We start from the raw sequence: 55,920 nt of genomic DNA on the forward strand, positions 1-55,920 counted from the left end.
CGGCCCCTTTGACAGGTCCGGCGGCCGCGCCCCGCGCCAGCCGGAAAACACGGCAACGGCGATGGCGGCGGCCAGCAGAGTCAGGGTCAGCGAAGGGCTCATGGCGAGGGCAGGTGGCGTTTAAGGCGCCGCTTCGCAAGGCGAAAATTCGCGAGAAGCTGAATCTAAACGCAGCGTTAACCATATCGGGCTGAAAAGCGCGACATCGCGATCAAGCGCTGCCGGTGATTCTGTCGCCTCAGGCGCCAGATATTGCGGTTAACGACACGTTTACACGCTTGATCTGGAGCGGTAGCGTCCCACAAAGACTCGGGAGGCGAATCAGTGAGCGCAGCAGCGCCGTGGAGCGTGAAGGGGATAGACCCCAAGGCTCGCGAGATCGCCAAGGACCTTGCGCGCCGTTCAGGCATGACGCTCGGCGAGTGGCTGAATTCCATGATCATGGACGAGCCGGACGAGGACGAGGGCGTCACGCCTCTGCCGCGCCGCACGCCCATTCCCGATCCCTATGACCGTCGCAGCCGTTCGCGTCGGCTGGACGACGTCTATGGCGCCGACGAGGACGACCTGCGCCTCGGCGCCTCGCTGGAAATCATCGCCGGTCGGCTGGAGGCCGCCGAGCGCCGCTCGACCATCGCCATTCAGGGCGTTGATCAGGCCGTGGCCGGTCTGGTGCGGCGGATGGAGAAGCAGGACGAGATCGGCCTGGGCTATGCGCGCCGAATCGACGACATCGCCGACGAACTGCGCGAGGGCCACAAGCGTCTGCGCCGCTTCGAGCAGGAGACTGGCCCCAAGAGCGAAGAAGGCTTCGCCCGACTGGACGCCGCCCTGGGCGCCGTCTCCAGTCGCCTGTTCGATCTGGACGAGCGTCAGCGGAACACCATCGGCGAACTGCGCGAGCGGATGGAGGCGGTCGAGAAGGCTGCGGGTCCCGGTCCGGGCACGGATGTTCTGGCTCAGGTCGGCGTCCGGCTGGACGAGGCGCAGGAGCGCACCTCTGACGCGCTGAAGGGGCTGGAACGATCGTTCGCCGCCCTGGATCTGCGGCTACGCGCCGCCGAGAGCCAGGTCGAGCCCGAGCACAGCCGTGAGGCGGCCCGGTTCGAGAAGCTGGCCGAGACCCTGACGCGGCAGGTCGAAGGCAGCCGTGTCGAGATGATGCGGCGTCTCGACGTGGCCGAAACCGAAGGCCGTGTGGACCGCATCGAGCGCGCCCTGGCCGCTGTGGGCGATCAGACTCGCGCCGCCGAGCAGCGCTCGGCCGACGCCGTGGAAGCCATGGGCCGTGAGGTTCTGCGCATCGCACAGAATTTGAATCAGCGGGTCGAGAAGGTCGAGGTCGGCGCTGTCGGCCCAGACGTCGAAGCCCTTGGCCAGGCCTTGAGCCAGACTCTAGGCCGCGAACTGAACGAGAAGCTGGATCGCGAGATGCAGCGCCACGCCCAGGCGGTGGATCAGCGCATCACCCGCTCGGACGATCAGCACGCCCTGGCGCTGGAGCGTCTGGGCGGCGAGATCACCCGCATCTCGGATCGCCTGTCCGAACGCATCGCCCAGTCGGAACGTCGCTCGGCCCAGGCCCTGGACGACATCGGCCGTCGCCTGACCGAAAACACCGACAAGATCGAGCAACGCCACGACCGCGCCTCGGGCGAACTGGGCGAACGGATGCGCCAGAGCGAGGAGCGCACGGCGCGCCTTCTGGCCGAGGCTCGCGACAGCATGGAACAGCGCGGAAGCCGCGCGGCCCGTCGCGAAACGCCGCTGGAAAGCCCGGAGCCGACGCCCTGGAGCCCGGCGGAGAGCCCGAGCGGGGACTGGCGCGCCGCCGCCTTCGCCGATCCTGTCGCCGACCTGTGGTCCGAGGATACTCTGGGCGGGGTGCTGGACGCCGCGCCATTCCCGAGCCCGACGGTCAGCGATCCCGAGCCGGTCTTCTCCGACCCTCTGGACGCCGAACTGAACGTCTTCGCTCCGGCCGAGGAGCCAGAGGCGCCGCCGTCGGCCCTGTTCGGCTCGAGCCCCGAGCGCGCTCGCTTCGGCGCGGTGTCGATGGAGCTGGTCGACGAGGTCGAACCGAACTTCGCCGAGCAGATGTTCGCCGCATCGGCGGCCGATGATTTCGGCGGCGCCGACGTCAGCGATGTCCTGGCCGATCCGGATCAGGGCGCGGTCGGCGGCTTGCCGCCGCTGGTGGACGGACCGGCGGGCGACGACGAGGACGGCTTCTCGGCCGACATCGACTTCATTGACCCGGCTGCGCTGAAGGCGGGCGCAGCCGCCGGTCGGGCCACCACCCGCGACACCTTGGACGCCGCGCGCGCCGCCATGGCCGGCGCCGAGGAAGCCCCGCGCAAGGGCTTCGGATTGAAGCGCGGCGGCAAGTCCAAGCTGCAGGAACGTCTGGATAGACAGGCCAGCCGCGAAGGCTCGACCATGCGCAAGGCCCTGGGCGCCTCGGCCGTGGCCGCCCTGGTCATGGGCGGGGGATACGCCTCGCTGCAACTGGCCGAAGGTTCGGGCCTGATCCTGCCCGACATGGCGACCCTGACCGGCGGCGCAGCCCCGGCCGCGGGAACGCCCGATGCGCCGATCGCGGCTGTGGCCCTCGACGCGACGCCGACCGAGGCTGTGCCGTCGCCGGACGTGGCGGCGAGCGAAGGTGCGGCCCTCTATGCGCGCGGCGTGCAGTTGATCGACAACGGCGACGACAGCGGTCTGGAGACCCTGAAGCGGGCGGCCAACCTGGGTTACGGCCCGGCGCAGATGCGTCTGGCGGGCCTCTATCAGGAGGGCGGCGCCGGCCTGACGCCTGATCCGGTCGAGGCGCGCGCCTGGGCGCGACGCGCGGCCGAGGGCGGCGAAGCGCGCGCCATGCATTATTACGCCATGCAGTTGTATGACGGCGAAGGCGGCGCGCGGAACCGCGTCGAGGCCCTGAACTGGCTCAAGAAGGCGGCCGAGGCCGGCCGCGTTGACAGCCAGTACAATGTGGCGCGTCTCTATGAGAAGGGCGACGAGGGCGTGGCCCCCAACGCGACTGAAGCCTTCAAGTGGTACATGATCGCGGCCCGACGCGGCGACCAGCAGGCCCTGGCGGCGGTGCAGCGGCTGACGCCCCTGACCTCGGCCGAGACGCGCCGCGTGGCCCGCGAGGCGGCGGACGCCTTCACAGTCGCGCCGTTGGCCTGACGGACGGCGGGTGAAGGCCCGGCGGGGGTGGCGGTTCGCCGCAGCCGCCGCTAAGACCGGGTTGTAGTCGCCTTTCCGGCGCAGTTCTGCGTTCCCTTCCAGCCGAAGGCGCGTGCCGTGGATATTTACCTGCCGATCGCCGAGGTTTCGGTGAACTGGCCGTTCCTGGTGATGCTGGGCGCGCTGGTCGGCTTTGTCTCGGGCCTGTTCGGCATCGGCGGCGGCTTCCTGATGGCCCCCGTCCTGGTCTTCATGGGCATCCCCCCGACCGTGGCCGTCGCCAGCCAGGCCAGCCACGTCGTCGCCTCTTCGACCTCGGGCGTGATTCGCTATTCCGGCATGAAGGCGGTCGACTACCGCATCGGCGGCATCATGGCCGTGGGCGGGGCGCTCGGCGCGCTCGCCGGGGTTGAGCTGTTCCGCTACCTGCGCCTGCTGGGCCAGGCCGATCTGGTGGTGGCGGTCTCCTACCTGGTCTTCCTCGGCGCCATCGGCAGCATGATGCTGTACGAGAGCCTGACGCAGATCCTGCATCGGGTGCGGGGCGAGACCCCGCCGCGCAAGGAGCGTCGCCGCCCCATGTGGCTGTACGGCCTGCCGTTCCGGATGCGTTTCCCGCGCTCGGGCCTCTACATCAGCGCCATTCCGCCGTTTGGCCTGGGCGTGTTCGCGGGCGTCCTGTCGGCCATCATGGGGGTCGGCGGCGGCTTCATCCTGGTCCCGGCCATGCTCTATGTGCTGCGGATGCGGGCCAATGTCGTGGTCGGCACCAGCCTGTTTCAGATCATCATCACCACGGCCATCACCACCATCCTGCAGGCCGGGCGCAACCAGACGGTGGACATCGTCCTGTCGACCATCCTGCTGCTGGGCGGGGTGGTCGGGGCCCAGTTCGGGGCCCGGCTGTCGGGCCGCTTCCGCGCCGAGGAGATGCGCGCGGCGCTTGGCCTGATCGTCCTTCTGGTCGGCATCCAGATGGGGTTGGAGCTGTTTGTGCGGCCCAGCGACCTCTTCCTGCTGGCGCCGGGAGTGTCGGACTGATGTTCCAGGCCTTGCCGCCCGAACCCGCGTCCATCGTCGCTCCGGTACAGCCCGGCGTGATCGAACGCTCGGTCGCCACCGAGGGCGAGGTGCGCGTCGCCGCCGCCCTGACCGACGCCCAGGTCAAGGTCGACTCCAGCTTCCGCGGCGCCTCCATTGTCCTCTATGGCGCGGTGTTCAATCCGACCGACACGCCCGCCGACGTGGTGGTGGTGGTGCGCGGCCCGGACGCCCCGGTGCGTCTGGTCAAGAAGACCCGCAACATGGGCGTCTGGCTGAACAGCCGCCCGGTCCTGTTCGAGGGCGCGCCCGGCTTCTACATGACCGCCTCGACCCGGCCCCTGTCGGATGTCGCGGACTTCGGTCAGTTGCGTCGGCTCGGCGTCGGCGTCGATCACCTCCGCATCGACGCGCCGCAGGAAAGCCGCACCGTCACTCGCTATGGCGTGCGCGACGTGGTGGTCAGCCGTCTGGGCGAGAACTACCTGGACTGGCGCCGGGCCGTGATCCGGCTGAAGGAGGCGGCGGCCCTCTACAACACCGATCCCGACGGGGTGCAGTTCGTCGACAAGGGCCTGTTCCGCGCCGAAGTCGAGCTGCCGACCGTGGCCCCGACCGGCAAATACTACGCCGAGGTCTGGCTGTTTCAGGAGGGGGCGCCGGTCTCGGTGTCCAACCTGACGCTGACGGTCGAGAAGGTCGGGCTGGAGCGCGACATCTATGAGTTCGCCCACCGCCGGCCGTGGTCCTACGGCGTGCTGTGCGTCATTCTGGCGGCCCTGACGGGCTATGCCGCGTCGCGAGTGTTCAGGAGTAGGTAGGGGGCTTCTTTTTAGGGCGCTATCGCTCGCCGCGCGGCGGCTCGCTGCCTGAGCGCAGTTCTATCTGCTGTCATCCCGGCCGCAGCGAAGCGGAGAGCCGGGACCCAGGCGGCGGCTCCACATGCGACGACGCTTCACACACCTCCACCCTCTGGGTCCCGGATAAGCGCTGCGCGCTTTCCGGGATGACGGCAAGGGAAGGGGCGTCAAAGAAAAAGGGCGGCTCCGAGGAGCCGCCCTTTCCGTTTCAGTCCGAAGTCAGCCGGATCAGGCCGCCTTCTTCTCCGGGGCGAAGCGGCCGTAGAAGGTCTCGCCCTTGGCGGCCATCTCGCGCAGCAGTTCCGGCACTTTGAAGCGGTCGCCGTAGGTCGCGGTCAGGCGGTCGGCGGTCTCGACGAAGGCTTTCAGGCCGGTCTGGTCGATCAGGGTGATCGGACCGCCCGACCAAGGCGCGAAGCCCCAGCCCAGGATGGCGCCCAGGTCAGCTTCACGCGGGTCGTCGATGACGCCCTCGGCCCAGCAGCGCGCGACCTCGACGGCCTGACGATAGAGCAGGCGCGTCTTCAGTTCGTCGACCAGTTCCGGGGTCGAGTCGTCGAACTTGACCGGGGCCAGTTCCGACAGGCCCGCCCACAGGGTCTTGGGCTTGCTGTCATAGTCGTAGAAGCCCTTGCCGTTCTTGCGGCCGTAACGGCCGCCCTCGACCATCTTGGCGACAATGTCGGCGCCCTCGGCCGGGACATAGGCGTCGCCCAGGTCGATCGCCGTCTGCTTGGCGATCTTGTAGGAGAGGTCCAGGGCCACGTCGTCGTGCATCTCCAGCGGGCCGCGCGGCATGCCGGTCATCCGGCCGACGTTGTCGATCAGGGCCGGGGCATAGCCCTCTTCGAGCATGGCCATGCCTTCCATCAGGAAGGTGGAGAAGCAGCGCGAGGTGTAGAAGCCGCGGCTGTCGTTGACGACGATCGGCGTCTTCTTGATCTTCAGGACGTAGTCGATGGCCTTGGCGATGGCGGCCGGGCCGGTCTTCTCGCCGAGGATGATCTCGACCAGCATCATCTTGTCGACGGGCGAGAAGAAGTGGATGCCGATGAAGTCCTCGGGACGGACCGAAGCCTCGGCCAGACCGGTGATCGGCAGGGTCGAGGTGTTGGAGCCGAAGACGGCGCCTTCAGCCAGTTGCGCCTCGGCGCGTTTGGTCACGTCGGCCTTGATCTCGCGGTTTTCGAACACGGCCTCGATGACCAGGTCCGAACCCTTGATGTGATCGTAGTCGGTGGTGGCGGTGACCAGGGCCAGGGTGGAGTCGAACTTCTCCTGGGTCATCTGGCCGCGCGACAGGCGCTTCTTCAGCAGCTCCTCGACGTGGGCCTTGCCCTTGTCGGCGGCTTCCTGGGTCTGGTCGATCAGGACGGTTTCGATGCCGGCCATGACCTGCACATAGGCCACGCCTGCGCCCATCATGCCGGCGCCCAGCACCGTGACCTTCTTGGCGTCCGACTTCGGCACCCCCGCCGGACGCACGGCGCCCTTGTCCAGTTCCTGCTTGGACAGGAAGAGGCTGCGGATCATGGCCTGGGCCTGCGGCGTCATCAGGGTCTTGATGAAGTAGCGGGTCTCGATGCGCAGGGCCGCGTCCATCGGCACCTGGACGCCCTCATAGACGGCCTTCATCAGGTTGGTCGCGGCGGGATAGTTGCCGTAGGTCTGCTTGCGGATCATCGCGTTGCCGACCAGGAAGTTCTGGATGCCGGCCGGGTGGTAAGGGCCGCCGCCGGGCAGTTTGAAGGATTTGTCGTCCCACGGCTGCACGGCCTTGCCGCCGTTCTTGATCCAGGTCTTGGCGGCTTCGACCGACTGACCCTTTTCAGCGATCTCGTGGACGATGCCCGCGCCCTTGGCGTCGTTGGGACGGAAGGACTTGCCCTCGGTCATGGCCATCATGGCGGGCTGGACGCCGATCAGGCGCGTCAGGCGCTGGGTGCCGCCGCCGCCGGGGAAGAGGCCGACCTTGATCTCGGGCAGGCCCAGCTGGATCTTGTTGTCGTTCTCGACCACGCGGTAGTGGCAGGCCAGCGTCAGCTCCAGACCGCCGCCGAGCGCCAGGCCGTTGATGGCCGCGGCCACCGGCTTGCCGCAGGTTTCCAGCGCACGCAGGGCGCCGTTCATTTTCCAGCCGGCGTCATAGGCGTCCTGCAGGCTGGCGCCGCCGATCATGCCGCCGGCGATGTCGCCGAGGTCCGCGCCGGCGCAGAAGCCAGACGTCTTGCCCGAGGTCAGGACCGCGCCCTTGATGGCGTCGTCGGTCTTGATGCGTTCCACCAGCTGCGGAATCTCGGCCATGACGGACGAGGTCAGGGTGTTCATCGAGCGTCCGGGGACGTCGAAGGTGATCAGGGCGACGCCGTCGGCGTCCACGTCGATCTTGAAGTTTTCCATGGTCAGTCGCTCCCGATCAGACGCGTTCGATGACGGTGGCGGTGCCCATGCCGCCGCCGATGCACAGGGTGATGAGGGCGGTTTCCTTGTCCGAGCGTTCCAGCTCGTCCAGCACCACGCCGGTGATCATGGCGCCCGTGGCGCCGAGCGGGTGGCCCATGGCGATGGCGCCGCCGCAGACGTTGATCTTGTCGTGCGGAATGTCGAGCGCCTGCATGTAGCGCAGGACGACGGCGGCGAAGGCCTCGTTCAGCTCATAGAGGTCGATGTCGGTGGACTTCATGCCCAGACGACCCAGCAGCTTGTGGGTCACGAACTCGGGGCCGGTCAGCATGATCGACGGCTCCGAGCCGATCGAGGCGGCGCCGCGGATCTTGGCGCGCGGCTTCAGGCCCAGGGCCTTGCCGGCTTCCAGCGAACCGATCAGGACGCCCGCCGAACCATCGACGATGCCCGAGGAGTTGCCGGGGGTGTGGACGTGGTTGACGCGCTCGACCTCGGGATAGCGTTGGTTGATCACGCTGTCGAAGGCCATCTCGCCCATCATGGCGAAGGAGGCGTTCAGCGCGCCCAGCGTCTGCATGTCCGTGTTCGGACGAATGGTCTCGTCATGGTCCAGGCGGACCAGACCCAGCTGGTCCAGAACCGGCACGACCGACTTCTTGAAGCGGCCCTCGGCCCAGGACTGGGCGGCGCGCTTGTGGCTCTCGACCGAATAGGCGTCCACGTCGGCGCGGCTGAAGCCCCACTTGGAGGCGATCATGTCGGCCGAAACGCCTTGCGGCACGAAATAGGTGGCGAAGGCGCTGGACGGGTCGACCGGCCAGGCGCCGCCGTCCGAGCCCATCGGCACGCGGCTCATGGCTTCGACGCCGCCGCCGACGGCGAAGTCGGCCTCGCCGGATTTCACCTTGGCGGCGGCCATGTTCACGGCTTCCAGACCCGAGGCGCAGAAGCGGTTGATCTGCACGCCCGCCGTGGCCTGGGACCAGCCGGCGTTCAGCACGGCGGTGCGGGCGATGTCGGCGCCCTGTTCGCCCACCGGCGAGACGCAGCCGAGGATGACGTCGTCCACCTTGGAGGTGTCCAGGCCGTTGCGGTCGCGGATCGCTTCCAGCACCTGCGTCGCCAGCGACAGGGCGGTGATCTCGTGAAGCGAACCGTCCTTCTTGCCCTTGCCGCGCGGGGTGCGCACGGCGTCGTAGATGTAGGCGTCGGCCATGAAGTGTCTCTCTTGCTTCTAGGGTCCCTATCGCTCGGCGCGCGGCGCCTCGCTGCTTGAGGGACGGGTCTGGAATTGAAACTTGGTGCGTAGAAACCCGACGTTTACGTCAACGTCAAGTAACAAGGCGCGTGAGGCCCTTGGCGGACGGCCCCTCCCACCCGCTCATCCCCGCGGAGGCGGGGATGAGCGGAATTATGAAGGCGACGCCTATTCCTTGGCCAATCGCACCAGCTTGCCGTCCTCCTCGTCAGTGACGACCCAGACGGCGCCGTCGGGGCCGACGGCCACGTCGCGGATGCGCTCGTTCAGCCCGGTCAGCAGGCGTTCCTCACCGACGACGCGGTTGTTCTGCAGCACCAGGCGCGCCAACTGCTTGCCGCCCAGGCCGGTGACCAGAAGGTTGCCCTGCCAGCCGGGGAACATGGCGCCGCTGTAGAAGGTCATGCCGCCGGGCGCGATGACCGGGTCCCAGTAATAGACCGGTTGTTCCGTGCCCTCGCGCGCCGTCACGGCCTCGGGAATGGCCTGACCATTGTATTCGATGCCATAGGCGACGCCGGGCCAGCCGTAGTTCTTGCCCGCCTGATCCAGGTTGATCTCGTCGCCGCCGCGCGTGCCGTGCTCGACGGTCCAGATGGCGCCCGTGCCCGGCTGGACGGCGATGCCTTGCATGTTGCGGTGGCCCAGGGACCAGATCTCCGGCCGGGCCCCCGCTTGGCCGACGAAGGGATTGTCGGACGGCACGCTGCCGTCAGCATTGATGCGGATGGTCTTGCCCATGTGCGAGCCCAGGTCCTGGGCCTGGGGCCGCATCGGCTTGTCCGAACGTTCGCCGAGCGTGATGAACAGCTTGCCGTCTGGCGCAAAGGCCAGGGAAGAGCCGAAATGCTTGTCGCCGTCATAGGTGGGCTGGGCCTGGAAGATGACCTGGACGTTTTCGACCTTCGACAGGTCGGCGGACAGGCGGCCGCGCGCGACCGCCGTGCCGTTGCCGCCCTCACGCGGCTGGGCGTAGGACCAGTAGATCAGTCGATCCTGGGCGAAGGTGGGGCTGAGGATGACGTCCAGCAGGCCGCCCTGGCCGCGCGCCGAGACGGCGGGCAGGCCGGCGATCGGGGCGCCGACCTGGCCCTGGGCCGAGATCACCCGCATCCGGCCGGGCTTCTCCGTCACCAGCCACTGACCGTCGGGCAGCAAGGTCAGGCCCCAGGGATGGACCAGGCCCGAGGCGATGGTTTCGTTGCGCAGGGTTCCCGCGGTCTGGACTCCCGGCGCGCGGGTCTGGCCGCCGAAGGCTGGCTTCTGGTCCGGGTTATTGGCGGGGCGGGTCTCGACGGGGGCGCCAGGGGCTGCGGGCGCATCCTGCCCATTGGCCCCGCAGGCGGCGGTGAGGACGAGAAGCGAGGCGGACGCGGCGAGGAAGATCGGACGCATGAGGCTCTCCAGAACAGCTGTATGTCGCCATCCAGAATGAAGCCTCGCCGCTCTGCGCGCGAGCCGAAACCGTCCGCGACCGATCGTCCCGCGCGATTTCCATGTCGAAGCGACTTGAACCCGACCGAAGGCGGCGATATACGCACGCCTCTCGCGCTGGCCGGTCGCATGACCTTTCGCGAGATCCCGTAAGGGGTTGGGTAGCTCAGATGGTTAGAGCGGTGGATTCATAACCCACAGGTCGGCGGTTCGATCCCGCCTCCAACCACCACGGACCTTTCCGCACATGGCATGCGAAGTCCTGTATTGTGCGGGCTTCTAGTTTTGAGGAAGGCGCGTCGCGCCTCCGGTGATCTTGCAGACATAATCGGTCTGCGGTCGGCCTGTCATGGCGCCGCTCGGCGACAGGATGCCGCCGCGCGTGGTGCATTCCGCTTCAAGCTTGTCGAGATCCTGCTGATAGGTCGATGACGTCCGGCCAGTGGCGCAGGCGCCGAGAGCGAGGGGGGCGACGAAGGCGGCGAGGACGAGGGCGGCGCGCATGACGATGTCTCCTTGCGACTGGCGGCTTAACGGTTAGTCGAGGGCGGACGTTCCGCCAGCCGCGCCCGTGATGCAAGGCCCAGCTTTAGAAGGTCATCACGCCCAGATGCTCCAGCAGGATCTTGAGGCCCAGGGCGATCAGGGCGACCCCGCCGACCAGTTCCACGATCTTGCCCAGCCGCGTCCCCGCCGCCTTGCCGATCAGCAGGCCGAGCGTCGCCAGGGTGAAGGTGGTGAAGCCGATGCAGGCGGCGATCAGCCAGATATTGGCTCCCAGCAGGGCTAGGCCGACCCCGACGGCGCCCGCATCGATCGAGGTGCCGACGGCGGTGGCGATCAGGGCCAGCAGGCCGCGCGAGGCGGCTCTGCCCGTCGGCGTTTCATCTTCTTCGGCGTCTTCGTCGGGTTTCAGCGCCTCCCAGATCATCTTGCCGCCGACCGCGCCCAGCAGGCCGAAGGCGATCCAGTGGTCGATGGCGGCGACGAATCCGGCGGCGGCGACGCCCAGGGCGAAGCCGATCAGGGGGGTGACGGCCTCGATCACCCCGAACACCAGTCCCGCGCGCAGGGCCTGAGGCAGGGTGGGGCGGTGCTGGGCGCCCCGGCCGATGGCGGCCGCGAAGGCGTCTGCGGACATGCTGAGCGACAGCACGGCGATGGCGACAGGGGTCATGAACAACATACTCGGGCCGGGCGCGTGACAGCACGTCCGGGCGCAGGCCGGCTCGGCCCCCGGATCGTGCTGGTCTCGCTAGGCGGACGAAATCCGCTGATCGCGCCATGCCCTGAAGCCAGAGCAAGTGTGTTGACGCGATCCCGACTGAAAGACGTCGGAAGCTACTCCCCAACCCGGCCCCTCTAGCGGCTGGGGGGCTGCGGTTCAACCCCGCCGGACTGGCTGGAGGCGACAACGGCTCCCATCTGTGCTAGACGCCGCGCCTTCACCCCCGCCGCAGGATATTCAGCCTTGAGCATCACGCTCGACCTTTCGCGTGCTTCCGCCGCAGCTAAAGCCCCCGTCAACCTGTCCGGTCTGACGCGCGAGGGCCTGCGCAATGCGCTGATCGAAGCGAAGATCTGCCCGCCCGAGAAGGCGAAAATGCGCGCCACCCAGGTCTGGCGCTGGATTCACCACTACGGCGTCACCGACTTCGCCCTGATGAGCGACATCGGCAAGGAAACCCGCGCGGCCCTGGCCGAGGCCTTCACCCTGGCCCGCCCCGAGATCGTCGAGCGTCAGGTGTCCAGGGACGGCACGCGCAAATACCTGATCCGCACCGCTCCGGGCATCGAGATCGAGGCCGTCTATATTCCCGACGTGGGCCGCGCCGGCGCCCTGTGCGTGTCCTCACAGGTCGGCTGCACCCTGAACTGCACCTTCTGCCACACCGGCACGCAGAAGCTGGTCCGCAACCTGACGGCCGCCGAGATCGTGGCCCAGGTTCAGGTGGCGCGTGACGACCTGGGGGAATGGCCGTCGCCCAAGGAAGACCGTCAACTGACGAACATCGTCTTCATGGGCATGGGCGAGCCGCTCTACAATCTGGACAATGTCGCTGACGCCATCGACATCATCTCGGACAATGAGGGCATCGCCCTGTCGCGCCGCCGGATCACCGTCTCGACCTCGGGCGTGGTGCCGCAGCTTCAGGCCCTGGGCGATCGTACGGCGGCCATGCTGGCCATCAGCCTGCACGCCACCAACGACGCCCTGCGCGACGTCCTGGTGCCGCTGAACAAGAAGTATCCGCTGGAACAGTTGATGGCCGGCATCCGCGCCTATCCGGGTCTGGCCAACACCCGCCGCGTGACCTTCGAATACGTCATGCTGAAGGGCGTCAACGACAGCCCCGACGAGGCCCGCGCCCTGGTCAAGCTGATCGAGGGCATCCCCTCCAAGGTCAACCTGATCCCGTTCAACCCCTGGCCCGGCACCGACTACGAGTGCTCGGACTGGAAGACCATCGAACGCTTCGCCGCCATCCTGAACAAGGCCGGCTACGCCTCGCCCATCCGCACCCCGCGCGGCCGCGACATCCTCGCCGCCTGCGGCCAGCTGAAGTCCGAGAGCGAAAAGCAGCGGGCCTCGGCGCGCATCAAGGCCGAGCGCGAGGCGGACGCGGAGACGTCGGACGCGGCCTGATGTCGCGGCAAGCGGCGTAACGCTGTTTTCCTGATCGGGTGTGGCTCCGGCGCCCTTGCGGAAGGGGCGGCGGATCGGGCATGGCTTGTTTTGCTTTCGTTCCGTTTTCAGCAGGGGGCTGCGGGCTCGCACATCATGGACTCGTCGTCTCTGCCCAGCGTCCTGTCGAGCCCCGAGGTTCAGGCCTTCGCCACCGGATTTCCGATCCTGGTCCTACATCTGGTCGTGACCTTCGGCCTGCTGGCCATGGGGGCGACCGTCTATGCCCTGCTGACGCCGTGGCGCGAGGTGGCGCTGATCCGTCAGGGCAATCCCGCTGCCGCCGTGGCCTTTGTCGGGGTGCTGGTGGGGCTGGCCATTCCCTTGGCCGTCTCCCTGTCGATCTCGACCTCCATTCGAGACATCGCCATCTGGGGCGTGGCGACGGTGGTGCTGCAACTGCTGGCCTTCCGCGTGGTCGACCTGCTGCTGACTGGCCTGCCGCAACGCATCGAAAAGGGCGAGGTCGCCGCCGCGGTGGTTCTGGCGGGCGCCAAGCTGGCCACGGCCCTGATCCTGGCCGCCGCCCTGACCGGCTGAGGCCATGCGCTTCCCGCACCTCCCCGACTGGACCATCTATGCGGCGGTGATCGGCGCCCTGCTGATCGTGTCGCTGGGCCGCCGCGAAAAGGCCGACGCCCCGCATCTGCCCGAGGACGATGAGGCGCACGGCCCCCTGCTGGGGCCGGTCACACCCTTCGATCCGTCCGTCACCGTCATCGCTCCCGATATTCCCTTCCAGCCTTCGTCCGGCACCGCCTTTTCCATCGCCGGCGACGGCCGCTGGGTCACGGCGCGCCATGTGGTCGAGGGCTGTCCGCGTCCGGCCCTGGTGATCGGCGGCGGGCGCGCCCTGGCGGCCGACGTGCGGTTGGCGGCTCGGGCCGATGTGGCTCTGTTGCTGACCGAGGGCGGACCGCCCGCCTTGCCCGTCGCGGCCTCGGCGCCGCTGCGCAAGGGTCAGCGCGCCTTCCATCCCGGCTTCCCTCAGGGGCATCCAGGCGAGGTGGCCTCGCGTCTGCTGGGCCGTGAGACGTTGAAGATCAGAGGGCGCGGCGAGCGAGACGAACCGGTCCTGGCCTGGGCCGAGGCGGGCCGCACCAAGGGGTTGAAGGGTACGCTGTCGGGCCTGTCGGGGGCGCCGGTGCTGGACCGACGCGGCCGGGTTCTGGGCGTGACCATCGCCGAGGCGCCGCGACGGGGCCTGATCTACACCACGGCGCCCGACACCTTCGTCCCCGCCATCCGGGGCGAGCAGCGCGCCGATGAAAAGGCCCTGGGCGAGGCGGTCAACACCGACAACTACGGCCAGGTCGCCGATCGCCTGCGCCGGGATCTGCGCGTGGCCCAGGTGGTCTGCCTGACGGCTTGATCGTGCGGCATCCAGGACGCGGGGCTACCGCTATCCGGAATCGCAGGAAGCGCCCCTCTCACTCCGTCATCCTCCGGCTTGACCGGAGAATGACGGAAGAATGGGCGAACCTCCCCGCCGGGCGACGGGGAGGTCTGTAGTCCTAGCGCAGCGTAGCGCTGTCCAGGTTCAGCTCGGTCAGCGGGATGACCTCGACGTTCGGGTATTTGGCCTTCAGGGCGTCGATGAACTTGGACGCATCGCCGACGATGACCAGGCTGGCCTGATCGGTCGGCAGGTGTTCGGCGAAGGCGGCCTCGACCTGTTGCGGCGTGACCGCGCGCACCTTGCCGGCGTAGTCGGCCAGGTCGCTCATCGGCAGGTTATAGAGGGCCAGGTTGGCCACCAGACCGCCCAGACCGTCCACCGTCTCCAGCGAACGACCGAAGCCGCCGATCAGGGTGGCGCGGCGCGGGGCCAGTTCGGCCTCGGTGGCCGAGGCGGTCCCCAGCTTGCCGACCTCGGCCAGGATCAGGTCGGCCACCTCGGTCGCCGTTTCGTTCTTGGTCTGGGTCGCGGCGGTGAAGACGCCGACGTCCTGCTGGGCGCCGACCGAGGAGCGGGCGCCATAGGACAGGCCGCGCTTGATGCGGATTTCCTGGTTCAGACGCGACGAGAAGCCGCCGCCCAGCAGGGTGTTGCCCAGGGTCAGCGGGAAGTAATCGGCGTCGGTGCGGCTGACGCCGCGGATGGCGGCGATGACGGCGGCCTGGCCGGCGCCCGGCTGGTCGACGACGACGACGCGGGGCGCCAGGGCCTGGCCCGCCTTGTCAATGGCGGCTGGAGCCGGGCCGGCGTCACGCCAGTCGCCGAAGGCCTCGTCCGCCAGGGCGCGAGCCTCGGCCGGCGTCACGTCGCCCGAGAAGACCAGGGTGGCCTGCGACGGACGGAAGCGGTCGGAGTGGAAGACCGCCACGTCATCACGCGTCAGGGCGGGAACGCTGGTCAGGGTGCCGCTTCCAGGCGCGCCATAGGGGGCGGCGCCGTAGATGACGCGGCCGACCGACTGGGCGGCGATGGAGCCGGGCTGGCTGAGGGCGACGCGCAGGCCGTCCAGGGTCTGCGACTGCTGACGTTCCAACTCCTCGGCGGCGAAGGTCGGATTGCGCACCAGATCGGCCATCAGGGTCAGGGTCTGGCCGAACACGTCCTTGGGGGCGTTGGCGTAGACATTGGTGAAGTCGGCGCCCGCGCCCGCGCCGATATTGGCGCCCAGCTGTTCGATGGCGGTGGCGATCTCGGGCGCGGACTTGGTGGTCGTGCCCTGGGTCAGCAGACCGGCGGTCATGGAGGCGACGCCCGGCTTGCCCGCCGGGTCGTTGGCCGAACCCGCATTGAGGTTCAGGCGGGCCGAGACCAGCGGCAGGCCCTCGGTCCGGGCCACCAGAACTCGCATGCCGTTGTCGAGACGGAAGTCGGCCACGGCGGGGGTGGCGGGGGCGACTTCTGCGCCCGGTTGCGGCAGGCGGGCGCGCTGGGCTTCTGGCAGCAGGACGGCCACCGGACCAGCGGGGGCCAGTTCGGCCACGGTGACAGGGGCGTCCACGTTCATCTTCTGCACGCTGGCGGGATGCTCGTCGTCGGCGGGCAGGTAGTTGATGGTGATCTGGCGCTGAGGCGTCAGATAGCGGCGGGCCACGCGCTGCACGTCGGCGGCGGTGACGGCCTGAATCTCGGCGATCTCACGGTCGGCGGCGGTAGCGTCGCCGGTCATGATCAGGGCCATGCCCAGGGTCGTGGCGCGGTCGTCGATGCTTTCGCGGCCACGAAGCGCATTCGCGACCAGCTCGTTCTTGGCCTCGCTCAGTTCGGCGGCGGTGATCGGCGCGTCGCGCAGGCGGGCGATCTCGACCTCCAGCGCGGCCTTGCCGGCGTCCGCCGTCTGGCCGTCGGCCATGATGGCGTAGGCGGTCAGGTTGCCCGCCTGCTGGGCGAAATCGGGGTTGGAGCCGATCGAGGCTGCGATCTGCTTGTCATAGACCAGCGAGCGATAGAGGCGGCTGGATTCGCCGGTGGACAGCACTCCGTCCAGCACGGTCAGGGCGGCGCGGTCGGCGTCGCGATAGGCCACCGTGTTCCAGGCCAGGACCACGGCGGGCAGGGGCACGTTGGGCGCATAATAGGTGGCTGTGCGCGGGCCGGTCGGCTCGGGCTCCCTGACGTCATTGACCGGCATGGGCGTCGCCGGGCGCTTCAGCGGGGCGAAATACTCGTTCACCCAGGCGTCCAACTGGGCCTGATCGAAGTTGCCGGCCACGATCAGCATGGCGTTGTCGGGCCGGTAATAGGTGGCGTGGAAGCGCAGGACGTCGTCCAGGGTCGAGGCGTTCAGCTCCTCGATCGAGCCGATGCCGGGGCGGCGATAGGGGTGGTCCTGATAGATGGTCTCGGGCGTGAACAGGCCGAACAGGCGGCCATAGGGGCTGGCCAGAATGCGCTGGCGGTATTCCTCCTTCACCACGTCGCGCTCGGAGACAAAGGTCGGCTCATCGACCACCAGCGAGCCCATACGGTCGGCCTCGGCGAAGAGGATGCGCTGCAGGTGGTTGGCGGGGACGACCTCGTAATAGGCGGTGACGTCGTCGGCGGTGAAGGCGTTGTTCATGCCGCCGACGTCCTCGGTCAGACGGTCGAACGTCTCCGACGGCATGTTCCTGGTGGACTTGAACAGCAGGTGTTCGAACAGGTGAGCAAAGCCCGAACGGCCCGCCGGATCGTCCTTGGAGCCGACGCGATACCAGACCTGGACCGTGACGTTCGAGGTCGAGGCGTCGCGGGCGGTATAGACCTCCATGCCGTTGGCCAGCACGCGCTTGTTGAAGCCCAGCGGCGGCACGGCGACGCCGCCCTGAGCAGCAGAGGTTGCGGCGGCGGGCGGCGCGCCTTCGGCCCAAGCCTTGGTGGGGGCGGCGGCGGGCAGGCCCAGCAGCAGGGCCGAGGCGCAGGCGGTCAGGATCAGGCGGGTCTTCATGGGCGTCAGGTTCCGGTCGCCCGCCGGCCGCGCCGGGGGCAGGTCGACCGGACCCTATCAGGGCCGAAACCCGCCGCGCACCTTACGGCTCTGTAATGAAGCGCGCGCCCATGCCCCGCCCATCCCCGCTTCCTTGAGGATGAGCGGCGGTGGCTTAGCGTCCGAACACCTCGACTCCGATCTCGCCGTCGGTGGTCAGCCAGGCGCGCTTCATGCCCTGGCTGTTGAAGGGGGCGACGATATTGCCGTCGCGGTCCAGGGCGATCAGGCCGCCGTCGCCGCCCAGACCGCCGATGCGGTCGATGGTCGCCTGAGCCGAGTCAGCCAGCGTCTGACCGGCGGCCACGCCAAAGGCGGTGCGGGCAGCGGCGGCGACGCGGATGAAATACTCGCCCTGTCCGGTGCAGGAAACAGCGGCGTGGTCGTCGGCCCAGGTGCCGGCGGCGGGAATGGGGGTGTCGCCGACGCGGCCCGGCATCTTGCCGAAGACGCCCGCCGTCGAGGTGGCGGCGGCGAGGCGGCCTTCGCTGTCCAGCACGCAGCAGCCGACGGTGCCGTGGCCGAGGACGCCGGGCGGGTGGTTGTCCTCGCCTTGCCCGGCGCGCGTGAACCAGGCCTCTTCGTCGCCGATCGGCTCAAGACCCTGATCGTGGGCGAACAGGGCGGCGCCTTCGCCGGCCAGCATGACGTGGGGGGTGCGGTCCATCACGGCGCGGGCGGCGACGACCGGGTTGCGGAAACCTTGCAGCGCCGCCACGGCGCCGGCCTTGCCCGAAGCGCCGTCCATCAGGCTGGCGTCCAGTTCATAGGCGCCGGCCAGATTGGGCGAGGCGCCGCGTCCGGCGACATAGAGGCCGGAGTCTTCCAGCAGGATCACGGCCTCGACCGCGACGTCCACGGCGGAGGCCCCGGCGTCCAGCCGCGCCTTCATCGCCTCGACCACTTCGCGCATATGCACGACCTCGGCGTCATAGTTGCGCTCGCGCCGGGCGCCGGCGCCGCCGTGGAGGATGAGGGCGGTTCGCGCCATGGTCGTCTCCTGAAAGTCCGTTCGGCCTCTTTGCATCGGGCCGCGCGCTGATTAGCGTCGCAATCGTGTCGGCGCCATGGCCCGACGGGGGATCACGAAAGAAACCAGTATGCGAGCAGTCCTGTCCAAGGCCGTCGGCGGCCCTGAAGCTCTCGTCGTCGAGGAGGTCATGGACCCCACGCCCAAGGCGGGCGAGGTGGTGATCGAGGTCAAGGCCGTGGGGATCAACTATCCCGACACCCTGATCATCGAGGACAGGTACCAGTTCAAACCCGAGCGCCCCTTCTCGCCGGGCGGCGAGGTGGCGGGCGTGGTCGATGCCGTGGGCGAGGGCGTCAAGGGCGTGTTCCGGGGCGACCGCGTCATCGCCGTGCCGGGCTGGGGCGGACTGGTGGAACGTCTGGCGGTTCCGGCCTCCAGCCTGATCCCCATGCCGGACGGCATGAGCTTCGAGGAAGCCGCCGCCCTGACCATGACCTATGGCACCAGCTATTACGCCTTGAAGGACCGGGCCAACCTGCAGCCGGGAGAGACCCTGCTGGTGCTGGGCGCGGCGGGCGGCGTTGGCGCCGCCGCCGTCGAACTGGGCAAGGCCATGGGGGCGCGTGTCGTCGCCGCCGCCTCGACCAACGACAAGGTCGAGTTTGCGCTGGAGCTGGGGGCCGACAACGGCCTGATCTATCCCTCGGGCGCCATGGACAAGGCGGCGCAGAAGGCTCTGTCGGGCGAGCTGAAGCTGGCCACGGGCCGCGACGGCGCCGATGTGGTCTATGACGCGGTCGGCGGCGACTACGCCGAGCCGGCCCTGCGCGCCATGGACTGGAACGGCCGCTATCTGGTGGTCGGCTTCCCGGCGGGCATTCCGTCCCTGCCGCTGAACCTGACCCTGCTGAAGTCGGTGTCGGTGATCGGGGTCTTCTGGGGCGCGGCGGTGGCGCGCGATCCCAAGGCCCACGCCGCCAACATGGCCGAGCTGATGCAGCTGTGGAAGGACGGCAAGATCAAGCCGCGCGTCAGCCGCACCTATCCGCTGGAGGACGCCCACGACGCCATCAAGGCCCTGGGCGACCGAACGGCCATGGGCAAGATCGTCGTGACGACCGACGAATGAGCCCTCTTCTCGACCCGGCCCTGAAGCTGGCGGTGGACGAGGCGGACTTCGCCGCCGCCGCCGAGCGTCTGGCCCGCACCGGCCGCACCCGCGTTCCCGGCCTGTTTGGGGGCGGGGCCGAGGCCCTGCACGCTGCCGTCCTGGCGCCCGATCAGCCCTGGGTCCGCACCTTTCTCAACCCGCTGGGGGCCGACATCCCGGTGGCGACGCTGGACGCCTCTTCGCCCGAGGACCAGGCCCATGTGACGGGGCAGGCCTATGCCGGGGCGACCGAGGGGCTGCAGTTCCTGTTCGACCGTCTGCGGCTGGGCCCGGCGCGTGAGGCGGGGGCGGCGACGCCGCAGATCCTGTTCGACCTGCTGGACCTGTTCAACACCGAGGCCTTTCTGGATTTCGCCCGGCGGCTGACCGGCGACGACCGCATCGCCTTTTCCGATGGTCAGGTGACCCGCTATCTGCCGGGCCATTTCCTCAACCGTCACAGCGACGCCAATCCGAAGACCGAGCGCCTCTATGCCTATGTCCTGAACCTGTCGCCGGGTTGGCGGGCGGAGTGGGGCGGTCTGCTGCAGTTCCTGGACGAGGGCGGCGACATCACCGAGACCTTTGTCCCCAGTTTCGGCGCCCTGAACGTCTTTGCGGTGCCGCAGATGCACGCGGTCTCGACCGTGGCCCCCTTTGCAGGCGGGCCGCGCTACTCCGTCACCGGCTGGTGGCGGGCCAAGCCGCTGGATCGCTAGGCTTCGGCGTCGTCCCGGACGCGCTTCAGCGCCGCCTCGGCCTGTTCGTGGTGTTTGCGCTTCACATGGGCGCCCAGGGTGGCCAGGACGGCGGCGATCACCGCCGCGTCGTCGGTGAAGCCGATGCCGGCGAAGATGTCGGGAATGGCGTCGATGGGCATGACGAAATAGGCCAGCGCCCCCAGCATGACCCCCTTGGCCGCCATGGGGGTCTTGGGGTCCTGGGTCGCGTACCAGGCGGCCAGGGCCTGCCCGGCGAAGGGGATGCGCGAGGCGGTGCTGCGCAGCTTGGGCCAGAAGCCCTTTCTGACGCGCATCTCATTGACCCTCTGGACCGTGGGGACCAGAGCCTTTTCAGGGTCGATGGCGTCGACAGGCGACACCGGTTTGGCTTTGGCGGTCATGGCCGCTAAATCCTCGCGCAGACACTCGGTTCAAAGAATATAGGGACGATCTTCATGAAACTCGACGGTTCGATTGCGGCGGTGGTCACGGGCGGGGCTTCGGGCCTCGGCGAAGGCACGGCGCGGGCGCTGGCGGCCAAGGGCGTCAAGGTCGCCCTGTTCGACCTGAACGAGGAACGCGGCGAGGTCATCGCCCAGGAAATCGGCGGCGTCTTCTGCAAGGTGGACGTGACCTCGGACGAGAGCGTCGCCGCCGGCTTCGTCAAGGCGCGCGCCGCCCACGGCCAGGAACGCCTGACCGTCAACTGCGCCGGCATCGCCACGGGCCAGAAGACCGTCAGCCGCAAGCGCGACACCGGCGAGGTCCGCTCGCACGACATGGCCTCGTTCGAGCGCACCGTCACGATCAACCTGTTCGGCACCTTCCGGGTCCTGTCGCAGTCGGCTCTGGGCATGGTCCAGGCCGAGCCGATGGCCGACGGCGAGCGCGGTCTGATCGTCAACACCGCCAGCGTCGCGGCCCAGGACGGCCAGATCGGCCAGGCCGCCTATTCGGCGTCCAAGGGCGGCGTCTACGCCATGACCCTGCCGGTCGCGCGCGATCTGGCCCAGGACGGCGTGCGGGTGAACACCATCCTGCCCGGCATCATGTGGACGCCGATGATGGCCGGCATGGACCAGAAGGTTCAGGACAGCCTGGCCGCCGCCATTCCCTTCCCCAGCCGCCTCGGCACCCCGGCCGACTATGCCGCGCTGGCCCTTCATCTGGCCGAGAACGTCTACATCAACGGCGAGTGCATCCGTCTGGACGGGGCCATCAGGCTTGCTCCTCGCTAAGCGAGGAGGCGAAGGCCGCTAACGCTCGCCGCGCGGCGGCTCGCTGCTTGAGCGGGGCCGTGCGCGGGATTGATCCGCAGAGGCTGTTGTCAGCGGCCCTCGCAGCGCTTCCTTCGGGGGTGTCGCGGGGGCCGTTTGCGTTTGAAATTTCAGGGCTATTCGAAAAAATGCAGCGGAAAAGCGGAAAATGAAAAAAGGGGGTTGCGTGTTCTGAGAAGGGTCGGCTAAAAGCCCCTCCTCGACGGGGCGCAGCACACTGTTCCCTACGGAGTGCGGGCGTAGCTCAGTGGTAGAGCACAACCTTGCCAAGGTTGGGGTCGGGCGTTCGAATCGCCTCGCCCGCTCCATGTCGAGACTGGAACACGGGGTCCGATCGCAAGATCGGGCCCCGTTTCGCGTTCTGGCCCCCACAGTCCTGTGATGGTCTGATTTCTCTGAAGTGACAGTCTCTCCGTCTCAGGAAGAATTGTCGCGTCTCTGTGGTCCGTTCGCAGATTCCTTTTCGCGAAACCGTCGCGGCCGCGTCGCCGCACGCCGTTAGCCAGCCCCGCCATGGACCGGAGCGTGACGCGCCCCGGCGAACGGGGATGACTGACATGAAACTTCGCCTACTGCTGAGCACGGCCCTGTTGCCGCTCACCCTTGCCGTGGCCGCCCAGGCCGCCGACGTCGCGCCGAGCGCTGTGATCGAGCCGGCGGGCGACGGCGTGATCGGCCGCGTCGTCGATGCCGGCGGCGCGCCTCTGCCGGGCGCAGAGATCGTTGATCGCGGCACAGGCCGTCGTGTGGTCAGCAACACCCAGGGCGAATTCATCCTGAACGGCGTCTCGGGCCGGGTCGAACTGGACGTGCGCTATATCGGCCTACCTTCGGTCAGCCAGACGGTGGTGGCTACGCCGGGGCGTCTGACCTCGGTGACGGTGACGCTGGGCGGCGGCGACGTGACCACGGTCGCGGACGTGGTGGTGACCGGGGTCATCACCGAGGGCGTGGCCCGTTCGCTGAACCAGCAGAAGAACGCCGACGGCACCATCAACGTGCTGTCGGCCGACGCCATCGGCCGCTATCCCGACCCGAACGTGGCGGAATCGCTGCAGCGCGTGCCGGGCATCGCCATCCAGCGCGACCAGGGCGAGGGCCGCTATATCAACGTGCGCGGCGCGCCGTCGGCCTTCACCGCCGTCTCGGTGGACGGCGTGACCGTTCCGGCGGTCGATCCGGGCACGCGCGCGGTCGACCTGGACACCCTGCCCAGCGACATCGTCGCCAACATCGAGGTCTCCAAGACCCTGTTGCCGAGCCAGGACGCCGACTCCATCGCCGGCGCGGTCAACATCAAGACCCGCTCGGCCTTCGATCGGCGCCGCCTGGCCATCAGCGGCTATGCGGGCGGCAGCTACAACGATTACGGCGGCGAGGACATTCGCGCGGGCGCCACGGCCTCGAACGTCTTCGGCGCGGACCAGACCTTCGGCGGCCTGTTGTCCTATTCCTACTCCAAGACCAACCGCCGTCCTGACAACGTCGAGTCGGGCTGGACCAAGATGAAGACGCCCGAAGGCGGCGAAGTCTTCGCCCTCGAGGAAAGCCTGTTCAAGGACTATGAGACCGAGCGCACCCGCCAGTCGGTCAACGGGGCGCTGGAATTCCGGCCCTCAGACACGCTCAGGGCCTGGGTCCGCGGCTCATTCGCCCAATTCGAGGACGACGAATACCGCAACCAGCTGCTGCTGACCTATGACGAAGGCAGCCTTCAGGCCGGCGCGACCGACCGCAAGGCGACCTTCGACGAGGTGACGGTCGAACGTCAGCTGCGTCACCGCACCCAGAAGAACGAGATCCTGACCCTGACGACCGGGGCCGAGCGCATCTTCGGCAACGGCGCGGTGTGGGACGCCAGCCTGTCCTGGGCCAGCAGCGAGCAGACCTATCCCAACCGCAACGAGCTGCTGTTCCGCTCGCGGACCAAGCCGTCGGTCACCTATGATTTCACCGGCGACCATTATGAGCCGACCTATTCGATCTTCACGACCGGCGAGCACCTGGACGCGGCGCAGTACCGCTTCCGCGAGAACGCCTTCCGCTCCAGCACGACCGAGCAGGAAGAGCTGACCTTCCAGACCAATTTCGAGCTGCCCTCGGTCATCGGCGGCCGCGAGGTCACCTGGAAGTTCGGCGGCAAATACCGCACCCGCGACGTCTCGGCCGACGAGGACCGCTTCCGCAGCCGTGACGCCGCCCATGCGCCGTCGCAGTCCTACGCCGACCTGCTGACGGGTTCGGACTCGCGCAACTACGACTACCTGCTGGGCAAGACGTTCAACAACGGCCTGGTGGACGACTACTTCGGCCAGATGCGCCCGCTGTCGCCGATCCGTCCGGCGGATTCCATCGTCGCCGACTATACGGCCAAGGAAGACATCCTGTCGGCCTACGCCCAGGGCCGCCTCGACATCGGCGCGACCAACGTCATCTTCGGCCTGCGCGTCGAGAACACCCAGTTCGAGGGCGAGGCCGCCAGCCTGATCGATAACGACGGCACCAAGCCCTATGACATGGCGCGGGTCGATCGCGACGACACCGAGTTCTTCCCCAACCTGACGGTCCGCCACAGCTTCTCGGACAATCTGATCGGCCGCTTCGCCCTGACGCGCTCGATCTCGCGTCCCGAGTTCAACCAGATCGTCCCGCGTCGTATCGAAGAAACCGACGGCACGGACGTCTCGTATGAGATCGGCAACCCGGACCTGCAGCCGACGCTGTCGAACAACATCGACTTCGGGCTGGAGTACTACTTCGCCTCGCTGGGCGTGGTGTCGGCCAACGCCTTCTACAAGGATCTGACCGACTATCGCTACATCCTCAAATATGAGGACAAGGTGACGATCGACGGGAACGAGTTCGACGCCGAGTTCGAGACCCCGATCAACGCCCCCAACGGTCACTTGATGGGTCTGGAGCTGAACTGGCAGCAGAAGTTCGGCTTCCTGCCTGGCTGGGCCTCGGGCTTCGGCGTCTTCGCCAACTACACCTGGACCGATGCCGAGATCGAAACGGCTCAGGCCTACAGCGGCCGCAACAAGTTCTCTCTGCCCGGCCAGTCGGAGAACAACTACAACCTGGCCCTCTTCTACGAGATGGCCGGTTTCAGCGCGCGCCTCAGCTACACCAAGCGCAGCGACTATCTGGAAGAGATCAACGCCGATGATCCCGACTTCGACCTGTTCGTCGAGGGCCGCGAGCAACTGGACTTCACCGCCTCCTACGACTTCGGCAATGGGGTCGAGGTGTTCGGCGAGGCCAAGAACCTGACCGACTCGGCGGGCGTCCGCTACTACGGCTCGCGCGAGCGGACCTATGAGTATGAGAAGTTCGGCTACAACGTCTTCATGGGCGTGCGCTTCAAGTACTGATCGGCGTCGAACGCCAGGATATTGAAGGGCCGGGCGGCGACGCCCGGCCCTTTTGCGTTCAGCTTTGGCTTTGGTCGGCATGGCCCCCGGCGCAATCCGGGCCTATATGGAGCCTGGCGGTTGACCCCGCCGGGGTCGGCGCTAGTGTCCGCGCCGCTTCCTTCCCTGCGCCAGACCGATCAGAGGACTTCCATGGCCGACGCCCCCCAGACCTACGACGTGGTGATCATCGGGGGCGGGCCGGGCGGCTATAACGCCGCCATCCGCGCCGGCCAGCTGGGCCTCAAGGTCGCCTGCGTCGAGATGCGCTCGACCCTCGGCGGCACCTGCCTGAACGTCGGCTGCATGCCCTCCAAGGCCCTTCTGCATGCCTCGGAACTGTATGAGGCGGCCGGCAAGGACTTCGCCGGCATCGGCATCGAGGTGAAGCCCAAGCTGAACCTGCCCCAGATGCACAAGGCCAAGGACGACAGCGTCGAGGCCCTGACCAAGGGCATCGAATTCCTGTTCAAGAAGAACAAGGTCGACTGGCTGAAGGGCCGCGGCCGCATCGCCGGCCATGACGGGACTTTGGGCAAGGTCGAGGTCGAGGCCGCCGACGGCGCCAAGACGACCTATGACGCCAAGAACATCATCATCGCCACCGGCTCCGAGCCGACCCCGCTGCCGGGCGTCGCCTTCGAGGAGGGCAAGGTCATCGACTCGACCGGCGCCCTCTTCCTGCCCAAGGTGCCCAAGCACATGATCGTCATCGGCGCGGGCGTGATCGGCCTGGAGCTGGGCTCGGTCTGGCGCCGCCTGGGCGCCGAGGTCACCGTGGTCGAATACCTGGACAAGGTCGGCGCCGGCATGGACAGCGAAGTCGCCGTCGCCTTCCAGCGCGGTCTGGCCAAGCAGGGCATGACCTTCCGCATGGGCACCAAGGTCACCGGCGCCAAGTCGGTCAAGGACGGCGTCGAGCTGACGGTCGAGCCGGCCGCCGGCGGCGCCGCTGAAACGATCAAGGGCGACGTCGTCCTGGTCGCCATCGGCCGCCGCCCCTACACCGAGGGCCTGGGCCTGGAGACGGTCGGCGTCACGCCGGACCAGCGCGGCTTCGTCGGCCACGACCACTTCAAGACCTCGGCGCCGGGCGTCTGGGTCATCGGCGACGTGACCCACGGCCCGATGCTGGCTCACAAGGCCGAGGAAGACGCCGTGGCCGCCGTCGAACTGATCGCCGGCAAGCCGGGCCACGTCGACTACGACCTGGTCCCGTCGGTCATCTACACCACGCCGGAGGTGGCCTGGGTCGGCAAGACCGAGGAGCAGTTGAAGGCCGCAGGCGTCGCCTACAAGAAGGGCAAGTTCCCCTTCGCCGCCAACAGCCGCGCCAAGATCAACCACGAGACGGACGGCTTCGTGAAGGTGCTGGCCGATGCGACGACCGACAAGCTGCTGGGCGTCCACATCTATGGTCCCCAGGCCGGCGAACTGATCAGCGAAGCCTCGATGACCATGGCCTTCGGCGGCTCGTCGGAAGACATCGCCCGCACCTGCCACCCCCACCCGACCCGCTCGGAAGCCGTCCGCCAGGCGGCCATGGGCGTCGAAGGCTGGACCATGCAGGCCTAAGGCTTAGGCTTTCAGCCCGAACGCATCACGGCGCGCTCCGCAGGGGGCGCGCCGTTTTCGTTTGGGGGGGAGCGGTCGCAGCGAGTGTCTTTGATGGGGGGATTGCCGACATTGCCGAAGTTAGTGGGCGGTATGTCTAGTCATCAGAAATCGGTTGCCCGGAAACCGCCGCAGGGTTGGTCGTTCACGATAACCGAAGTCAGCAATGGCATGTATCGAGTGAGGGGCGTCGGGCCAGACGGGGTGGCCATAGAGCGACACGGCACGGACGATGATGCGTTGCTCTTTCAGTTGATTGAGGACGCCGAAAAGCTGTCCATGTGAACCGCTGCAACGGGTGGTTAGCGGACGTCGGTTCTGGCCCTGAGCACGTTCACTCGTCGCCTATCGCTGACAGGTCGCTGAAATTATGCGCAGTCTATTGCGCAATACCCTGCGCATTAGTATGACGCAGGAATGATCCATCGAGATTTCTACGACACCGCAATCGTGCGGAAGGCCTACACGGCCAAGAAGCTGCTGGACCTCGCCTTCCTGATTCAGAACCAGGTGACGAAGGTCTACGTCCGCAACGGAATGGTCTTTCCTGTCTCCTGCTCGTCCACACTGCTGCATCTCAGCAAGAATGGACCGGCTTCCGTGACAGAGGTCGCCCGCGCGTTGGAACACCCTCACCAGACGGTGGCGCAACACCTCGCCACGCTCAGCAAGCTCCACGTCATCGAAAAGCGAACCGACGCCGCCGACCGTCGACGCACCGAGTATTTTCTGACCGAGTTCGGCACGGCGCAGGCCGGCCTTCTGCATCAGTACAATGTCGAAGCGGCCGCCGTTTTCGAGGGTCTGGACACCGACATCGACGCCGACCTCGGCGATCTTCTGGACCGCGCCATGGCGGCGCTCAATGCTCGGCCGATGGACGATCGCTTCGAACTTCCCCAATCGCCTGGAGATCAATCGTGAGAAAATTCCTCATCGCCCTGGGCGTCATTCTGGCAGCCCTGCTGGTCTATTGGCTTGCTTCACCCAAACAGTTGCTGCGGTCCGAAAGCACGCAGGACTTTGCCGACTTCGTGCCCGCCATGATGGAGGAAGAGGCGATCCCAGGCTTGGCCATCGCGGTCGTGAGAGATCACCAGGTCGTCCACATGCAGGGCTACGGGTTCGCCGACGTGGAAGCGCGCAAGCCGATGACCGCCGAAACTCCCATGAACATTGCGTCCATCAGCAAGCCCATATTGGGGATCGTCCTGCTGCAGCTTCACGACAAGGGGCTGCTGGATCTGGACGCCGACATCAACGCCATGCTGCCCTTCCGGGTGAACAATCCCAATGCCGACGGCCAGGCGATATCCATTCGCCAACTTGCGACCCATACATCCGGCATCGCAGACTTCTATGTAGTCTCGGACTACCAGAAGGGGGCGGACTCGCCGACGCCTCTGGTCGATCACCTTCGCGGCCTCCTGACGCCAGAAGGCGCACGCTATGAAGGCGGCGCGCACTACCTCACGACGGCGCCTGGAGCCGAACGCGAGTACAGCAACCTTGGCGCCGGTGTCGCCGGCGCCGTAGCCGAGACCGTCGGGCGCGCGCCCTTGGCCGCGCTAGCCAAGACGAACGTGTTCGAGCCTCTCGGGATGACGAACTCTTCCTGGCTTCTGGCTGACTATCGCCCTGGTGAGCTGGCGACCCGATACGACGTGGTGCAGTGCCTTCCCCTCACCGGTCTCTGCGCAAGCACGGAACAACCGAAGCGCAACTTCCTCATCCGCAAGATCTTCCGCCCCGCCAGCAGCGACCGTCACTTTGCAACCTATCCCCAGTTCGGGAACCCCAACTACCCGGACGGCGGCGTGAACGCGTCGGCACGGGATCTGACCTTGCTGGCCCAGAGCATGCTGGCGGGAGGAAAGACGCGCAGCGGCCACCTGCTCTCCACCGCCTCTTTCGATGAGATGCTGAAACTACAACTGCCGCCCAGCATCGACGATCGGCAGCGCTTCTTCTGGCGGGATCGCAACGGGCTCATCGGCCATGCAGGTTCGGACCAGGGTGTTTACACCAGCCTCTATTTTGATCCGGCGAGGGGAAACGCCATCGTCGTCCTGATGAACCGCACGCCCGATGTGCAGACCGAGCAAGCGATGGCCCGTCTCTTCGATCGCATCAACCGGGACTTGCTGCGTCCGTGAATCCGATAGGCGTACTTCGCCAAGGGGCTACTCTGAGTTAGCTGCGACTGTTCGGGCTTGGCAACACTCATGTCCGCAATGGGTCGATTGCGGTCCTGGGTTTCGGCGCCGAAAGCGGACATTGGCCGTCCGGCTCGAAAGCGGCCGCCGTCAATGTCCGCTAAGGGGGGAGCGGGCGTTAGCGAACTTCCCATCGGGCAAAGGCGTAATAGCTGTCGCCAGGCGCAGGCACATTGCCATCGGCGCCCTGCGCAATCGCCCTGAGCTGGACACGTGTCGCCCATGCTCCGAACGGAGACTGCGGTTCCGACTCATCAATAAGACTGCAGGCAGTAGTCACGCCGCTTTCGCCGAGATCGCATTTCAACAATGCCCATCCTTTGCCGACCTGATCGATGGGGGCTGTCGTTAACAGGCGTTGTGGCACCCGCCCCTTGACCTCAGCAGGGCACCACAGCCGTGATCCCGCAATCGGATCACGCTCGGACCGTTCACAAACGACAGGTTCAGGCCGCACCGCAACGGGCATGGTCGATTGGCTAAAGGCCAAGAACATCGTGGCGATAATCATCGGCTTTCCTATCGCCTGGTCGCCAACGTCCGCAACGGGTCGTAAGCGTTCATCGGTTCCCACACCGAGAACGGACCTGGCTTCAAGCACGGTGCTCGAGTTTTCTCGACTTGGCCTCGCAATCGATGGTGCGCGTGACCATGTCGGAGGCTGACCCCTTCCACGACACCGGATCACCCTCATGGACCTTCAACTCACCGGCAAGCGCGCCCTGATCTGCGGCGGCTCCAGCGGCCTGGGACGGGCGGTGGCGACGGCTCTGGTGGCCGAAGGGGCGCACGTGGCCCTGCTGTCGCGCGATGCGGTCAAGCTGCAGGCTGTGGCCGACGAGTTGAACGCCATGGGGCCGGGCAAGGCCGTGATCGCCCCCGCTGATCTGGCCGATCATGCGGGCCTGCTGAAGGCGGTGGATGTGGCCGAAGCCGCTCTGGGCGGGCCGATCGAGATTTTGCTGAACAATACCGGCGGGCCGCCGCCGTCGGGCGTCAACGGGCTGGAGCCGTCCGTCTGGCGCGATCATTTCGAGTCCATGGTGCTGTCGGTCTTCCGTCTGACCGACCGGGTGCTGCCGGGGATGAGGTCCATGGGCTGGGGGCGCATTCTCAACGTCGCCTCCATCACCGTGATCGAGCCGGTCGGGACGCTGGGCGTGTCTAACACCCTGCGCGCCTCGGTGGCGGCCTGGGCCAAGACCCTGGCGGGCGAGGTCGCGGCCAATGGCGTGACCGTCAACACCCTGCTGCCGGGCCGCATCGACACGCCGCGCATCGAGCGTCTGGACGCCGCCCGCGCCGCCGCCACCGGGGTCGAACCCGCCGAGGCGCGTGCGGAATCGGTGAAATCCATCCCCGCCGGACGTATCGGCGCGACCGAGGAGTTCGGGGCCGTCGCCGCCTTCCTGGCCAGCCCTCTGGCGGGCTATGTCACGGGATCGCTGATCCGCGTGGACGGCGGGGCGGTCAAGGCGATCTGACCTGGGGCGGCCGCCTCAGCAGGTCGCCGAAGGTGATGCGGGACTGGCCGTAGTCCAGGGTGATGCGATCGAACCGCATCAGGATGTCGGCCCCCAGCAACAAGGCGGGCTGTTCGCTCAGACCCAGGACCTGAAAGGCGTGCAGATCGCCGAACAGCAGGGGTGTGACGCCCATCTCGCGGCGCGCCAGCCGCAGGTTGGACACAGATCCGCTATGGACCATCAGCGACTGGCCGATGACGCCATAGACGCGGATGGTTTGGCGCGGCGTGGGACCGACCTGAGCATCGACGGCGCGCATCAGCGCCAGGTTGGCGATTGAATACTGGGCGCCGCTGTCGACGAAGGCCACAGCCGGCACGCCGTCGACTTCGATATGGGTCAGGAACAGTTGGCCGAAACGGCCGCTGCGCACCGGTGTGATGTCGGTGCGCAACCGGCTGGCCACGCCGACGGCGACGCCCCGCGCAATCACGTCGGGTCCAGAGGGCGCCAGCATGATCCGCCGTTGGCGCAACAGCAGGGTCAGTCGAAAGCGCGACAGGACGTCCAGCCCCAGCAGTCCGTCGGCGCCCAGGACCTCGTAGGGAAAGACCGGCGGCGTCATGTGGGTGAAACGCCGGCCCGAGAAATCCAGTCGAGGCAGCTCGACTGTCTGGACCACCTCCGCCGCCGTGATGCCGTGGACCAGAACCGGCGGGCCGGGAGCCAGGTTCAGTTCGGCGGCCAGGCGGTCGGAAATGGCGGTGCGCTCGGCTCCCGTGTCGATGACGAACAGAGGCTCGCGCAGGCTGCCCACGTTCACCTTGACGCCCATGCGCGTCAGCAGGTTCTCCAACAGTCGGGCGGCTTCGTCGGGTTCGGGCGGCGGCGAGGGGGTCACAGGGTCTTGCGCGCCGACCAGGCCGGGCAGGGCGAACGCCGCTGCGCCGCCCGCGCCCAGGGTCAGCGCCGCGCGCCGCGAAGGGTGACCGATCGATCCTGTTTCACGCAACGGCCTATCTCCGCGCCGCGATCAATCCCCGCACGGAGAATAGGCGCCGTTCGCGGTCGCTGGATAGTCAGCTTCTCGGGTGAGCCTCGGCGTAGGCGGCCAGTAGGCGGGCGGCGTCGACCTGGGTGTATTTCTGGGTCGTGGACAGGCTGGCGTGGCCCAGCAGTTCCTGGATGGAGCGCAGGTCGGCGCCGGCCCCCAGCAGGTGGGTGGCGAAGCTGTGGCGCAGGGCGTGGGGCGTGGCCGAGGCGGGCAGGCCCAGGCGCCCGCGCAGGCGCTGGACCGTGGCCTGGACGTGACGGGGGCTTAAGGGCCCGCCGCGCTTGGCGCGGAACAAGGGGGTGTCCGCTTCAAGGATGAAGGGCTGTTGGGCCAGATAGGCGTCCACCGCCTCGCGCACCTGGGGCAGGACCGGGGCCAGCCGCATCTTGCCGCCCTTGCCGGTGATCCTCAGGGCGTCGGGCAGGGGGGCGTCGGATCGCTTCAGCGACAGGGCCTCGGAAATCCGCAATCCGCAGCCGTAGAGCAGGGTCAGGACGGCGCGGTCGCGCGCGGCCTCCCACGGCGCCATGTCGGGATCGGCTTCGGGTTCGTGCAGCAGGCCCCTGGCCTGATCCTCGGTGACCGGGCGGGGCAGGGACGGCTTGACGCGCGGGCCGCGCACCAGGGCCAGTTGCGGCGCGGGCGTGCCGCAGCGTCGGTCGAGGAAGGCGTGAAAGCCGCGAATGGCGGCCAGGGTCTGGCTGAGCGAGCGGGCGTTCAGGGGGCGCTCGCCGCTGCGACGTTCGGCCAGATGGGCGCGGACCTCGGCGGCGGTGACGGCGCCGAGATCAGTCAATGACTGCGGCCCGCCGCGATGACGTTCGAGGAAGGCGACGTAGAGCCGCCCGATGTGGCCATAGGCCTCCAGCGTGCGCGGCGACAGGCGACGCTCGTGCGCCAGATGCTCGAGCCAGGCGAGGAGGGCCTCCGGGGCGGTTAAGCCTGCGTCGGCCATCGCTCGGCCATGCGTTCGACCACGCGGGTGATGAAGGCCACCAGTTCGCAGCCCATGGCCGGGGTGAAGCCGTCATCCTCAAACGAGCCGAAGGCGCACAGGGCCGGGCGGGCGCCGTCCGAACCCGGCAGATGCAGGCTCATGCGGACCAGAGCCACCGACTTCACCTCGCCCTCGGCGGGGCCGAACAGGTCCAGACCTGTGAAGTTGGGGCCGAGCCATTCCAGACCGTCGTCGCCCAGCAGGGCGTCGACGCGGCCCGGCTCCAGCGCCTTCCAGCCGAAAGGCACGGCGCCGGGCTTCTCGAGAGCGATGGCGCCCCCGGCGAGGCCGAAGCGGGCTTGCGAGGTAGCGTCCAACTGGCGAGACAACTCGGCGTGGGTGGTCGCCTCCATCAGGTCCAGGGCCGAGACGTGGGTCTGGGTCTGGGCGGCGAAGTTGGCGCGGGCGATCTCTTCGATCTGTTTTCGCGCCCCGGCCTCGCGCTGGACCACGGCTTCCAGCCGGGTCAGGGCCGCGCGGCCGAAATCGACCACGTTGCGGCCGGTGGCGCGCAGGCCCAGTTCTTCCAGAAGGGTGCGGTCGTCCAGCAGGCGATCCGGGTGGGCGTTCAACCAGGCCCGCACCTCGGGCCAGTGAAGGCCCTCGGCGGCGTCGGATGAGAGGTCCAAGGAAGTGCTCAAGTGGACCTCTTTCCGGTCGGCGTTACAGGATGGACTGACCGGTCTTGCCCCAGTCAGCCAAAAACGCATCAAGCCCCTTGTCGGTTAACGGGTGCTTGACCAGGGCCTTGAAAGTGTCGGCCGGCAGGGTGGCGGCGTCGGCGCCGGCGATGGCGGCGGCGGTGACGTGGTCAGGGTTGCGCAAGCTGGCGGCCAGGATCTCGGTGTCGAAATCATGGATGTCGTAGAGGGCGCGGATTTCTTCCAGCAGGCCCACGCCGTCGGCGCCGACGTCTTCCAGGCGACCGACGAAGGGCGAGATGAAGGTGGCGCCCGCCTTGGCGGCCAGCATGGCCTGGGCGGCCGAGAAGCACAGGGTGACGTTGGTCTTGATCCCCTTGTCGGCAAAGGCCCGCGTGGCGCGCAGCCCGTCCCAGGTCAGGGGCAGTTTGACGACCACGTTCGGTGCGATGGCGGCCAGCTTGTCGCCCTCCTTGACCATGGTCTCGAAGTCGGTCGCCACGGCCTCGGCGGAAATCGGCCCCTCGACGAGGGCGCAAATCTCAGCGATGACCTCGGCGATGTTCCGACCCGACTTGGCGATCAGCGACGGATTGGTGGTGACGCCGTCCACCATCCCGGTGGGCAGCATGTCCTTGATGACGGCGACGTCGGCGGTGTCGAGAAAGAGTTTCATGGGACAGGGTTTTAACGCCGAGATGGCTGAAGGGCGAGCCTCCTTTTCCTCCCCACTGTGTGGGGAGGGGGACCACGAAGTGGTGGAGGGGACGGCCCAGTCGTTGAATGTCGAGACGCCCCCTCCGTCACGGCGCGATGCGCCGCGCCACCTCCCCATGGAATGGGGAGGAAAGGCGGTATGAAAGTCGCCTCCGTCCTCATTCCCCTGCCGGTGCCCGAGGCCTTCGACTACGAGGTCCCGGAGGGGCTGACGGCTGTGCGCGGCGATCAGGTCAACGTGCCGCTGGGGCCGCGCTTAATCCGGGGCGTCGTGGCCGAGGTGTTCGAGACCACGGGCTCCAACCGGCGGCTGAAGGCGATCAATCAGGTGCTGAGCGAGCATCGCCTGCCGGAACGGACCCTGACCTTTGTCGAATGGGCCGCGCGATGGACCCTGAGCCCGCCGGGCGAGATGGCGGCCGCGGCCTTGAAAGGCCTGCGCGCGCCCCGGCCCCGGCCTGAGCGGCGGGTCAAACGGGTCGAGGGCCGCAGCCCCGCCCGCCCCACGGCGACCCGGACGGCGGTTCTGGAGGCTCTGGGCCAGAAGTCCATGACCGGCGCCGATCTGGCCCGCGCGGCCAATGTGTCGCCGGGCGTGGTCAAGGGACTGGTCGACGAGGGGGTGCTGACGGTCATCGAGATCGAGGCGGTCGCCGCCTTTGACGCCCCCGATCCCGACCATGCCCCCGCTGTCTTGAATCCGGATCAGGCGGCCTCGGCCACGGCCATCGCCGAGGCTGTGGCCAAGGGCGGCTTCGCCCCCTTCCTGCTGGACGGGGTGACGGGCTCAGGCAAGACCGAGGCCTATCTGGAGGCTGCGGCGCGGACGCTGCGCCATGATCCCGCCGCGCAGATTTTGATCCTGCTGCCCGAAATCGCCCTGACCCAGGCGGTGATCGAGCGCATCGCCGCCCGTTTCGGCGTCATGCCCGCCGAATGGCATTCGGGCGTCGCCCCGCCGAAACGTCGCCAGGTGTGGGAAGCGGTGGTCGCCGGGCGCTGCAACATCGTGGTCGGGGCCCGCTCGGCTCTCTTCCTGCCCTACGCCAACCTGAGGCTGGTGGTGGTGGACGAGGAACACGACGGCTCGTTCAAACAGGAAGAGGGTCTGGTCTATCATGGCCGCGACCTGGCCGTGGCCCGCAGCCGGATCGAGGGCGCGACCGTGGTTCTGGCCTCGGCCACCCCGTCGCTGGAGACCTTGTGGAACGCGCGTCAGGGTCGCTACGGCTGGCTCAAGCTGGCGGCGCGGCATGGGGCGGCGGTGCTGCCGGACATCGAGCTGGTGGACCTGCGCACCTGCCCGCCGGACCCGCAGACCTGGCTGTCGCAGCCGCTGCGTGACGCCATCGGCGAGACCTTCGCCAAGGGGGAGCAGAGCCTGCTCTTCCTCAACCGCCGCGGCTACGCCCCCGTCGTCCTGTGCCGCGCCTGTGGTCATCGCCTGACCGCGCCGGATACGGATTCATGGCTGGTCGAGCATCGCTACACCGGGCGGCTGGTCTGCCACCTGACCGGCTTTTCGATGATGAAGCCCAAGCTCTGCCCGTCGTGCGGGGCCGAGGATTCGCTGGTGCCGGTGGGGCCGGGAGTCGAGCGCGTCGAGGAGGAAGTGCGTCGGCTCTTCCCCGAGGCCCGCACCGCCATCTTCAGCTCCGACACCGTGCCGGACGGCCAGTCAGCCCGCGCCCTGATCCAGTCGATGGCTGAGGGCGAGATCGATATTCTGGTGGCGACGCAGGCCGCCGCCAAGGGCCACAACTTCCCGCGCCTGACCCTGGTCGGGGTGGTGGACGCCGACCTCGGCCTGCGCGGCGGCGACCTGCGCGCGGCGGAACGCACCTATCAACTTCTGGCCCAGGCCACGGGGCGGGCGGGGCGGGCGGACAAGCCGGGCCGCGCCCTGTTGCAGACCTGGACGCCTGAGCATCCGGTGTTGCAGGCGCTGGCGGCGGGGGACCGCGACGCCTTCGTCGAGGCCGAGATGGGCGAGCGCGAGGCGGCGTCGCTGCCGCCACACGGTCGTCTGGCGGCGATCATCCTGTCCAGCGAGAACGCCATGGCGGTGGAAAAGGTCGCCCGCGATCTGGCCGAAGCCATCCCCAACGCCGAGCGGCTGGAGGTTTACGGCCCCGCCGACGCACCCCTGGCCCTGGTGCGGGGGCGGCGGCGGAAGCGGCTGCTGGTGCGGGCCGATCGCGACGTGAACCTGCAGGCCTTCCTGCGCGCCTGGCTGGGCCGGGTGAAGGCGCCAGCCTCGGTGCGGCTGACCGTGGACGTGGACCCATATAGTTTCTTGTAGAGCGCTAACGCTCGCCGCGCGGCGGCTCGCTGTTTGAGCGCCGCCTCTCACATCCGCTCGCCCCGGCGTCCGCCGGGATGATCGGGAAGGGGTAGCTTTAGCGCGGCCCCGTCAGCCGGATCTCGAACAGGCTGGGCCAGTTCTTGCCGGTCACGAACAGACGGCGGTTCGCTGCGTCCCAGGCGATGCCGTTCAGGACGTCGTCGTTCGGGTCCTTCACCTGATCCGCCGGCAGCAGGCCAGCCAGGTCGATGACGCCGACCACCTTGCCCGAGGCCGGGTCGATGCGAACGATGAAGCGGGTCTGCCAGACATTGGCCCAGACCTCGCCGTCGATCCACTCCAGTTCGTTCAATTGAGGCAGCAGACGACCGTTCAGGGTGACCGCGACCCGGCCGGTCTCGACGAAGGTCTGGGGATCGAAGAAGCGTAGATTGGGCGAGCCGTCGGACAGGATCAGCCGCGTCCCGTCGTGGGTCAGGCCCCAGCCTTCGCCTTCATAGGTGAAGCGAGCGGTCTGGCTCAGGTCGTCCGCATCCCAGACGAAGCCGACGCGGTTGTTCCAGGTCAGGGTGATGACGCGGCCGTTGATCTCGGTCAGGCCCTCGCCGAAATATTCGGGATCAAGCTCGCGCTTTTGCAGCACGACGCCGTCTTCCAGCCGCACGCGGCGAACGCTGGACGGGGCGCGGCCCGTGCTCTCGATCAGCACGCCGTCGCGATAGACCAGCCCCTGGGTGAAGGCGGTCGGGTCGTGGGGGAAGGTCCGCACCACCTCATAGCCATAGACCGGCGTGCGCGGCGTGGCGGGGGCGGGAGAGGCGGAAGCAGAGGAAGCGGCCGGCCCTGACGACTGCGCCACGGCCGACGCGGGAAGCGCCAGCAGCAGCATCGTCAGGACCGGCCAGAGACGCATCAGACGCCGGGCTCGGCGGTTTCAGCCTTGTTCAGGGCCGCCTGGGCGGCTTCCTTGGCCTGGTCCTTTTTGATCTGCGCATTGCGCGACCACATGTTCAGGAACTCGACCAGGGCCGAGAAGGCCATGGCGGCGTAGATATAGCCCTTGGGCACATGGACGCCGAAGCCGTCGGCGATCAGGACGGCGCCGATCATCAGCAGGAAGCCGAGGGCCAGCATGACCACGGTCGGGTTCTTGTCGATGAAGTTGGCCAGGGGGTCCGAGGCCAGCAGCATGACCAGGACGGCGATGACCACGGCGACCATCATGATCGGCACGTGATCGGTCATGCCGACGGCGGTCAGGATGGAGTCGACCGAGAAGACCAGGTCCAGCAGGATGATCTGGACGATGGCCGAGCCGACGTTGTTGATGACGACGTCCTTCTTGTCCTTCTCCAGCATGTCGTTCGACGCGGTGGTGTCGACGGCGTGGTGGATTTCCTTGGTGGCCTTCCACACCAGGAACAGGCCGCCGGCGATCAGGATCAGGTCGCGCCAGCTGAAGGCGGTGTCGAAGGTTTCGCCGTGGAAGCCCAGGTCGAAGACGGGGGCGGTCAGGCCGACGATCCAGCCAATGGCGGCCAGCAGGGCCAGGCGCATGACCAGGGCCAGGCCGATGCCGATGCGGCGCGTGCGCTGACGATGCTCGGGCGGCAGCTTGTTCGACAGGATCGAGATGAAGATCAGGTTGTCGATGCCGAGGACGACTTCCATGACCACGAGGGTCACGAGGGCCGCCCAGGCGGCCGGATCGCTCAGCAGGGGAGTTATGCTTTCAAGCATCGGGGTTCCAGAATGTGATGATAGCCATAAGCGGTAACGGGACCGTGAGGTTGCATCAAGCGTTCGCGCGTGGCGTTGTCGTCGCACCCGTCGCCGTCGCCGGGGCGTAGAACCGGGAAAAGAGCGCGGGTGCGACCTTATCGTTCCGTTCCCGTCGGTTGCGACCCGGGACCTTGCATGCTATCAGCCGCGCGGCTTTAGCGAAGGATGCATCGAAAGATGTGTCCCAAGCGTGCTTTCTACATGCAAATCAAGCCCTTGTCTGGCGCGAGAGATCGCGGCCGGACTCGACCCAAACGCTTCAAATCGCGGACCTTTATTACGTGGCGGACGATTTCAGAACGACGGAAGTCGGCGAACGGTATGCTCAGGCGCTGTTCGACCTCTCGCAAGAGACGGGGGCGCTCGACGCCGTGCGCGGCGATCTCGCCTCGCTGAAGGCCGTCTGGCTGGACAGCGCGGACCTGCGCCGCCTGGCTCAGTCGCCGGTCATTTCGGCCGAAGACCAGGCCAAGGGCCTGGCGGCCATCGCCGACAAGGCGAAGTTCAATGCGACCACCAAGAAGTTTCTCGGCCTGCTGGCTCAGAACGGCCGCGCTCGCGACCTGCCCGGCGTGATCGCCGGTTTCCAGGCTCTGCACGCCAAGCTGACCGGCGTCGTGGCTGCCGAGGTCGTCTCGGCCCTGCCGCTGTCGGCGGCCCAGACCAAGAGCATTCAGTCGGCCCTGCGCGCGTCGCTGGGTCGCGATCCCGAACTGACCGCCCGCGTCGATCCGTCGATCCTGGGCGGGCTGAAGGTCAAGGTGGGCTCGAAGCTGTTCGACGCCTCGCTGAAGACCAAGCTCGACCAGATGAAGTTTGCCCTCAAGCGCGCGTAAGCGCGCACCGAACAAGAATGCAGCGCGCCTGACGGCCCGCACCGAAGACGAAAGCCAGAGAGCCCACCATGGACATCCGCGCCGCCGAAATCTCGGCCATCCTCAAGTCGCAGATCGCCAACTTCGGCGTTGAAGCCGACGTTTCCGACGTCGGCCAAGTGCTGTCGGTCGGCGACGGCATCGCCCGCATCCACGGTCTGGACAATGTCCAGGCCGGTGAAATGGTCGAATTCCCCAAGGCCGGCGTGAAGGGCATGGCCCTGAACCTGGAACGCGACAACGTCGGCGCCGTGATCTTCGGCGCGGACGCCGCCATCGCCGAGGGCGATGAAGTCCGCCGCCTGGGCGAAATCGTGGACGTGCCGGTCGGCAAGGGCCTGCTGGGCCGCGTCGTCAACCCGCTGGGCGAGCCGATCGACGGCAAGGGCCCGATCCAGTTCACCGAGCGCCGCCGCGTTGACGTCAAGGCTCCCGGCATCATCCCGCGCAAGTCGGTTCACGAGCCGATGCAGACCGGCCAGAAGGCGATCGACACCCTGATCCCCGTCGGCCGCGGCCAGCGCGAGCTGATCATTGGCGACCGTCAGGTCGGCAAGACCGCCATCGCCATCGACACCATCCTGAACCAGAAGAACGTCAACAAGTCGGAAGACGAGTCGGCGAAGCTGTACTGCATCTACGTCGCCATCGGCCAGAAGCGCTCGACGGTGGCTCAGATCGTGAAGACGCTCGAGGAGTCGGGCGCTCTGGAATACACCATCGTCGTCGCCGCCACGGCTTCGGAACCGGCCCCGCTGCAGTTCCTGGCTCCGTTCGCCGGCACCGCCATGGGCGAGTTCTTCCGCGACAACGGCATGCACGCCCTGATCGTGTACGATGACCTTTCCAAGCAAGCCGTCGCCTATCGGCAGATGTCGCTGCTGCTGCGCCGTCCGCCCGGCCGTGAAGCCTATCCGGGCGACGTCTTCTACCTGCACAGCCGCCTGCTGGAGCGTTCGGCCAAGCTGAACGAGGACAATGGTTCGGGCTCCATGACGGCTCTGCCGATCATCGAAACCCAGGCAAACGACGTCTCGGCCTACATCCCGACCAACGTGATCTCGATCACCGACGGCCAGATCTTCCTGGAATCGGACCTCTTCTACCAGGGCATCCGTCCGGCCGTGAACGTCGGCATCTCGGTGTCGCGCGTCGGCTCCTCGGCCCAGATCAAGGCCATGAAGCAGGTCGCCGGTTCGATTAAGGGCGAGTTGGCCCAGTATCGTGAAATGGCCGCCTTCGCGAAGTTCGGCTCGGACCTGGACGTCTCGACCCAGAAGCTGCTGGCGCGCGGCGCCCGCCTGACCGAGCTGCTGAAGCAGCCGCAGTACTCGCCGCTGGCCGTCGAAGAGCAGGTCGTGTCGATCTACGCCGGCACGCGCGGTTACCTGGACAACGTGGCGGTGTCGGACATCGGCCGCTTCGAGAGCGAGTTGCTGGCCCGCGTCCACTCGAACCACGCTTCGCTGCTGGAAGGCATCCGCACCAAGAAGGCTCTGACGCCTGAACTGGAAGCCGAGCTCAAGGACGTCCTGGCCGCTTTCGCCAAGACCTTCGCCTAAGATCTGACCAGAGAGCGAGAGTAGCGCCGGATGGCCAGCCTTAAGGAAATGCGCAATCGGATCGGAAGCGTCAAAGCGACGCAGAAGATCACGAAAGCCATGCAGATGGTCGCCGCGGCCAAGCTGAAGCGCGCCCAGGAGCAGGCCGAGAACGCCCGCCCCTATGCGACGCGGATGGCCTCGGTCATCGCCAACCTGGCCGCCGGCGTCTCGGGCGACGGCGCGCCGAAACTGCTGGCCGGCACGGGCGCCGATCAGCGTCACCTGATCGTGGTCGCCACGGCGGACAAGGGTCTGGCGGGGGGCTTCTCGTCCAACGTCGTCCGCGCCGCCCGCGACCGGATCAACAGCCTGATCGCCCAGGGCAAGGACGTTCGCGTCATCGCCATCGGCAAGAAGTCGCGTGATCCTCTGACGCGCCTGTTCGGCGACAAGGTCGTGAAGACCTTCGAGCTGAGCGAGCACAAGGTCCTGGGTCTCGCCGCCGCACAGCCGATCGCCGAACTGATCGCCGAGAGCTTCGAAGGCGGACAGGCTGACGTCGTCACCCTGTTCTACAGCAAGTTCCAGTCGGTCATTTCGCAGGTCCCGACCGCGAACCAGTTGATCCCGGCCGTTGTGGCCGGCGACGCTGAGCCGATCGACCTGAACGGCGCAGTCTATGAGTATGAGCCCTCGGAAGAGGAAATCCTCGAGACCCTGCTGCCGCGCAATCTGACGACGCAGATCCTGGCCGCCCTCTACGAAAACCAGGCCGGTTTCTTCGGCGCGCAAATGGCCGCGATGGACAACGCCACGCGCAATGCGGGCGACCTCATCAACAGCCTGACGCTCCAGTACAACCGCAAACGCCAGGCCCAGATCACAACCGAGCTGATCGAGATCATCGCCGGCGCCGAAGCGCTCTGATCCCGACCTGCCAGACATTCCGATACGGACACGCACGATGACCGACACCACCGCCCCGAAGAAAACCGCAGCCAAGAAGCCGGCTGCTCCCAAGAAGGCAGCCGCCGTCGCCGCCGTCGCTGGCTCGGGCAAGATCGCCCAGGTCATCGGCGCCGTCGTCGACATCGAGTTCACCGGCGCCCTGCCGGCGATCCTGAACGCGCTGGAAACCCAGAACGTCGACCAGAAGACGGGCCAGCCCTTCACCCTGGTTCTCGAAGTCGCCCAGCACCTGGGTGAGAACATGGTCCGCGCCATCTCGATGGACACCACCGAAGGCCTGACCCGCGGTCAGCCCGTCGTGGACACCGGCAAGTCGATCATGGCGCCGGTTGGTCCGGGCACGCTCGGCCGCATCATGAACGTCGTCGGCCAGCCGATCGACGAAGCCGGTCCGATCCTGACGACGGAATACCGTCCGATCCACCGCGAGGCTCCGAACTTCGAAGAGCAGTCGACCTCGTCGGAAATCCTGGTCACGGGCATCAAGGTCATCGACCTGATCTGCCCCTACACCAAGGGCGGCAAGACCGGCCTGTTCGGCGGCGCCGGCGTCGGCAAGACCGTGACCATGCAGGAACTGATCAACAACATCGCCAAGGCTTACGGCGGTTACTCGGTTCTGGCCGGCGTGGGTGAGCGCACCCGCGAAGGCAACGACCTGTATCACGAGATGATCGAGTCCAACGTGAACGTGGACCCGGCCAAGAACAACGGCTCGACCGAAGGCTCCAAGTGCGCCCTGGTTTACGGCCAGATGAACGAGCCCCCCGGCGCCCGCGCCCGCGTCGCCCTGACCGGCCTGTCGATCGCAGAATATTTCCGCGACGAAGAAGGCAAGGACGTGCTGCTGTTCGTCGACAACATCTTCCGCTTCACCCAAGCCGGTTCGGAAGTGTCGGCTCTGCTGGGCCGCATCCCCTCGGCCGTGGGCTATCAGCCGACGCTGGCCACCGAGATGGGCAACCTGCAAGAGCGCATCACCTCGACCAAGAAGGGCTCGATCACCTCGGTCCAGGCCATCTACGTTCCCGCCGACGACCTGACCGACCCGGCGCCCGCCGCCTCGTTCGCTCACTTGGACGCGACGACCGTTCTGAACCGCGACATCGCCGCCCAGGCCATCTTCCCGGCCGTGGACCCGCTGGACTCGACCTCGCGCATCATGGACCCGCTGGTCATCGGTGAAGAGCACTACACCGTCGCCCGCCGCGTTCAGGAAACCCTGCAGCAGTACAAGGCGCTGAAGGACATCATCGCCATCCTGGGCATGGACGAGCTGTCGGAAGACGACAAGCTGGTCGTGTCGCGCGCTCGCAAGATCCAGCGCTTCCTGTCGCAGCCCTTCTTCGTGGCCGAGCAGTTCACCAACTCGCCGGGCAAGTTCGTCGAGCTGAAGGACACCATCCGTTCGTTCAAGGCCATCTGCGACGGCGAATACGACCACCTGCCGGAAGCCGCCTTCTACATGGTCGGCGCCATCGAGGAAGTCGTCGAGAAGGCCGCCAAGATGGCCTCGGAAGCCTAAGTCATGGCCGGTAAGCTGAACTTCTCCCTCGTCGCCCCGGAACGCGAAATCTTCGCGGGCTCGGTCGATCAGGTCGATGCGCCGGGCGTCGAGGGCGACTTCGGCGTCCTGCCGGGCCACGCGCCCTTCATGACCACCCTGCGCGAGGGCGTCGTCACCGTCTATGAGGGCGCTGCGCGTCGTCAGTTCTCGGTCAAGGGCGGCTTCGCCGACGTGAACGGCGAGGGTCTCAGCATCCTGGCCGAAGAAGCCTCGGAAATCGTCGAAGCCTGAGGCTTCTGCGACGCCGACAAGATCAGGGCCCCTCGCTTCGGCGGGGGGCCTTTTTCTTTACGTCGAGCATTGGCGCGCCATCACGCGTGTTGTCTCCCTTCCCCCTCGAGGGGGAGGGCTACTGGAGGGCTAACGGCGGCCTCAGCTTTTCGGCAAGTCCTCGAACGCCGCCACCACCTGCTGATAGACCTCGCGCTTGAAGGGCACGATCAGGTCCGGGGCTTCTTCCAGCGCGCCCCAGCGCCAGGCGTCGAACTCCGGCTCGCCGTGGGCTTCTAGATCGAACTCGGAGTCCTCGCCAGTGAAGCGGAAGGCGAACCAGACCTGCTTCTGGCCCTTGAAACCCTGCCAGGATTTCGGTCCGCCCATGCCCTCGGGGAAGTCATAGACGATCCAGCCGCCGGTCCGACCGATCACCGAGACCGAACGCGCCCCGGTTTCTTCCTGAAGTTCGCGCAGCGCCGCCGCCTCCAGGTCCTCGCCCTCGTCGACCCCGCCTTGCGGGAACTGCCAGTTCCACGGCTCGGGCGTCCGGGCGCGACGGCCCAGCCAGACCTGACCGGCGGTGTTGAACAGCACCACCCCGACATTGGGGCGATAGGCGGAAAGATCAGTCTGGCTCATCCGTCTCGATTACGCCCCCCCGCGACCGCCCGCCAGCCGTAACCGGGCCTTAAGCGCAGCCGGGGCAAGATGGGGCATGGATCGTCGCGCATTGATCGGCCTTGCGGCCCTGAGCACCGCCCTCGTCGCCGAGGCCGCCGAAGCCTCGGGCAAGAGCGAAGGCGGGGGCGCGCCCGCCAACGCCTACATCCCCCTGCCCACGGCCACGGCCACCATCCTGCGCCGCGACGGACGACGGGGGGTGATGACGGTCGAGGTCGGGGTTGATGTCGCTGACACGGCCCTGCGCACCCGCGCCGACCAGTCCAGGCCGCGCCTCAGCGCCGCCTACAACGAGGTCGTCCGTCTGGCCGGCGAACGCCTGCTGCCCGGCGCCCCGCCGGATGTGGAGTGGCTCAGTCGGGCCTTGCAGGCCGCGACCGACCGCGTGCTCGGCAAGCCGGGGGCCAAGCTGCTGCTCGGGACGGTGATGGTGGTCTGACGCCGCCGTTCTTGATCCTCCCCCGCAAGCAGGGGAGGATGAGTGGCGCTAGTCCTGCGTTGGGCTGGGCCGGCTCGTATCGCCATAGGTCATGGCCAGGAAGACGTCTTCCAGATCCGGGTCCTCGGTGGCGATGTCCTTGATGGTCACGCCTGCCGCGCGCACCGCCGCCAGCACCTGCTCGACGCTGGATTCGCCCGTGCGATAGGTGACGACGAAGGCCCCGTGCGGGCGCGACGCGACCTGGAAGCCTTTCAGCACGGGCGGAACCGCCTGCGGGGTTTCCGGCGTCACCACCACATTGCGGGTGTCCAGACGCTTCAACAGGGTCTGTGTCGGCTCGCAGGCCACGACCTCGCCCCGGTTGATGATGGCGATGGTGTCACACAGCTCCTGGGCTTCTTCCAGATAGTGGGTGGTCAGGATGACGGTGACGCCTTCCTCGTTGATCTTGCGCACATAGTCCCACAGCTGGCGGCGCAGCTCGACGTCCACCCCCGCCGTCGGCTCGTCCAGGATCAGCACCGGCGGATTGTGCACCAGGGCCTTGGCCACCATCAGGCGGCGCTTCATGCCGCCGGACAGGGCGCGGACATAGGCGTTGGCCTTGTCCGACAGGCCCAGCGCCGCCAGCAGTTCGTCGGAGCGGCGCTCGTTGGCGGGCACGCCATAGAAGCCGGCCTGGACCTCCAGCGCCTCGCGCGGGGTGAAGAAGACGTCGGCGACGATCTCCTGCGGCACGACGCCGAGGGCGGCGCGGGCGTCGCGGGCCTCATGGTCGATGTCGCGGTCCCAGATGCGGACGGTGCCCTCGGACTTGTTCACCACCCCGGCGATGATGTTGATCAGGGTCGACTTGCCGGCGCCATTGGGGCCCAGCAGCCCGAACATGGAGCCGCGCGGCACGGTCAGGTCGACGCCGCGCAGGGCCGTCTTGGCCGGCGACTTCTTGTTGCCCGCATAGGTCTTCTTCAGGCCCCGCACCTCGATGGCGTTGACAGGCAGGGCAGGGGTGTCGGTCATGCGGGCGTTCACTCGGACGGCGGAAGCGTGCGGCATAGGTAGGGGGCGCGGCGGCTTTCGCCAAGGCGCTGTTACGTCCGTTTCGGACAAGTGTGCGCGTCTTTATGTAAATGATGCTTGACGCGTGTTTCTGTCTTGTCTAGCCTCCTTGTCATAAAGACAACCTGCCTTGATGGAGAGACGCTGATGACCGCCCTGCAAGTCCAGATGAAAAAGCCTCTGACCAAGACTCGCCTGATCGGCTTTGCGGCGCTCGGCGTCTGCGCCGTCGGCTACACCGGCATGGGTCTGGCCCTGCTGGCGGGCAAGATGGACTATCTGGACATGACCCATGCGGCCCTGCTGGCCGCCGTCGCCGCCTTGATCGGCGAGATCGGCCTGTGGGTCGGCGCCGGCTGCCTGGGCCTGACCCTGTTCAAGAAGCGCAAGGCCATGCTGGACAAGCTGTTGGGGCGCTCGCCCAAGCCCGCGACGCCGACCGCCGAAGTTTGACCTCCCAAGTTTGACCAAAGGGGCCGGTCCGCCTAGGAACGGCGCAAGCCTTCCAGACCGGACCGGACCCCATGCCTCCCCGCCATACCGACGCCGTCATCCCCGCCCCTGAAGAGATCGTCGTGCCGACGAAACGTGTCGCCTGCGACGGCGGCGGCGTCCTCGGTCACCCGCTGGTCTATCTGGAGATGGGCGACGAGGACTCGGTCGAGTGTGGCTATTGTGACCGCCGCTTCGTCCTGTCGGCGCATTCGCACCCGGAAAACGAATACCTCGACCCGGCGGCCCGCCCGCCCGAGGCCCACTGAGCGATGCGCTATCTGCACACCATGGTCCGCGTGAAGGACCTGGAGGCGTCGCTGCACTTCTATCGTGACCTGCTGGGCCTGGTGCAGACGCGCCGGATGGACAGCGAGGCCGGGCGTTTCAGCCTGATCTATCTGGCCGCGCCGCAGGATACCGCGCGCGCCGAGGCGGAAAAATCGCCGGAGGTCGAGCTGACCTTCAACTGGGACCCTGAGGACTATCAGGGCGGCCGCAACTTCGGCCACCTGGCCTTTGAGGTCGAGGATATCTACGCCGCCTGCCAGCGTCTGATGGACGGCGGGGTGGTGATCAACCGCCCGCCGCGTGACGGCCACATGGCCTTCGTCCGCTCGCCCGACGGCATCTCGATCGAGTTGCTGCAAGGCGGCGAGCGTCTGGCCCCGGCCGAGCCCTGGGCCTCCATGCCCAACGTCGGGGCCTGGTGATTTGACGTCTCAGCGCCTGATCGTCCTGCTGGCCGCCACCGCCGTTTTGGCCGGTTGCGCCTCGGTGACCGAGACCAATCCGGCGCGGACGGCCACCGACATGCTTCTGGTCAACCGCGCCGCCGACCGCGCGGTCGAGGGCCTGACCCTGCCCATTCCGCAAGGGGCGCGCGTCTTCGTCGACGAGACCTATTTCCAGGCCGAGAACGCCCGCTATGCGCTGAGCGCCATCCGCGCCGCCCTGTCGGACGCCGGCTACGCCATCAGCCGAGACCGCGACAGCGCCGACGCCATCTTCGAGGTCCGCGCCGGCGCCCTGTCGCTGGAGCAGATGCGCCGCGTCTTCGGCATTCCCGACATGCGGGTGCCGATCAACGAGACGCTGAACGTCGTCTCCATCCCCGAGTTGTCGATCTATTCCAACCGCGACCGCATGGGCGTGGCCGAGTTTTCGGGCTTCCTCTACGACGGCCGCACGGGTCTGCCCCTGGGCGCCGTCACGCCGATGATCGGCCAGTACAAGATCCGCAGTCACAAGGCCCTGATGGTCGTGACCTGGGGCCAGCAACTGGCCCAGCCAGGCGAGCGCGATCCGGGTTCCAGCTGGAAAGAGTTCTGAGGCTTTCGTCAGCCTGCGGAGGCGTGTTAGGGCACGGGTGAGCATAAGTCCGTCCTCTCGTCGTCGCCGCCAAAGAGCCGCCCTTGTCCTTCTTCCACGCCGGTCCCGCGCCGAAAGGCCTCGGCCCTCGACCCGGCGCCCTGCGCGACGGCCTGGGCCTGCAGGCAGGTATGAAGGTCGGTCTGTTCGGCGGCTCCTTCAATCCGGCCCATGACGGCCACGCCCATGTGGCTGAGACGGCGATGCGGCGTCTGGACCTGGACCGGGTGGTCTGGCTGGTCTCGCCGCAGAACCCGCTGAAGTCGAACCACGAGACGGCGCCCCTGGCGGAACGCATGGCCTCGGCCCGGGCCGTCGCCGCCACCGTCGGCCCGGCCATGATCGTCTCGGATTTCGAGACCCGCGCGGGGGTGCAATGGACCGTCGACACCCTGCGCCTGCTCAAGGCCCGCTATCCCGGCGTCCAGTTCGTCTGGTTGATGGGGTCGGACAATCTGGCCAGCTTCCATCGCTGGCGGGGCTGGACGGACATCATGCATCTGATGCCGGTGGCGGTGATCGCCCGGCCCGGCAGCCAGTTGGACAGCCGCACGGCGCCCGCCGCCTCGCGCTACGCCCGGTTCCGCATTCCGGCCCCCAGGGCGGGCCTGCTGCCCAGCCTGGCGGCGCCGGCCTGGACCTATCTGACGGCGCCGTTGAATCCGCGATCGTCCACGGCGATTCGGCGGGGCGAGGCGCCGAATCGCGGCGATGGGTGACCTTTCGGCCGGAACGTGCTAGGTTGCCCCTTTAGTAATCTCCCCGGAGCCCTCCGCTGACCCCCTCGCCCGCGCACGATGCGCAAGACGCCGCCGTTTCCAACGCGGCCCACGAAATGGACCCGATGGATTCCGTCCATTCCGAAGACGGTCAAGCCGAAGGCCCCAGTACCGCCGATCAAGCCCCGCTTCCGGTTGGCCTGACCGAGTTGGAACGCGCCGTCATCGCCAAGCTTGACGACGATAAGGCCCTCGACATGGTCCTGATCGACCTGCGCGGCAAAAGCCCGATGTCCGACGCCATGATCGTGGCCTCGGGTCGGTCGAACCGTCACGTCGGCGCCCTGGCCGACCACCTGCTGCGCCTGTTCAAGGAAATGGGCCTGGGCAAGGTCAAGGTCGAGGGTCTGCCTCACTGTGACTGGGTGCTGCTGGATGCGGGCGACGTCATCGTCCACCTGTTCCGCCCCGAAGTGCGCACCTTCTACAACATCGAGAAGATCTGGGCCGTCGACAGCGCCCACCGCGGCGCCGGCGCCGCCTGATCTCTGGACTGAGCTGACTCCATGAAGCTGGCGATCGCGGCCATCGGCAAGCCGGGCCGCGGTCCCGAGGCCGCTCTGGCCGACGACTACGCCCGGCGGGCGACCCTGGCGGGTCGTCCGTTGGGGCTGGGTCCGCTCGAACTGCTGGACCTCGAACCCCGCAAATCCGGCAAGGCCCCCGAGGCCGAACTGATCCTGGCCGCTGCCGAGGGCGCGCATCTGATCGCCTGCGACGAGCGGGGCAAGACCTATTCCTCACGCGCCTTCGCCGACCACATCGCCAACTTGCGCGACCAGGGCGAGCGCCGTCTGGTCTTCGCTATCGGCGGGGCCGACGGGCTGGACCCCAGCGTTCGCGCCGCGGCCCGTTCGACCCTGGCCTTCGGGCCCCAGACCTGGCCCCACGCCCTGGCCCGCGCCATGCTGGCGGAGCAGCTTTACCGCGCCGTGACCATCCTGTCCGGCTCCCCCTATCACCGCGACTGATGCGCCGGGGGGCGGGGCTTCTTCTTCTGTCGTCGGGGCTGGCGTTGCTGCTGGCGGGTCCGGCGTCGAGCCAGCGCGCGGCTGCGCCCAGTCCTGAACTGACCCGGCTTCAGGCTGAGTATCGCGACGAGACCGCGCGCGCCCGTCGCCTGCGCGCCGAAGCCGCCGCCGCCGGAGACGAGGTCGTCGATCTGGATCGTCAGTTGGCCGAACTGCGCCGGGCCGAGGCGGCGGACGATGTGCAGATGGAATCCCAGCGCGCCCGTCTCAAGGAACTGGGCGACCGCGAAGCGGCTCTGGTCGCCTCGCTTTCCCGCGAGCGCGCCAGTCAGGGCCGCCTGCTGTCGGCCTTGCAGATGATGAGCCGCAAACCGCCGCCGCCCCTGCTGATCCCGGCGGACAAGGCAGTCGACACGGTGCGCGCCTCCATCCTGATCCGCGCCATGACGCCCGAGTTGCAGGACCGGGCCAAGGCCCTGGTCGAGCGCCAGGCCGAGGTCATCCGCATCCGTCGTCTCGCCGCCCTGTCCAGCGAGCGCCTGTTCACTGTCGAGAGCGCCCAGGGCGACCGCCGCGCCGAGATCGAGAGCCTGTCGGCGCGCAAGGTCGCGCTACGCGCGGTCCTGCGCGCCGAGGCCGCCCGCGCCGAACGCGCCACCCGGTCGCTGGAGGCCCGCATCCGCGAACTCGGCGGGCAGGCGCCGGTCATCGCCGACGCCGTGGTCGAGGCGCCTGCCGCCCGTCTGCCCGCCGGGCGCAGTCGCCTGACCGCGCCGGTGCAGGGCGCGCCGTCGCAGCGCTTTGGCGGCGGCTCCAGCGGCTGGCGCTGGCGTTCCAGCCACGAGGTCATCGCTGCGCCTGCGCCCGCTCGCGTCGCCTATGCCGGACCGTTGAAGGAATGGGGCGAGGTGGTCATTCTGGATCTCGGGCCCGGCTGGCGCGTGGTCGTGGCCGGGCTGGATCAGCTGTCGGTCGACACCGGCCAGCGCGTCGCCGACGGTCAGGCCCTGGGCCGCACCGGCGAGGACGGCGAGGCCTATTTCGAGCTGCGTCGCGACGAACGCCCCATCGACCCCGCCCCCTGGCTGCAGTAGCCGCCATAAACGCGCGAAAGTCCTTTCAAATCCGCGCCGAGGCTGATTGTATCGGCGCATCTGACGTTGGCGTTCCGAATGCCTGCGCCTCCCTGGACGACCGGAGCCCGCGCGGGTCCGATGGAAAGACACCGAATGCGTAAACTGCTTCTCATCGGTTGCGCCGCCCTGGCTCTGGGCGGATCGGCCGCGGCTGTCGCCAGCCAGACCCCGCGCAACGAGACCTTCCGCATGCTTCAGATGTTCGGCGATGTCCTGGGCATCGTCGAGCAGGCCTATGTGGTGCCGGTCGACAACAAGAAGCTGATCGAGGCGGCGCTGTCAGGGATGATGACGGCGCTGGACCCGCACTCCAACTATCTGCCGCCTAAGTCCTATGGCGACCTGCGCGAGCGGACGACGGGCGAATATTCCGGCGTCGGCCTGACCATCACGTCCGAGGGCGGTCTGGTGAAGGTCATCTCGCCGATGGACGACAGCCCGGCCGGTCGCGCCGGGGTCCAGGCGGGCGACGTCATCAGCGCCATCGACGGTCAGAACGCGGCTGGCCTGACCGTGTCCGAAGTCTCCGAGAAACTGCGCGGGGCCATCGGCGCCAGCGTCACCGTCACCTTCCTGCGCGACGGCGAGGAGCCGCGCGAAGTGGTCCTTGTGCGCGAGGTCATCAAGGTCGAGTCCGTCACCGGCCGTCTGGAAGGCGACTTCGGCTATCTGCGCATCTCGACCTTCAACGAGAACACCGGCCGCGAACTGACCGAGACCATCGAGCGGCTGAAGCGCGAGAAGCCCGGCCTCAAGGGCTTTGTCCTGGATCTGCGTAACAACGGCGGCGGCCTGCTGAACGCCGCCATCGATGTGTCGGACGCCTTCCTGGAACGCGGCGAGATCGTCAGCCAGCGCGGCCGCAAGCCTGACGACATCGAACGCTATGCGGCCAAGCCGGGCGACCTCACCGGCGGCCTGCCCCTGGTGGTGCTGATCAACTACGGCTCGGCCTCGGCCTCGGAAATCGTGGCCGGCGCCCTGAAGGATCAGGAGCGGGCGACGGTCGTCGGCCTGACCAGCTTCGGCAAGGGGTCGGTGCAGACGGTCATCCCGCTGCGCGGGGGGCAGGACGGCGCCCTGTCGATCACCACGGCGCGCTACTACACGCCCTCGGGGCGCTCGATCCAGAAGATCGGCATCGAGCCGGATCTGGAGGTGGCGCGTTCCGAGGCCGAGGCCCGCATCGTCTCGCGCTCCAGCTTCATCTATTCCGAAGCCGCCTACGCCACGGCGCTGGACTCTTCCATCGGCGCCGAACGCAAGGGGCCGCATGTCCCGCACGAAGCTCCCGGCAAGGACTTCGACAAGACCAAGGACTACCAACTGCAGCGCGCCTTGGATGTGCTGCGTGCGGGCGGCGACCTGACCAGGCTGGCCGCCGCGCCGGATACGATCGTGGTCACCGCGCCGGGAAGCAAGCCGGTCGAAACCGCAGAGGCCGATACCGATACGCCGGACGAGGCAACTCCGGACTGATCCCATCCGGCCCGATCCGGGGGAGGGCGTCAACGTGGTGAATGGACCGTTAGGGTTTCTTAACCGGCGCTGGGGATAAGTGGAGGCGAGGGGAACCGTGTCGCGCGGTTCCCCGCCCCGTCACCGTCGTTCGAGCGCCGCCCTGTCCATGTTCGCCAAGCGCCAGTCCGCTCTCGCCGCCGCCGCCGGTCTGCCGCCGGAGGACCGCTCGCGCCTGAGCCTCGACGCCGTCCTGGCGACGTTGAAGAAGCCGCCGGTCGCTGTGGGCGCAGCGGCTGCCTTCGTTCTGGCCGCCGGGGTTCTGTTCGTGGCGGTCCTGGGCGACCCGCGCGCGGGCGCGCCCTCCGCCCGCGTGGCCTTGCAGCGCCCGACCGTGACCGAGACCGCGCCGACCGGCGCCGACGCCTTCGCCATGAGCGGGCTGGACCTCTATCAGGATCTGAGCGATCCGTCCCTGCTGGACCCCAATGGCGCCGCTGGCGGCGAGGCGCTGATCACCCTGCCGGACGGCGCCAGCGTGGCGGGCGGTTCGGCCATCGCCGCCCCGGTGCGTGCGCCCTCGAATCCCCTGCCCAAGGCCCCGATTGCGGGCCTGTTCTCGCCCGGCCCCAACGGTCCCCTGCCGCGCATCGCGCCGGACGGCCGCGTCCCGGCCCAGGCCTATGCCCGCCCCTTCCGTTCGAACGGCAAGCCCATGGTGTCGCTGGTCGTCGGCGGCCTGGGCCTGAACGCCGTCACCACCCGCGCCGCCATCGAGCGTCTGCCCGCCGAGGTCACCCTCAGCTTCGTCCCCTACGCCGAGGGTCTGCAGGCCTGGATCGACATGGCTCGCGCCCAGGGCCACGAGGTGATGATCGAACTGCCGATGGAGCCGACCGGCTATCCCGACAACGATCCCGGCCCCTACACCCTGCTGAGCAGCGGCGGCGCTGACGACGTCGAGGCCAAGCTGGACTGGCTGCTGGGCCGCGCGACGGGCTATTTCGGCGTGACCAACTATCTGGGCGACCGCTTTGCGACCTCGGACGAGGGCATGGGCGCCATGCTGGGCGTGCTGCGCCAGCGCGGCGTCGCTTTCCTCGACGACGGCTCCATGCGCAGGAAGCCCGGCGCCTTCGCCCGCGCCAGCGCCGACCGCATCATCGACGAGCAGCAGAGCCCCGCCGCCATCATGGGGCAGTTGAACGCTCTGGAAGCCGCCGCCAAGACGCGCGGCGCGGCGCTCGGAACGGGCTTCAGCTATCCCGTCACCGTCGAAGCCGCCGCCCGCTGGACGGCCGGCCTCGAAGCGCGCGGCCTGCAACTGGCCCCGGCCTCGGCCATGACCCGGCGTCCGGGGCGGTAACGTCCGCGAAGGCGGTGCGGCCCGTCGAGGGCCGCGCCGCATTCATTTGGCTTAGCGCTCGTCCTTGTAAATCCGACCGTCGCGCATGACGAAGGCCACGGTCTTCAGCGTGGTCACGTCGGTCAGCGGATCGCCCGCCACGGCGATGATGTCGGCGCGCTTGCCGGGCTCCAGCGTGCCGACTTCATCCGATACGCCCAACAGGTCGGCGGCGTTGACCGTGGCGGCCTCGATGGCGGTCGCCGGGGTCATGCCGTACTTGACCATCAGTTCGAACTCATCGGCGTTGCGGCCGTGCTTGGACACGCCCGCATCGGTGCCGAAGGCGATGCGCACGCCGGCGGGAACGGCGCGTTGCAGCGACTGGCCGGTGATCTCGATGCGCCAGCGCACCTTGGTCAGGACGTCGGGCGGATAGGCTTCGGGGTCGGCGGCCAGACGCTCGATATAGCCGTTCACCGTCGACAGGGTCGGGACGTAGAACGCGCCGGACCGCTGGAACAGCCGGATGGTCTCGTCGTCGAACAGGGTGCCGTGCTCGATGGAATCCGCGCCCATCCGCAGGGCCAGATCGATGCCGTCGGCCCCGTGAGCGTGAACCGCGACCTTCTTGCCATAGAGGTGGGCCGTGTCGATCAGGGCCTTGGCCTCGTCCTCGAACATCTGGGCGCCGACACCGGCGCCGATGCGGCTGTTGACCCCGCCGGTAGTGGCGATCTTGATGACGTCGACGCCGCGCCCGACCTGAAGCCGCACCGCTTCACGACAACTGTCCACGCCGTTGCAGACATTGTCGTGGGCCATGTGGGCGCGGAAGTCGTCGTTGAAGCCCAGCCTCCCGTCCATGTGACCCGAGGTGGCCGAGATGCTGGTCCCGGCGTCCAGGATGCGTGGACCGGGCAGGCGATGTTCGGCGGTCGCGTCGCGGAGCGCCAGGGTCACGCCGCCGTCGTCGCCGAGGTTCCTGACCGTGGTGAAGCCCGCCATCAGGGTTTTTCGGGCGTTGTCCGCTGCATGATAGGACTGGGCCGGCAGGCTCTCGGTCACAGACGACACCAGCCAGGCCTGACCGGCCAGGTCCGAGACCAGATGCACATGGCTGTCGATCAGGCCGGGCAGGACGAAGCGGTCGCGCTGATTCACCACGGCGGCGCCGGGGAAGGCGGAGGCGTCGATGAAGCCGTCGCGGATCTCGACCACCTTGCCGTCGCGCACCACCAGCGTCGAAGGCCCGCGCGGCGCCCGGCCGGGGTGATCCAGCAGCCGGCCGGCCTGGATCAGGGTCACGGCGCCCGTCTCGGGCGCGGCGGTCTGCGCCCTGGCGGGCAGGGCCGCCGCCAGGGTTGTGGCGAGCGCAACGGCGCAGACGGCGCCGGTCAGCATGGTCTTCATGGTCGAAACTCCCCCTTCGAACTGGGGGGAGTTAAGCCGCGTCCGGGGCTGGACGCCAGTGCCTAAAGCGGGCTCAGCCCACCGCGCGCAGATGCGGGGCGGCGGGGCCGCGATCCAGACGGAAGCGGCCGACCTGCTGGTTCAGGCTGACGGCCTCGTTGGCCAGTTGGCGGGCGGCGGCGGTGGCTTCTTCGGTCATGGCCGCGTTCTGCTGGGTGATGTCGTCCATCTCGCCCATGGTGCGGCGGACGCGGGCCAGACCCTCGGCCTGGTCCTGGGCCGAGCCGGCGATGCCGCTCGCCAGGCCGTCGATGGCCACCACCCGGCCGCCGATCCGCTCCAGCGCCTCGCCGGTGCGCTCGACCAGATCGACGCCGCGCGCCACCTGGGCCGAGGAGGTCGAGATCAGGGTGCGGATCTCGCCCGAGGCCTCGGACGAGCGCTGCGCCAGGGCGCGCACTTCCTGGGCCACGACGGCGAAGCCGCGACCGGCGTCGCCGGCGCGCGCCGCCTCGACCCCGGCGTTCAGGGCCAGAAGGTTGGTCTGGAAGGCGATCTCGTCGATCAGGCTGGTGAAGCGGGCTATGCCGGTCGAGGACTCGGCGATGGCGTGGATGGCGTTGACCGCCTCGCCGACCACCTGGCTGCTGGCCTCGACATCGACGCGGGCGGCGGCCAGGGCCTCGGCGGTCTGGCGGGCGTTGTCGGCGGTCGAGGCCACGGCGCGGGCGATGGCGTCGGCCTCGTTGACGGTGCGCTCCAGATTGGCGGCCTGACGCTCGGTGCGGCTGGCCAGGTCTTCCGAGGCGGTGGCCAACTGGTTCGAGCCGGCGCTCAGGCTCTGCACGCTGTCGGACACGGCGCGGACGGCGGTGCGCAGGGCGCGGGTGGCGGCGTGGAAGTCGTTCTGCAGGCTGCGATACTGTTCGGGGAAGACGCCGGGGATGGTGGTCGACAGGTCGTTCTCAGCCAGGTCGTGCAGGGCGGCGCCCAGGGCGCGGACCACCTCGGTCTGACGCGCCTCGGCCTCGTCATGGGCGGCCTGAACCTTGTCGCGCTGTTCCTGCAGGACGTCGAGGTAGATGGAGATGGCCAGGTCCATGTCCAGCATGACCCTCTGGGTCAGTTCGGCGACGGCCTCGGCGGTGACGCGGTCGTGCTCGCGCCTGTTGGCCCAGAACTTCCGGGGGCGCTGGGCGATGGCGCGGGTCAGATGGGCCAGGATGACGCTGTAGCCGCCGATGTACCAGCGCGGCTCCAGGCCGATGCGGGCGTGGACATGGCCGATGGTGCGCACGGACTTGGCGTAGTCCTCGTCGGCGCGGCCGTCGATGATGGCGTCCCAGTGGCGCTCCTGGGCCTTGCTGGCGGCGGCGATATGGGCCTCTTCGCGGAAGAAGCGGCGGGTCGTCGGCTCGGCCCGCACCCGGTCATAGAAGGCGGCCAGGGCCAGGGGCGTCTCGCGGCGCAGCAGCGGCCCCATGGCGCGATAACCGCTGGAGGCCTGTCCCAGGCCCATGAAGCCCATGCGGTGGCCGATGTTTTCGCCCGCCATGATGTCGTCTCGCTACCTACGCCGGCGCAGGGGAGCGCGCCTGCTTATCCCTTTGAACCTTAGGGGTATTGCGCCTCTTAAGAGGGGTTTGCGTAGAAACACGTAAGCGCGACGGTTCGTGTCGCGGCGGCGGTCATATAAAGACATCCTTATGGCTTGATTGCCCCGACGCGCCGGGCGCGCTATAGCGGCGCCTTGAAAATCCTCGCCGCGAGAGCCCCTTCATGACCGACTACATCGTTCGCGACATTTCCCTGGCCGATTTCGGCAACAAGGAAATCGCTATCGCCGAAACCGAAATGCCGGGCCTGATGGCTCTGCGCGAAGAATTTGGCGCCGCCAAGCCGCTGAAGGGCGCCCGCATCGCCGGCAGCCTGCACATGACCATTCAGACGGCGGTTCTGATCCAGACCCTGGAA

At 67.9% G+C, this 55,920-nt stretch carries 52 protein-coding genes, 2 tRNA genes and 1 riboswitch (2 of these 55 running past the window's edge); of the genes, 34 read left to right on the forward strand and 20 right to left on the reverse strand.

The genetic code is table 11. The annotated features are described in order from the left end of the window. Positions 1–102: the start of a hypothetical protein gene (locus CQ039_RS09040; RefSeq protein WP_105563176.1), read on the reverse strand. Its footprint begins 111 nt before the window's first position; only the first 102 of its 213 coding nucleotides appear in the window; the start codon lies at positions 100–102; its stop codon lies off the left edge, out of view. A gap of 222 nt (positions 103–324) precedes the next feature. On the opposite strand from CQ039_RS09040, the gene CQ039_RS09045 reads away from it, so the two are divergent. From CQ039_RS09045 to CQ039_RS09055, 3 genes are all read left to right on the forward strand, one after another. Then, entirely contained in the window at positions 325–3,195 is a 2,871-nt protein-coding gene (locus CQ039_RS09045; RefSeq protein ID WP_233190191.1) for a hypothetical protein, read from the forward strand. 117 nt (positions 3,196–3,312) lie between these two features. Next, positions 3,313–4,236 carry a sulfite exporter TauE/SafE family protein gene (locus CQ039_RS09050; RefSeq protein WP_105563174.1) on the forward strand — a complete coding sequence of 308 codons (924 nt, stop codon included), beginning with the start codon at positions 3,313–3,315 and terminating at the stop codon, positions 4,234–4,236. After that, positions 4,236–5,057 carry a TIGR02186 family protein gene (locus CQ039_RS09055; protein WP_105563173.1) on the forward strand — a complete coding sequence of 274 codons (822 nt, stop codon included), beginning with the start codon at positions 4,236–4,238 and terminating at the stop codon, positions 5,055–5,057. Before CQ039_RS09050 ends, CQ039_RS09055 begins: the two co-directional genes overlap by 1 nt. 267 nt (positions 5,058–5,324) lie before the next feature. Here the strand turns inward: CQ039_RS09055 and CQ039_RS09060 are convergent, their stop codons facing one another. The 3 genes from CQ039_RS09060 to CQ039_RS09070 all read right to left on the reverse strand — a co-directional run bounded on the left by CQ039_RS09060 (position 5,325) and on the right by CQ039_RS09070 (position 10,155). Beyond that, a complete protein-coding gene (locus CQ039_RS09060; RefSeq protein ID WP_105563172.1) occupies positions 5,325–7,496 on the reverse strand; it encodes a 3-hydroxyacyl-CoA dehydrogenase NAD-binding domain-containing protein in 2,172 nt (723 codons plus the stop codon). 16 nt (positions 7,497–7,512) lie between these two features. After that, on the reverse strand, positions 7,513–8,718 hold the full coding sequence (locus CQ039_RS09065) for an acetyl-CoA C-acetyltransferase (RefSeq protein WP_105563171.1): 1,206 nt from the start codon (positions 8,716–8,718) through the stop codon (positions 7,513–7,515). A gap of 210 nt (positions 8,719–8,928) precedes the next feature. Then, positions 8,929–10,155: a PQQ-dependent sugar dehydrogenase gene (locus CQ039_RS09070; protein WP_105563170.1), complete on the reverse strand. Its 1,227-nt coding sequence runs from the start codon at positions 10,153–10,155 to the stop codon at positions 8,929–8,931. A 194-nt stretch (positions 10,156–10,349) separates the two neighbouring features. On the opposite strand from CQ039_RS09070, the gene CQ039_RS09075 reads away from it, so the two are divergent. After that, positions 10,350–10,426 (forward strand) — tRNA-Met (locus CQ039_RS09075). 47 nt (positions 10,427–10,473) lie between these two features. Here CQ039_RS09075 and CQ039_RS09080 read toward each other — a convergent pair. Both CQ039_RS09080 and CQ039_RS09085 read right to left on the reverse strand, forming a co-directional pair. After that, positions 10,474–10,698, reverse strand: coding sequence for a hypothetical protein (locus tag CQ039_RS09080; RefSeq protein ID WP_105563169.1), 225 nt, complete (start codon positions 10,696–10,698; stop codon positions 10,474–10,476). 85 nt (positions 10,699–10,783) lie between these two features. Next, on the reverse strand, positions 10,784–11,371 hold the full coding sequence (locus CQ039_RS09085) for a manganese efflux pump MntP family protein (protein WP_105563238.1): 588 nt from the start codon (positions 11,369–11,371) through the stop codon (positions 10,784–10,786). 29 nt (positions 11,372–11,400) lie between these two features. After that, a riboswitch (yybP-ykoY riboswitch) is annotated at positions 11,401–11,546 on the reverse strand. A gap of 119 nt (positions 11,547–11,665) precedes the next feature. Between CQ039_RS09085 and rlmN the strand changes: the two genes are divergently transcribed. The 3 genes from rlmN to CQ039_RS09100 all read left to right on the forward strand — a co-directional run bounded on the left by rlmN (position 11,666) and on the right by CQ039_RS09100 (position 14,252). Continuing rightward, complete coding sequence (gene rlmN, locus CQ039_RS09090) at positions 11,666–12,841, forward strand: 23S rRNA (adenine(2503)-C(2))-methyltransferase RlmN (RefSeq protein WP_105563168.1); 1,176 nt, start codon at positions 11,666–11,668, stop codon at positions 12,839–12,841. 135 nt (positions 12,842–12,976) lie between these two features. Next, on the forward strand, positions 12,977–13,420 hold the full coding sequence (locus CQ039_RS09095; protein WP_105563237.1) for a DUF350 domain-containing protein: 444 nt from the start codon (positions 12,977–12,979) through the stop codon (positions 13,418–13,420). 4 nt (positions 13,421–13,424) lie between these two features. After that, positions 13,425–14,252, forward strand: coding sequence for a serine protease (locus CQ039_RS09100; RefSeq protein ID WP_105563167.1), 828 nt, complete (start codon positions 13,425–13,427; stop codon positions 14,250–14,252). Between the two features lie 142 nt (positions 14,253–14,394). On the opposite strand, the gene CQ039_RS09105 is transcribed toward CQ039_RS09100, so the two are convergent. Together CQ039_RS09105 and CQ039_RS09110 are read right to left on the reverse strand one after the other, a co-directional pair. Next, entirely contained in the window at positions 14,395–17,262 is a 2,868-nt protein-coding gene (locus tag CQ039_RS09105) for a pitrilysin family protein (RefSeq protein WP_105563166.1), read from the reverse strand. Positions 17,263–17,416: 154 nt separating this feature from the next. Further along, positions 17,417–18,292, reverse strand: coding sequence for an isoaspartyl peptidase/L-asparaginase family protein (locus CQ039_RS09110; protein ID WP_105563165.1), 876 nt, complete (start codon positions 18,290–18,292; stop codon positions 17,417–17,419). A gap of 109 nt (positions 18,293–18,401) precedes the next feature. On the opposite strand from CQ039_RS09110, the gene CQ039_RS09115 reads away from it, so the two are divergent. Together CQ039_RS09115 and CQ039_RS09120 are read left to right on the forward strand one after the other, a co-directional pair. Next, a complete protein-coding gene (locus CQ039_RS09115) occupies positions 18,402–19,403 on the forward strand; it encodes an NADPH:quinone oxidoreductase family protein (RefSeq protein WP_105563164.1) in 1,002 nt (333 codons plus the stop codon). Beyond that, positions 19,400–20,143 carry a 2OG-Fe(II) oxygenase family protein gene (locus tag CQ039_RS09120; RefSeq protein ID WP_105563163.1) on the forward strand — a complete coding sequence of 248 codons (744 nt, stop codon included), beginning with the start codon at positions 19,400–19,402 and terminating at the stop codon, positions 20,141–20,143. The genes CQ039_RS09115 and CQ039_RS09120 overlap by 4 nt, the downstream gene beginning before the upstream one ends. Here the strand turns inward: CQ039_RS09120 and CQ039_RS09125 are convergent. Continuing rightward, a complete protein-coding gene (locus CQ039_RS09125) occupies positions 20,140–20,547 on the reverse strand; it encodes a YkvA family protein (RefSeq protein ID WP_105563162.1) in 408 nt (135 codons plus the stop codon). The two genes, CQ039_RS09120 and CQ039_RS09125, sit on opposite strands and share 4 nt — an antisense overlap. A 54-nt stretch (positions 20,548–20,601) precedes the next feature. Between CQ039_RS09125 and CQ039_RS09130 the strand changes: the two genes are divergently transcribed. From CQ039_RS09130 to CQ039_RS09155, 6 genes are all read left to right on the forward strand, one after another. Further along, on the forward strand, positions 20,602–21,384 hold the full coding sequence (locus CQ039_RS09130; protein WP_105563161.1) for an SDR family oxidoreductase: 783 nt from the start codon (positions 20,602–20,604) through the stop codon (positions 21,382–21,384). 272 nt (positions 21,385–21,656) lie between these two features. Continuing rightward, positions 21,657–21,731 (forward strand) — tRNA-Gly (locus tag CQ039_RS09135). Between the two features lie 249 nt (positions 21,732–21,980). Further along, positions 21,981–24,797 (forward strand): TonB-dependent receptor, encoded by a 2,817-nt coding sequence (locus tag CQ039_RS09140; protein WP_105563160.1) that lies wholly within the window; start codon positions 21,981–21,983, stop codon positions 24,795–24,797. A 192-nt stretch (positions 24,798–24,989) separates the two neighbouring features. Beyond that, on the forward strand, positions 24,990–26,411 hold the full coding sequence (gene lpdA / locus CQ039_RS09145) for a dihydrolipoyl dehydrogenase (protein WP_105563159.1): 1,422 nt from the start codon (positions 24,990–24,992) through the stop codon (positions 26,409–26,411). Between the two features lie 456 nt (positions 26,412–26,867). Next, positions 26,868–27,374, forward strand: a complete 507-nt coding sequence (locus tag CQ039_RS09150) for a MarR family winged helix-turn-helix transcriptional regulator (RefSeq protein WP_105563158.1) — start codon at positions 26,868–26,870, stop codon at positions 27,372–27,374. Then, positions 27,371–28,606, forward strand: coding sequence for a serine hydrolase (locus CQ039_RS09155; protein WP_105563157.1), 1,236 nt, complete (start codon positions 27,371–27,373; stop codon positions 28,604–28,606). The genes CQ039_RS09150 and CQ039_RS09155 overlap by 4 nt, the downstream gene beginning before the upstream one ends. A 178-nt stretch (positions 28,607–28,784) precedes the next feature. Here CQ039_RS09155 and CQ039_RS16540 read toward each other — a convergent pair whose 3' ends face one another. Continuing rightward, positions 28,785–29,177: a hypothetical protein gene (locus tag CQ039_RS16540; RefSeq protein ID WP_146112079.1), complete on the reverse strand. Its 393-nt coding sequence runs from the start codon at positions 29,175–29,177 to the stop codon at positions 28,785–28,787. A 181-nt stretch (positions 29,178–29,358) separates the two neighbouring features. Here CQ039_RS16540 and CQ039_RS09160 point away from each other — a divergent pair, with 181 nt between their 5' ends. Continuing rightward, a complete protein-coding gene (locus CQ039_RS09160; protein ID WP_105563156.1) occupies positions 29,359–30,150 on the forward strand; it encodes an SDR family oxidoreductase in 792 nt (263 codons plus the stop codon). Here the strand turns inward: CQ039_RS09160 and CQ039_RS09165 are convergent. From CQ039_RS09165 to fsa, 4 genes are all read right to left on the reverse strand, one after another. Beyond that, the gene (locus CQ039_RS09165; RefSeq protein ID WP_105563155.1) at positions 30,137–31,144 is read right to left on the reverse strand and encodes an aspartyl protease family protein; all 1,008 of its coding nucleotides are present in this window, start codon (positions 31,142–31,144) and stop codon (positions 30,137–30,139) included. The two genes, CQ039_RS09160 and CQ039_RS09165, sit on opposite strands and share 14 nt — an antisense overlap. A gap of 67 nt (positions 31,145–31,211) precedes the next feature. Beyond that, the gene (locus tag CQ039_RS09170) at positions 31,212–32,141 is read right to left on the reverse strand and encodes a tyrosine recombinase XerC (RefSeq protein WP_105563154.1); all 930 of its coding nucleotides are present in this window, start codon (positions 32,139–32,141) and stop codon (positions 31,212–31,214) included. Beyond that, on the reverse strand, positions 32,123–32,824 hold the full coding sequence (locus CQ039_RS09175; protein ID WP_233190189.1) for a DUF484 family protein: 702 nt from the start codon (positions 32,822–32,824) through the stop codon (positions 32,123–32,125). The genes CQ039_RS09170 and CQ039_RS09175 overlap by 19 nt, the downstream gene beginning before the upstream one ends. Before the next feature lie 22 nt (positions 32,825–32,846). Beyond that, the gene (fsa, locus tag CQ039_RS09180) at positions 32,847–33,500 is read right to left on the reverse strand and encodes a fructose-6-phosphate aldolase (protein ID WP_105563152.1); all 654 of its coding nucleotides are present in this window, start codon (positions 33,498–33,500) and stop codon (positions 32,847–32,849) included. A 180-nt stretch (positions 33,501–33,680) separates the two neighbouring features. Between fsa and CQ039_RS09185 the strand changes: the two genes are divergently transcribed. Beyond that, positions 33,681–35,843: a primosomal protein N' gene (locus CQ039_RS09185; RefSeq protein ID WP_105563151.1), complete on the forward strand. Its 2,163-nt coding sequence runs from the start codon at positions 33,681–33,683 to the stop codon at positions 35,841–35,843. Positions 35,844–35,940: 97 nt separating this feature from the next. On the opposite strand, the gene CQ039_RS09190 is transcribed toward CQ039_RS09185, so the two are convergent. Then, entirely contained in the window at positions 35,941–36,735 is a 795-nt protein-coding gene (locus tag CQ039_RS09190) for a glutaminyl-peptide cyclotransferase (RefSeq protein ID WP_105563236.1), read from the reverse strand. 23 nt (positions 36,736–36,758) lie between these two features. After that, positions 36,759–37,586 (reverse strand): TerC family protein, encoded by an 828-nt coding sequence (locus CQ039_RS09195; protein WP_105563150.1) that lies wholly within the window; start codon positions 37,584–37,586, stop codon positions 36,759–36,761. A gap of 323 nt (positions 37,587–37,909) precedes the next feature. Between CQ039_RS09195 and CQ039_RS09200 the strand changes: the two genes are divergently transcribed. The 5 genes from CQ039_RS09200 (at position 37,910) to CQ039_RS09220 (ending at position 42,814) form a co-directional block, all read left to right on the forward strand. Then, complete coding sequence (locus tag CQ039_RS09200) at positions 37,910–38,464, forward strand: F0F1 ATP synthase subunit delta (RefSeq protein WP_105563149.1); 555 nt, start codon at positions 37,910–37,912, stop codon at positions 38,462–38,464. Positions 38,465–38,532: 68 nt separating this feature from the next. After that, positions 38,533–40,065 (forward strand): F0F1 ATP synthase subunit alpha, encoded by a 1,533-nt coding sequence (atpA, locus tag CQ039_RS09205; protein WP_105563148.1) that lies wholly within the window; start codon positions 38,533–38,535, stop codon positions 40,063–40,065. A gap of 30 nt (positions 40,066–40,095) precedes the next feature. Further along, positions 40,096–40,974: a F0F1 ATP synthase subunit gamma gene (locus CQ039_RS09210; RefSeq protein WP_105563147.1), complete on the forward strand. Its 879-nt coding sequence runs from the start codon at positions 40,096–40,098 to the stop codon at positions 40,972–40,974. A 37-nt stretch (positions 40,975–41,011) separates the two neighbouring features. After that, on the forward strand, positions 41,012–42,541 hold the full coding sequence (gene atpD / locus CQ039_RS09215; RefSeq protein WP_105563146.1) for a F0F1 ATP synthase subunit beta: 1,530 nt from the start codon (positions 41,012–41,014) through the stop codon (positions 42,539–42,541). A 3-nt stretch (positions 42,542–42,544) separates the two neighbouring features. Further along, the gene (locus tag CQ039_RS09220) at positions 42,545–42,814 is read left to right on the forward strand and encodes an ATP synthase F1 subunit epsilon (RefSeq protein ID WP_105563145.1); all 270 of its coding nucleotides are present in this window, start codon (positions 42,545–42,547) and stop codon (positions 42,812–42,814) included. Positions 42,815–42,955: 141 nt separating this feature from the next. Here the strand turns inward: CQ039_RS09220 and CQ039_RS09225 are convergent, their stop codons facing one another. Then, the gene (locus CQ039_RS09225) at positions 42,956–43,438 is read right to left on the reverse strand and encodes an RNA pyrophosphohydrolase (protein ID WP_105563144.1); all 483 of its coding nucleotides are present in this window, start codon (positions 43,436–43,438) and stop codon (positions 42,956–42,958) included. A 76-nt stretch (positions 43,439–43,514) separates the two neighbouring features. Between CQ039_RS09225 and CQ039_RS09230 the strand changes: the two genes are divergently transcribed. Then, positions 43,515–43,919, forward strand: coding sequence for a Tat pathway signal protein (locus tag CQ039_RS09230; protein WP_105563143.1), 405 nt, complete (start codon positions 43,515–43,517; stop codon positions 43,917–43,919). Positions 43,920–43,967: 48 nt separating this feature from the next. Here the strand turns inward: CQ039_RS09230 and CQ039_RS09235 are convergent, their stop codons facing one another. Then, positions 43,968–44,942, reverse strand: coding sequence for an ABC transporter ATP-binding protein (locus CQ039_RS09235; RefSeq protein ID WP_105563142.1), 975 nt, complete (start codon positions 44,940–44,942; stop codon positions 43,968–43,970). A 186-nt stretch (positions 44,943–45,128) separates the two neighbouring features. On the opposite strand from CQ039_RS09235, the gene CQ039_RS09240 reads away from it, so the two are divergent. The 10 genes from CQ039_RS09240 to CQ039_RS09285 all read left to right on the forward strand — a co-directional run bounded on the left by CQ039_RS09240 (position 45,129) and on the right by CQ039_RS09285 (position 52,554). Then, a complete protein-coding gene (locus CQ039_RS09240; RefSeq protein ID WP_105563141.1) occupies positions 45,129–45,434 on the forward strand; it encodes a hypothetical protein in 306 nt (101 codons plus the stop codon). 71 nt (positions 45,435–45,505) lie between these two features. Next, a complete protein-coding gene (locus tag CQ039_RS09245) occupies positions 45,506–45,742 on the forward strand; it encodes a zinc-finger domain-containing protein (RefSeq protein ID WP_105563140.1) in 237 nt (78 codons plus the stop codon). A gap of 3 nt (positions 45,743–45,745) precedes the next feature. After that, positions 45,746–46,186, forward strand: coding sequence for a VOC family protein (locus tag CQ039_RS09250; protein WP_105563139.1), 441 nt, complete (start codon positions 45,746–45,748; stop codon positions 46,184–46,186). Position 46,187: 1 nt separating this feature from the next. Continuing rightward, positions 46,188–46,805, forward strand: coding sequence for a DUF6655 family protein (locus CQ039_RS09255; RefSeq protein WP_105563138.1), 618 nt, complete (start codon positions 46,188–46,190; stop codon positions 46,803–46,805). Positions 46,806–46,888: 83 nt separating this feature from the next. After that, positions 46,889–47,563, forward strand: a complete 675-nt coding sequence (locus tag CQ039_RS09260; protein ID WP_105563137.1) for a nicotinate-nucleotide adenylyltransferase — start codon at positions 46,889–46,891, stop codon at positions 47,561–47,563. 116 nt (positions 47,564–47,679) lie between these two features. Further along, positions 47,680–48,108, forward strand: coding sequence for a ribosome silencing factor (gene rsfS, locus CQ039_RS09265; RefSeq protein WP_105563136.1), 429 nt, complete (start codon positions 47,680–47,682; stop codon positions 48,106–48,108). Between the two features lie 21 nt (positions 48,109–48,129). Next, positions 48,130–48,594, forward strand: a complete 465-nt coding sequence (gene rlmH / locus CQ039_RS09270) for a 23S rRNA (pseudouridine(1915)-N(3))-methyltransferase RlmH (RefSeq protein ID WP_105563135.1) — start codon at positions 48,130–48,132, stop codon at positions 48,592–48,594. Continuing rightward, complete coding sequence (locus tag CQ039_RS09275; protein ID WP_105563134.1) at positions 48,594–49,688, forward strand: murein hydrolase activator EnvC; 1,095 nt, start codon at positions 48,594–48,596, stop codon at positions 49,686–49,688. The genes rlmH and CQ039_RS09275 overlap by 1 nt, the downstream gene beginning before the upstream one ends. A 135-nt stretch (positions 49,689–49,823) precedes the next feature. Then, on the forward strand, positions 49,824–51,209 hold the full coding sequence (locus tag CQ039_RS09280; RefSeq protein ID WP_105563133.1) for a S41 family peptidase: 1,386 nt from the start codon (positions 49,824–49,826) through the stop codon (positions 51,207–51,209). A 148-nt stretch (positions 51,210–51,357) separates the two neighbouring features. Continuing rightward, positions 51,358–52,554: a divergent polysaccharide deacetylase family protein gene (locus CQ039_RS09285; protein WP_105563235.1), complete on the forward strand. Its 1,197-nt coding sequence runs from the start codon at positions 51,358–51,360 to the stop codon at positions 52,552–52,554. 51 nt (positions 52,555–52,605) lie between these two features. On the opposite strand, the gene CQ039_RS09290 is transcribed toward CQ039_RS09285, so the two are convergent. Both CQ039_RS09290 and CQ039_RS09295 read right to left on the reverse strand, forming a co-directional pair. Further along, complete coding sequence (locus tag CQ039_RS09290) at positions 52,606–53,946, reverse strand: amidohydrolase family protein (RefSeq protein WP_199183569.1); 1,341 nt, start codon at positions 53,944–53,946, stop codon at positions 52,606–52,608. Positions 53,947–54,019: 73 nt separating this feature from the next. Then, a complete protein-coding gene (locus CQ039_RS09295; protein ID WP_105563132.1) occupies positions 54,020–55,501 on the reverse strand; it encodes a globin-coupled sensor protein in 1,482 nt (493 codons plus the stop codon). Between the two features lie 224 nt (positions 55,502–55,725). Between CQ039_RS09295 and ahcY the strand changes: the two genes are divergently transcribed. Continuing rightward, positions 55,726–55,920 carry the 5' end (the start) of an adenosylhomocysteinase gene (gene ahcY, locus CQ039_RS09300; RefSeq protein ID WP_105563131.1) on the forward strand. The gene runs 1,197 nt beyond the window's last position, so only the first 195 of its 1,392 coding nucleotides appear in the window; the start codon lies at positions 55,726–55,728; its stop codon lies beyond the right edge, outside the window.

The sequence above is a fragment of the Brevundimonas sp. MYb52 genome, from assembly GCF_002979535.1.
Lineage (GTDB): Bacteria > Pseudomonadota > Alphaproteobacteria > Caulobacterales > Caulobacteraceae > Brevundimonas.

Excerpts from the sequence above, each read along its gene's own strand:
- CQ039_RS09055 (WP_105563173.1), top strand. The coding sequence starts at position 4,236 with ATGTTCCAGGCCTTGCCGCCCGAACCCGCGTCCATCGTCGCTCCGGTA.
- CQ039_RS09060 (WP_105563172.1), bottom strand. The coding sequence starts at position 7,496 with ATGGAAAACTTCAAGATCGACGTGGACGCCGACGGCGTCGCCCTGATC.
- CQ039_RS09065 (WP_105563171.1), bottom strand. The coding sequence starts at position 8,718 with ATGGCCGACGCCTACATCTACGACGCCGTGCGCACCCCGCGCGGCAAG.
- CQ039_RS09070 (WP_105563170.1), bottom strand. The coding sequence starts at position 10,155 with ATGCGTCCGATCTTCCTCGCCGCGTCCGCCTCGCTTCTCGTCCTCACC.
- CQ039_RS09080 (WP_105563169.1), bottom strand. The coding sequence starts at position 10,698 with ATGCGCGCCGCCCTCGTCCTCGCCGCCTTCGTCGCCCCCCTCGCTCTC.
- CQ039_RS09085 (WP_105563238.1), bottom strand. The coding sequence starts at position 11,371 with ATGACCCCTGTCGCCATCGCCGTGCTGTCGCTCAGCATGTCCGCAGAC.
- CQ039_RS09095 (WP_105563237.1), top strand. The coding sequence starts at position 12,977 with ATGGACTCGTCGTCTCTGCCCAGCGTCCTGTCGAGCCCCGAGGTTCAG.
- CQ039_RS09100 (WP_105563167.1), top strand. The coding sequence starts at position 13,425 with ATGCGCTTCCCGCACCTCCCCGACTGGACCATCTATGCGGCGGTGATC.
- CQ039_RS09105 (WP_105563166.1), bottom strand. The coding sequence starts at position 17,262 with ATGAAGACCCGCCTGATCCTGACCGCCTGCGCCTCGGCCCTGCTGCTG.
- CQ039_RS09110 (WP_105563165.1), bottom strand. The coding sequence starts at position 18,292 with ATGGCGCGAACCGCCCTCATCCTCCACGGCGGCGCCGGCGCCCGGCGC.
- CQ039_RS09115 (WP_105563164.1), top strand. The coding sequence starts at position 18,402 with ATGCGAGCAGTCCTGTCCAAGGCCGTCGGCGGCCCTGAAGCTCTCGTC.
- CQ039_RS09120 (WP_105563163.1), top strand. The coding sequence starts at position 19,400 with ATGAGCCCTCTTCTCGACCCGGCCCTGAAGCTGGCGGTGGACGAGGCG.
- CQ039_RS09125 (WP_105563162.1), bottom strand. The coding sequence starts at position 20,547 with ATGACCGCCAAAGCCAAACCGGTGTCGCCTGTCGACGCCATCGACCCT.
- CQ039_RS09130 (WP_105563161.1), top strand. The coding sequence starts at position 20,602 with ATGAAACTCGACGGTTCGATTGCGGCGGTGGTCACGGGCGGGGCTTCG.
- CQ039_RS09140 (WP_105563160.1), top strand. The coding sequence starts at position 21,981 with ATGAAACTTCGCCTACTGCTGAGCACGGCCCTGTTGCCGCTCACCCTT.
- lpdA (WP_105563159.1), top strand. The coding sequence starts at position 24,990 with ATGGCCGACGCCCCCCAGACCTACGACGTGGTGATCATCGGGGGCGGG.
- CQ039_RS09150 (WP_105563158.1), top strand. The coding sequence starts at position 26,868 with ATGATCCATCGAGATTTCTACGACACCGCAATCGTGCGGAAGGCCTAC.
- CQ039_RS16540 (WP_146112079.1), bottom strand. The coding sequence starts at position 29,177 with ATGATTATCGCCACGATGTTCTTGGCCTTTAGCCAATCGACCATGCCC.
- CQ039_RS09160 (WP_105563156.1), top strand. The coding sequence starts at position 29,359 with ATGGACCTTCAACTCACCGGCAAGCGCGCCCTGATCTGCGGCGGCTCC.
- CQ039_RS09170 (WP_105563154.1), bottom strand. The coding sequence starts at position 32,141 with ATGGCCGACGCAGGCTTAACCGCCCCGGAGGCCCTCCTCGCCTGGCTC.
- fsa (WP_105563152.1), bottom strand. The coding sequence starts at position 33,500 with ATGAAACTCTTTCTCGACACCGCCGACGTCGCCGTCATCAAGGACATG.
- CQ039_RS09185 (WP_105563151.1), top strand. The coding sequence starts at position 33,681 with ATGAAAGTCGCCTCCGTCCTCATTCCCCTGCCGGTGCCCGAGGCCTTC.
- CQ039_RS09190 (WP_105563236.1), bottom strand. The coding sequence starts at position 36,735 with ATGCTGCTGCTGGCGCTTCCCGCGTCGGCCGTGGCGCAGTCGTCAGGG.
- CQ039_RS09195 (WP_105563150.1), bottom strand. The coding sequence starts at position 37,586 with ATGCTTGAAAGCATAACTCCCCTGCTGAGCGATCCGGCCGCCTGGGCG.
- atpA (WP_105563148.1), top strand. The coding sequence starts at position 38,533 with ATGGACATCCGCGCCGCCGAAATCTCGGCCATCCTCAAGTCGCAGATC.
- CQ039_RS09210 (WP_105563147.1), top strand. The coding sequence starts at position 40,096 with ATGGCCAGCCTTAAGGAAATGCGCAATCGGATCGGAAGCGTCAAAGCG.
- atpD (WP_105563146.1), top strand. The coding sequence starts at position 41,012 with ATGACCGACACCACCGCCCCGAAGAAAACCGCAGCCAAGAAGCCGGCT.
- CQ039_RS09220 (WP_105563145.1), top strand. The coding sequence starts at position 42,545 with ATGGCCGGTAAGCTGAACTTCTCCCTCGTCGCCCCGGAACGCGAAATC.
- CQ039_RS09225 (WP_105563144.1), bottom strand. The coding sequence starts at position 43,438 with ATGAGCCAGACTGATCTTTCCGCCTATCGCCCCAATGTCGGGGTGGTG.
- CQ039_RS09230 (WP_105563143.1), top strand. The coding sequence starts at position 43,515 with ATGGATCGTCGCGCATTGATCGGCCTTGCGGCCCTGAGCACCGCCCTC.
- CQ039_RS09235 (WP_105563142.1), bottom strand. The coding sequence starts at position 44,942 with ATGACCGACACCCCTGCCCTGCCTGTCAACGCCATCGAGGTGCGGGGC.
- CQ039_RS09240 (WP_105563141.1), top strand. The coding sequence starts at position 45,129 with ATGACCGCCCTGCAAGTCCAGATGAAAAAGCCTCTGACCAAGACTCGC.
- CQ039_RS09245 (WP_105563140.1), top strand. The coding sequence starts at position 45,506 with ATGCCTCCCCGCCATACCGACGCCGTCATCCCCGCCCCTGAAGAGATC.
- CQ039_RS09250 (WP_105563139.1), top strand. The coding sequence starts at position 45,746 with ATGCGCTATCTGCACACCATGGTCCGCGTGAAGGACCTGGAGGCGTCG.
- rsfS (WP_105563136.1), top strand. The coding sequence starts at position 47,680 with ATGGACCCGATGGATTCCGTCCATTCCGAAGACGGTCAAGCCGAAGGC.
- rlmH (WP_105563135.1), top strand. The coding sequence starts at position 48,130 with ATGAAGCTGGCGATCGCGGCCATCGGCAAGCCGGGCCGCGGTCCCGAG.
- CQ039_RS09275 (WP_105563134.1), top strand. The coding sequence starts at position 48,594 with ATGCGCCGGGGGGCGGGGCTTCTTCTTCTGTCGTCGGGGCTGGCGTTG.
- CQ039_RS09280 (WP_105563133.1), top strand. The coding sequence starts at position 49,824 with ATGCGTAAACTGCTTCTCATCGGTTGCGCCGCCCTGGCTCTGGGCGGA.
- CQ039_RS09285 (WP_105563235.1), top strand. The coding sequence starts at position 51,358 with ATGTTCGCCAAGCGCCAGTCCGCTCTCGCCGCCGCCGCCGGTCTGCCG.
- CQ039_RS09290 (WP_199183569.1), bottom strand. The coding sequence starts at position 53,946 with ATGAAGACCATGCTGACCGGCGCCGTCTGCGCCGTTGCGCTCGCCACA.
- CQ039_RS09295 (WP_105563132.1), bottom strand. The coding sequence starts at position 55,501 with ATGGCGGGCGAAAACATCGGCCACCGCATGGGCTTCATGGGCCTGGGA.